The sequence below is a fragment of the Streptomyces sp. DH10 genome, from assembly GCF_029813805.1.
Classification (GTDB): Bacteria; Actinomycetota; Actinomycetes; order Streptomycetales; family Streptomycetaceae; genus Streptomyces; species Streptomyces coeruleofuscus.
This window is the reverse complement of sequence record NZ_JARVKU010000019.1, coordinates 1-56170: the sequence shown is the minus strand read 5'-3', so window position 1 is coordinate 56170 and position 56170 is coordinate 1. Positions and strand designations below refer to the sequence as shown.

The following is a 56170-nucleotide window of genomic DNA, read 5'->3' as shown; positions in this document are numbered from 1 at the left end:
GCCTCCCAGGCCTCGCGGTAGTTGGCGAAGTGCGAGCCGATGATCCGCTTCAGCGACATCCACAGGTAGCGGTTGTCGTACTCGTGCATGTAGCCCGAGGTGGAGGCGCAGGTGGTGATGGTGCCGCCCTTGCGGGTGACGAAGACGCTCGCGCCGAAGGTCTCGCGGCCGGGGTGCTCGAAGACGATGTCGATGTCCTCCCCGCCGGTGAGCTCGCGGATGCGCTTGCCGAAGCGCTTCCACTCCTTCGGGTCCTGGGTGTTCTCGTCCTTCCAGAACTTGTAGCCCTCGGCGCTGCGGTCGATGATCGCCTCCGCGCCCATGGCCCGGCAGATGTCCGCCTTCTGCTGCGAGGACACGACACAGATCGGGTTGGCGCCGCCGGCCAGCGCGAACTGGGTGGCGTACGAGCCGAGTCCGCCGCTCGCGCCCCAGATGAGCACGTTGTCGCCCTGCTTCATCCCGGCGCCGTTGCGGGAGACCAGCTGGCGGTAGGCGGTGGAGTTCACCAGGCCCGGGGCGGCGGCCTCCTCCCAGCTCAGGTGGTCCGGCTTCGGCATCAGCTGGTTGGACTTGACCAGCGCGATCTCGGCGAGGCCGCCGAAGTTGGTCTCGAAGCCCCAGATGCGCTGCTCGGGGTCGAGCATCGTGTCGTTGTGGCCGTCGCTGGACTCCAGCTCGACGGACAGGCAGTGCGCGACGACCTCGTCGCCGGGCCGCCAGGCGTTGACGCCCGGGCCGGTGCGCAGGACGACGCCCGCGAGGTCGGAGCCGATGATGTGGTAGGGCAGGTCGTGGCGCTTGGCCAGCTCGCTGGTGCGGCCGTAGCGCTCCAGGAAGCCGAACGTCGACAGCGGCTCGAAGATCGACGTCCACACCGAGTTGTAGTTGACCGAGGAGGCCATGACGGCCACCAGGGCCTCGCCCGGGCCCAGCTCGGGCAGCGGCACCTCGTCCAGGTGGATCGACTTGCGGGGATCCTTGTCGCGTGTGGCGAGCCCGGCGAACATCTCCGTCTCGTCCTTGTGCACGGTGATCGCGCGGTACGACTCGGGGAGCGGGAGGGCGGCGAAGTCCTCCGACGTGGAGTCGGGCGACTGGATCGCGGCCAGGATGTCCTTAACGGTCACGGTGTTGCCTCCGGCGGTGAGCGCCCTGAGGGAGGGGCGCCGATGGTTACGTCGGTGCTGCTGAGGGTCGAGGGTGTGCCGTCGGTTCGGCGGTGGTGCTGTTCGGCAGCGCTGGTGGCGCGGGAGGTTGCCTGTGACGCAGGCGTCCGGACGGGCAGGCGCTGGGCCCGCTGGGACGTCGCCCGGACCTCTTCAACGTATGACACCGCGTGTCACCCCGCAAGGCACTGAGTGCCAGAAGTTTCTCTCAGATGAAATCTTTACTTGACAAATGAGCGATGATCGATCGAACGGTAACCCAGAGGGCTGTCAAAACGTCTCCTGACATGCCAAAACGGCCACCCCGAGGGGTGGCCGTCGTCACAGGGAGATCACACGGGAGAAGGGACTCAGCGCTCCTTGAGGGCCTGCTCGATCGTCCGCATGACCTCGTCCAGCGGGGCGTCGGTGCGGGCGACGGTCACCAGCACCTCGCCCTGCGCCGAGGCCGTGGCCGCGGCCGGCTGCGGCTCCGTGGAGCGCCCGGCCCCGATGCCCGTGCCGAACGTCTTGCGCACGATCGCGAAGGCGTGGTCCAGCTGCGCCTCCACATCCCCCTGTCCGCCCGCCCGCAGCCAGCGCCGCAGGACGTGGTTGTGGGCGGTGACCACGGCGGACGCGGCGACCTCCGCGAGCAGCGGGTCGTCGTTGGCGTCGTCGGCGTGCGCGCGCTCGTCGAAGTGGCCGAGGAGGTAGCGGGTGAACAGGCGCTCGTAGCGGGCCACCGACGCGATCTCCGCCTCGCGCAGGGTGGGCACCTCGCGCGTCAGCTTGTAGCGGGCGACCGAGATCTCCGGACGGGCCGCGTACATCTTCATGACTTCCTTGATGCCGCGGCACACCGTGTCAAGCGGATGCTCGTGCGCGGGCGCGGCGTTGAGCACCGCCTCGGCCCGGACCAGGGTGTCGTCGTGGTCGGGGAAGATCGCCTCTTCCTTGGAGCGGAAGTGGCGGAAGAACGTGCGGCGGGCGACGCCGGCCGCGGCCGCGATCTCGTCGACGGTGGTCGCCTCGTACCCCTTGGTCGCGAACAACTCCATCGCGGCGGCCGCCAGTTCCCGGCGCATCTTGAGCCGCTGGGCGGCGGCGCGAGAGCCTGCGGCACTTTCCGGCGGGTCGGTCGTAACCGATGTACGTGAGGACTTGGCGGGCTGGGACATGCCCTGAACGTACTGCATGTGCGCAGCTCGCTGCGCGTGACCTGGTTCGTGGAACCGGTCCGGGCCGAGCAGGCCGCCCCACTCCGCGCCGGACCGGAACCAGTCGCCGGGACCCTCAGCGCTTGGCATATTCGCGGAAGCCACGGCCCGTCTTGCGGCCGAGGCAGCCCGCGGCCACCAGGTGCTCCAGAAGCGGTGCCGGGGCGAGCCCCGGGTCGCGGAACTCGCGGTGCAGGACCTTCTCGATGGCGAGCGAGACGTCGAGCCCGACGACGTCCAGCAGCTCGAACGGGCCCATCGGGTAACCCCCGCCCAGCTTCATCGCCGCGTCGATGTCGTCGAGCGACGCGTAGTGCTCCTGCACCATCTTGATCGCGTTGTTCAGGTACGGGAAGAGCAGCGCGTTCACGATGAAGCCCGCCCGGTCCCCGCAGTCGACCGCGTGCTTCCTGATCCGGCCGCAGACCTCGCGGACCGTCGCGTGGACGTCGTCGGCCGTCAGCACCGTGCGGACGACCTCGACCAGCTTCATGGCCGGGGCCGGGTTGAAGAAGTGCATGCCGATGACGTCCTGGGGACGCGAGGTGGCCCGGGCGCAGGCGACGACCGGCAGGGACGAGGTGGTGGTGGCCAGCACCGCGCCCGGCTTGCAGACCTTGTCCAGCGCGGCGAACAGCTGCCGCTTGACCTCCAGGTCCTCGGCGATGGCCTCCACGGCCAGGTCGACGTCGGCGAAGGCGTCGTACGAGCCCGCCGGAGTGATGCGGTCCAGGGTCTGCGCGGCGGCCTCGGCGGTCATCCGGCCCTTGTCGACCGAGCGGGACAGGGACTTGCCGATGCGGGCCTTCGCGGTCTGGGCCTTCTCCTCGCTGCGGGCGGCGAGGACGACCTCGTACCCGGCCTTGGCGAAGACCTCGGCGATACCGGAGGCCATGGTGCCCGAGCCCGCGACACCGACCGAGCGGACCTCCCGGCCCGGGACCAGGCCGCCGCCCTCCAGCGGGGTCAGCGCGTCCCGCACGACGGTGGCGCTGCCCGGCGCCTCGTACGTGTAGAACCCGCGTCCCGCCTTGCGGCCGGTCAGGCCCGCCTCGCTGAGCTGCTTGAGGATCGGCGCCGGGGCGTGCAGCCGGTCGCGGGAGGCGGCGTACATCGCCTCCAGGACCGTGCGCGCGGTGTCGACCCCGATCAGGTCGAGCAGCGCCAGCGGGCCCATCGGCAGGCCGCAGCCCAGCCGCATCGCGGCGTCGATGTCCTCGCGGGAGGCGTACTTCGCCTCGTACATCGCGGCGGCCTGGTTCAGGTAGCCGAACAGCAGGCCGTCGGCGACGAAACCGGGCCGGTCGCCGACCGCGACGGGCTCCTTGCCCAGGTCGAGGGCGAGATCCGTGACCGCCGTGACGGCCGCGGGCGCGGTCAGCACCGAGGAGACGACCTCGACCAGCTTCATGGCCGGGGCCGGGTTGAAGAAGTGCAGGCCCAGCACCCGCTCCGGACGGGCCGAGTCGGCGGCGAGCCGCGTGACGGACAGGGCGTTGGTGCCGGTCGCCATGATCGTCTCGGGGCGCACGATCCCGTCCAGCTCGCGGAAGATCTGCTGCTTGATCTCGTACGACTCCGGCGCCACCTCGATGACCAGGTCGGCGTCGGCCGCGGCCCGCAGGTCGGTGGAGGTGCGGACGCGGTCCAGGATCTGCGTGCGCTCCTGCTCGGTCAGCCGGCCGCGCTCGACGCCACGGGCGGTGGAGGACTCCAGGGCGGCGACGCACTTCGCCGCCTGGGCCTCGCTGATGTCGATGCCGACGACCTCGCGGCCGGCCTTGGCGAGGACCTCGGCGATGCCGGTGCCCATCGTGCCGAGGCCGACGACTGCGATGGTGCGCAGCGGGGACAGGGACGGGTCGGAAAGGGGAGTGGCCATCGCGGGACTCCTGGATGAGGGTGACGACTTCGGAACGTGCCCGGGTGCGCCGAAGACGGACCGGCGTATGCCGGATCCCGGGCGCACCGGGTACGTGAGGAATGCGGGTGTTGGCCGGGCTGCGAGCGCACACGCCCGGTGCCGTCGCCACGGGCGTGCACACGCCCGGGGAGCGGCGGGTCCGACCGGCCCTGTCCCGGGGCCGAGCCGTACTGCGGTACCTGAAGTACCGAACCGACTGCTCTCACGACGGCCGCGTCACCAGACCGCCGCGAGGAAATGCGAGTGGGTAACTCGCTCGTCTGAGCTTAACTCGCGGGTAACGAGCGCGCCAGCCCTCGTGTTTGTGATGTACGTCCCGGGCAGCTCGCGGCGCCTCTAATCTCTCACTCATGGACGAAGAGTTGCGATCACTCACGGAGCGCTTACGGCAGGAGTCGGGGGCGTCGCCCGCCTTCGAGCGGCTCGTGGCGACCGACGACCTCGACGCCCTGGCCGCGGTGCTGACCGAACCCGGGCAGCCCTTGTGGGCGAGGGAGCTGGCCGCCTTCCGGCTGGGACTCGACGGGGACCGGCGGGCCTTCGAGTCCCTGGTGCTGCTGCTCAACCACCGTGACCCGCCGCGCTGCGCGTCCGCCGCCTACGCCCTCGCCCGCCTCGGCGACCGGCGCACCGCCCGCGCCGCCGCCGCCCTCGCCACCAACGAACTGCGCGTCGCCTACGCGCTCCACCCCGTCCGGCTCCTGGTCGAACTGCGAGCCCCGGAGGCGGTGCCCGCCCTGATCACCACCCTCCAGCGACGGCTGCGCCCGCACGACCCGTACCGCCGCGTGGCCCTCGCCTGCGTGGAAGGGCTCGGCACGCTGGGCGACGCCCGGGCCAGACCCGTGCTGAACGAGGCCCTCGCGCATCCGGTGCTGGCGGAGGCGGCGGTGCGGGCACTGGGGCGGATTCCGAAACAGAGGTGAGATCAGCGGGGGAGTGCGCGTGCGTACCGCACCTCGGGGACCGTGACACCGTCCACCTCGAAGGGCTCCTCCGCGCCGTCCGCCTCGAACCCGGCCCGTTCGTAGAAGCGGCGGGCCCGGCCGTTGCCCTTGAGGACCCACAGGAGCAGACGGCCGTGGCCCGCGGCGGCGCAGCGCGCGACGGCCTCCGCGAGCAGGGCCTGCCCCGCGCCCCGTCCCAGGTGTTCCGGATGGACGTAGACGGCGTACAACTCGGCGTCATCCGTGGCGACTTCGCCGTCCCGGTACGGCCCGTGGCAGGCCCAGCCCACGACCTCGCCGCCGGTGTCCTCGGCGACCAGGTTCACCACGCTGCCGTCGGCCTGCGCCAGGTGCCCGCGACGCCGCTCGGCGTCCTCCGTGACGCTGAGCCCGTCCAGGTACGACTGCGGTATCAGCCCCCGGTACGCGCTCTGCCAGCCGCGGATGCGGATCTCCGCGACACGGTCGCAGTCGGCGAGCGCCATCTCCCGTATCCGAAGCGCCCTGGTCGAAGGACTCACTCCGCCACCACCGCGAACGCCTCGACCTCCAGCAGGAATTCGGGCCGGACCAGCCCCGCGACCCGCACCGCCGACGCGGCAGGCAGCCGGTCGTCGGGTATGTACTCCGCACGGGCCGCCCGGATGGCGGGCATGTGGGCCATGTCCGTGACGAAGTAGGTGAGTTTGACGACGTCGTCGAAGGTCGCCCCGGCGGCGGCCAGGCAGCGCCGGAGGTTCTCGAAGACCCGACGGGCCTGTGCCGCCGGGTCGCCCTCTCCGACCGGCCGGCCCTGCTCGTCCAGCGCGAGCTGTCCCGCGATGGCCACGAAACGGCCGGTGCCCATGACGACGTGGCTGTACTGGGCCGCGGCGGCGACCCCGTCGGGCGCGGCAATTCTGGTCAGCTCACTCATGGGTCCATCGTGGACCACGGCACCGACCTGTGTGCTCAGAACCGGCCGCCGCCGGCTCCCCGGACCGGTTTCCTTGCAAGGGCCTAGGTCGTGTCCGCAAAGTCCCGCCTGCCCCGCGACGCCCGGCACGCCCTCTCGCCGCACCGGGCGAACACCCACGTACAACCAGCACGCGGGCGTCCGCCCGGCACTCCCCCAGCCTTCGGCCGGGGGGACCCCCAGAGCACGCACCGGACGCCGCGAGGCCCGCCCTCCGGGCGGACGACGGGACTTTGCGGACACGACCTAGCGCTTCAGCTGGGCGTACATGGCTTCCAGGTCTGCGGACAGCTGCGACTTGATCCACCGGGTGGTGTCGTCGGCCAGTACCTCGTGCGCCCCTGCCTCGATGCCGTCGAGCGCGGCCACGGCGACGTCGCGGGGGTCGGCCTTGGGCGCGTCGATGCCCGACGTCATGTCGGTGTCCACGTAGGCCACATGGAGCCCGGTCACCGCGATGCCGCGCGGCTGCAACTCCAGGCGCAGGGAGTTGGTCTGCGACCACAGGGCGGCCTTGGAGGCGCTGTAGGGCGTGCCGTCGGCCAGCCAGGACAGGGCGGAGTGGACGTTGAGGATGTGCCCTCCGCCCCTGCGCTCGATGATCGGCGCGAAGGCCCGGGTGACCAGCAGCGGCCCGTAGAAGTTGGTCTCCAGATCCCGGCGCACGTCGTCCATCGGGGACTCGAGGTACGAAGCGCGGGCGGAGGCGCCGGCGTTGTTGATCAGGATGGTGACGTCCTGGGCCTGCTCGGCGGCGGCTGCCACGGATGCCGGGTCGGTGACGTCGAGCGCCAGCGGAACGGCATCGGGGTGTGTCACCGAGCGAGGGTCGCGGGCGGTGGCGTAGACCTTGCCGGCCCCGCGCGCGTAGAGCTCCTCGACCAGCACCTTGCCGATGCCCCGGCTGCCTCCGGTGACGAAGACGCCGGCGCCCTTGATCGCTGTCACGACTACCTCCAGAACATGGAAAACCGATCGGTTTCACCACCGTAAACCGATCGGTTTTCAGGCGCAAGAGGGTGGCCGCGGCGCCAACGGCTGCGAGTGACGCGTCAGCGCATGCCTGCCGCGTCGAGCAGGGTGTTCACGGTGGGCGCGATGAGCCCGGGCAGCTTGTCGGCCCCGATTCCCGCGCGGGCGCTGGCGCCGTCGAAGACCAGGCTGAGCTGCCGGGCCAGCAGGTCGGCGTCGCCCGCCCCGCCCAGTTCGGCCTCGGAACGGAAGAACTCCGTCAGGTTCGCCTTGATCCGGTGGGCCACCCGGCTCGCGGGGTGGTTCTGGTTCTTCAGCTCGATCTGAACAGCCAGGTACGGGCAGCCTCGGAACTCGGGCGTCCCCGACTGCGACTCCACCTGCTCGAAGACGTGCAGGATCCGCTCGCGGGGCGACCGGCCGTCGTCCGCCGCGGGCAGGAGGGTCGCCACGAAGGCGGAGGCGCGCTCCTCCAGGCTCACTGCCAGCAGCTCGTCCTTGCTCTCGAACAACTGGTACAGGGAGCGCTTCGACACCCCCGCCGCCTTGCACAGCGCCTCGACGCCGATGCCGACACCGTCCCGGTAGGTGAGCGTGGCCGCCGCCTCCAGCAGCCGCTCTCTCGTACTTGCCTTCACCTCGGTGGTCATACTGCGAGGTTAACCCGATGTGGAGGAAATGAAAACCGATCGGTTTCAAGGTGTGCCGGGGCGGACACGCCCTAGGCCGGGACGGCGGTCTTCCCGGGCTCGGTCTCGACCGGGATGCGGTGCATCCCCTTGCGGTCGTACCAAGCGGTCACGCCGAAACCGAACAGTGCGGCCACCGCGAGGCCGGCGCCCATCATCACCCAGCCCCGAGTCAGGCCCGCGTCGGCCCGGGCGTCGTAGTAGAGGATCGAGCGGAGGCCGCCGGTGATCTGCCGCAGCGGCTCGAACTCCGCGAGGAAGCGGTAGAAGCCGGGGAGCGCCTCGATGGGGGTGGTGGCGCCGGCCGTCGGCACCGCCATCCCGATGAAGACCAGCGTGACCACCAGCATGCCGGGCGTGCCGAAGACGGCGAGGAGGGCGAGCGCACCGGTCCCGCACACCGCGATGGCGCACACCGAGTACAGCCACAGCAGCGGCAGATGGGCGGCGTCCATCCCCATGATGCCGATCGCGCCCGCCATGACCAGCGTCCCCATCAGCAGGGACAGGCCGACCATGAGGGTGCTGCTGATGGCGAGGCTCTGCACCCGGGTCGCCCGGATCAGCGGGCGGTGCAGGCGCAGCGGGCCCATGTCGTTGTGGGTGTAGCCGAGGGCGTGGTCCACCTGGCCGCTGATGACATTGGCCGAGAGCATGCCGCAGACCACCAGGACGAGCGCGTAGTAGAACGCCGTCAGGCCCAGACCGCTGCGCGAGTCGAGCGGATGCCCGTCCCTGACCGTGACGGCGGCCGGGTCGGCGAGCAGGAGGCGCGCGGCGACGGGCAGCTTCGCCTGGCCGGCCGCGTTCCGCGCGGTCAGTTCCTCGCCCACCCGGAGAGAGGCGCGCTCGGCCGCCTGCGTCGTCGCCGCCCGGGCCAGGCTGGAGCCCATGCTGCCGGCGGACTGGTTGGTCAGCACCGTCAGCGTCGGGCGAGCCAAGGTGTGCGTGGCTCCGGTGGTCGCCGTGCCGGTCAGTGCGGTGGTCGAGGAGGAGAAGTCGGCGGGGACGACGAGCGCGCCGTACAGCTTGCCCTCGCCGAGTCCCTCCTTCGCCCCCTTCTCGTCCATCACCTTCCAGTCGATCCCGCCCTCGCTCGCCGGGGACTCGACGATGGACTCGGTGATCCGCGCTCCCAGGTTGATGTGCTCGCCCCCGGCAGTGGCCCCTTTGTCGGCGTTGACCAGGCCGACGGGCAGCTTCTTCATGTGGTCGACCGGATCGACGTTGGCGCCGACGTAGAGCACGGCGAACAGCAGCGCGAGGACGCCGGTGACGACGCCGTTGGCGATCCACAGAGGACGGGCGCGCAGGACACGGAAGGGATGAATGCCGCTCATGACGTACTCCGGCGGATCAGGGCGTTCGCTTCGCCGGGGGCTGCCAGCCGCCGGTGACTTCCTTGACGGGCTTGTGGGGGAAGCGGCGCTGGGCGTATTCCTGCGCGTGTGAGCCCGGCAGGACGTACAGGGTCTCCTTCTTGTCCTGGAGCGGTCGCAGCACGGTGTCCATGAACGTCTTGCGGTCGTCCAGGTACGGGCCCAGGACGTCCTCGCCGCCGGGGCAGACCGCCACGCAGTAGCCGGACTTGTAGCCGGGGGGCGAGGTCAGGCTCTGCCACATGGAGGCGCTCTCGGAGTCGGAGACCCGGGAACGGTAGTCGGCGGCGTCCTCGCTGTCGGCCACGGTCTGCGCCCAGTCGGTGAACCCGCTCATGAACTCGCGGTAGTTGTGCGTGGTGCAGGCCAGCGCGTCGAACGCCCCGTCCTTGCTGATGGCACCGACCGGGCAGGCGGCGACGCACAGCTTGCAGTCGACGCAGGGGTTGTAGTCCAGCGCCCGCCCGTACTCGCTCACCTCGGCGTCCACCAGGACGGTCGCCAGCAGGATGAAGTTGCCGAACTTGGGGTGGATGACGTTGCGGTGCAGGCCCATCACGCCGAGCCCCGCGGCCACCGCGACCGTCTTGTGCGCCACCACCCAGATCCGCTCGCTGGGGAAGCGGTCCATCTCCTGGGGGAAGCCGACCGACGGGTTGAGCGCGCGGTATCCGGCGTCCTGCAGTCCCTGGGTGACGCCGCGGGCGGCATGGTTGGCCTGCTCGTCGGTCTGGTGGAACTCCTGATTGGCCACGCTGCGGGCGGGGGAGCGGCAGTTGTCGCGGTTCATCCGGAACGCCATCGCGATCAGGGTGCGGGTGCCGGGCAGCGCGGACTGCGCGTGCTCGCGCTCGCCGGCCAGGTCGGGGTGGTCCAGACTGACCGCGGCCGCGTCGTCCGCCCCGGCCGCCAGGCACAGCTCGCGCAGCCAGGCCGCGTCGATCACCGCCGGCGGACTCGCGGCGTCACCCGCCGCGCGCCGGGCGAGCACGGCCCGCACCGACGGATGTGCGGCCAGCTTCGCCGGAAGCCTGAGGTTCGCCGGCTGCCCCTCGGCGCCGCGTGCGGTAGTCATCCGACACTCCCTGGTGGACCTCGTCGCAGCTCGCCCCCAGGGCGAGAAACCGATCGGTTTCGCCTCACTGTAAACCGGTCGGTTTTCGATGCGCAAGGTCGAGCGGGCGCGGTGGGGACCGCCGCTCGTGGAGAATTCAAGGGGGTGTGCGGGTGCTCTGTCTCATCCAGTCGAGGTCATGACCCGGATGCTTCTTCGGATGCGCTCGAACGCTCCCAAGCCAGGGAGAAACGCTCCTAAAGGAGCGAGAGTTGCGTCGGCCCGGACACCGGCGGCTCCTCGGTCGGCTCAGGGGGCCGGATCCGGCGCGGCGTCCCCGCGCGCGTGGGCCCGATGCCGTACTCCTCGGCCAGTTCGTGCACCTGACGGGTGATCCGGCGCTGGTACCACTTCGGGGCGTAGGAGCCCTCCGCGTAGAGCCGCCGGTAGCGCGCCACCAGGTGCGGATGGTGTTGTTCCAGCCAGGTCATGAACCACTCGCGGGCGCCGGGCCGCAGATGCAGCACCAGCGGGGTGACGGATGTGGCGCCGGAGGCCGCTATCGCCCGCACGGTCGCCCTGAGTTGTGCCGGCTGGTCGCTGAGGAACGGGATCACCGGCGCCATCAGCACACCGCAGCCGATGCCGTGCTCGCCGAAGGTGCGTACCACCTCCAGGCGCCGCTCCGGCGCGGGCGTGCCCGGTTCGACGGTGCGCCACAGCTCCTGTTCGGTGAAGCCGACCGAGACGGAGATGCCCACGTCGGTCACCTCCGCGGCCTGCTTGATCAGGTCCAGGTCGCGCAGGATGAGCGTGCCCTTGGTCAGGATGGAGAACGGGTTCGCGTGGTCCCGCAGGGCCGAGATGATGCCCGGCATCAGGCGGTAGCGGCCCTCGGCGCGCTGGTAACAGTCCACGTTCGTGCCCATCGCGATGTGCTCGCCCTGCCAGCGGCGCGAGGCGAGCTGGCGGCGCAGCAGCTCCGGCGCGTTGGTCTTGACCACGATCTGGGAGTCGAAGCCGAGGCCCGTGTCGAGGTCGAGATAGCTGTGCGTCTTGCGCGCGAAGCAGTACACACACGCGTGTGAGCAGCCGCGATAGGGATTGACCGTCCACTGGAACGACATCCGGGAGACCGCCGGCACCCGGTTGATGATCGAGCGGGCCCGGATCTCGTGGAAGGTGATTCCCGCGAACTCCGGCGTGTCGAAGGTGCGGATGGTCACGGCGTCCGCGCCGAACAGCGCGGAGTCGGCCCGGCTGTGTTCGGAGTCCTCTGTGAGGTTGTCCCAGCGCATGACGCCTCCTCGGTAGCACTGCCCCCAGAATAGAACAGATGTTCCCTTGATCGTGCGAGGGTGCTTTCCGAACGGGTTCGACCGGGTTGGGCGACCCCGATTTGGGTGGCCGGGCAGCGGGGTGGTTGGCTTGCCCCCAACCCCCGAGAACCCATGTCCTGGAGGAAAGCGATGGCGCAGGTCGAGGCCACTACGGAGCGGATCGTCGCGGCGGACGCGGAGACGGTGTTCGACGCCCTCGCCGACTACAGCGGCACGCGCGCGAAGCTGCTGCCGGAGCAGTTCAGCGAGTACGAGGTCCGGGAGGGCGGTGACGGCGAGGGCACCCTCGTCCACTGGAAGCTCCAGGCCACCAGCAAGCGCGTGCGCGACTGCCTCCTGGAGGTCAGCGAGCCCACCGACGGCGAGCTGGTCGAGAAGGACCGCAACTCCTCCATGGTCACCACCTGGCGCGTCACCCCGGCCGGCGACGGCAAGTCCCGGGTCGTCGTGACCACCACCTGGACCGGCGCCGGCGGCATCGGCGGCTTCTTCGAGAAGACCTTCGCGCCCAAGGGCCTCGGCCGGATCTACGACGCGCTGCTCGCCCGGCTCGCCGCCGAGGTCGAGAAGTAGCCTCCCTCGAAGCGGAGGATGGATAAGCGGCTCCCTCAAACCGGGAACTTCCAGGGGCCGTTGTGCCCCTCACCGGTTCGGGTGATCTCCGTTCGGCTCAGACCTGTGCCGTAACTCGTCGCGCTTGCTCGTAGTTGTCGCTTTTACGCGGGAATTGTGCGGCAGCGCGACGAGGGGAGCGGTAGGTGGGCGGGATCACTCTGGCGCAGGACGAACCGGCGGTGGCACCTCCCGAACCCCCCTCCCCGCCGCCGGCCCCGGCCGCCGAACTGAGCCCGCGCAGGGTGCGGTTGGTCTTCGTCGCACTCATGTCGGCCCTGCTCCTCGCCGCCCTGGAGCAGATGATCGTCGCCACGGCGCTCCCGAAGATCGTCGGTGAGCTGCACGGCCTGGACCGGATGTCCTGGGCGATCACCGTCTACCTGCTCACCGCGACCGTCGGACTGCCGATCTACGGCAAGCTGGGCGACCTGCTCGGCCGCAAGGGCGTCTTCCAGTTCGCGATCGTCGTCTTCGTCGCCGGCTCGGCGCTCGCGGGCCGGGCGCAGACCATGGACCAGCTGATCGCCGTCCGGGCCCTCCAGGGCGTCGGCGCGGGCGGCCTCATGATCGGTGTCCAGACGATCGTCGCGGACATCGTGCCCGCCCGGCGGCGCGGCCGCTACATGGGCCTGATCGGCGCCGCCTTCGGACTCGCCTCCGTGGCCGGCCCCCTGCTCGGCGGCTACTTCACCGACCACCTCTCCTGGCGCTGGTGCTTCTACGTCAACGTGCCCTTCGGCCTGGTCACGCTGGTCGTCGTCGCCGTCGCGCTGAAGCTCCCGAAACCGGCCGGCAAGGCCCGGCTGGACATCCTCGGCGCGCTGCTGCTCACCGCCGCCTCCACCTGCCTGGTCCTGCTGACCAGTTGGGGCGGCACCGAGTACGCCTGGGACTCGCGCATGATCCTCGGCCTCGGCGCGGGAGCGGCCGTGGCGACCGTCCTCTTCGTCGTCGCCGAGCACTTCGCCGCCGAACCCCTCATCCCGCTGCGGCTGTTCAGGGACTCCGTCTTCAACGTCACCGGCCTGATCGGCCTGGTGACCGGGGCCGGGCTGTTCGGCGCCGCCAGCTATCTGCCGACCTACCTCCAGATGGTCGACGGCGCCTCCGCCACCGAGTCGGGCCTGCTCATGCTGCCCATGATGGCCGGCATCGTCGGCGCCTCGGTCATCACCGGACAGCTCATCAGCCACACCGGCCGCTACAAGGCCTACCCGATCCTCGGCGGCGCCCTCTCCACCACCGGCATGTGGCTGCTGTCCCGCCTCGACGCCGACACGCCCCGGCTGCACTACAGCATCTGGATGGCCGTCCTCGGCGCCGGCATCGGCATGGTGATGCCGGTGCTGATCCTCGCCGTGCAGAACTCGGTGCGGCCGGCCGATCTCTCCACCGCCACCAGCGCCACCAACTACTTCCGGCAGATCGGTGGCAGCCTCTCAGCCGCCGTCCTAGGCACCCTCATCGCCGACCGGCTCGCCGACGCCCTGGCCCGCGACCTGCCCACGCGCGCGGGCGACCGGCTCCCCGACCCCGAGTCCATCACCCCGCAGCTCGTGCACGGCCTGCCCCCGGCACTGCGCGACGGCTACATCGGGGCGTACGCCGACGCCATGCCGCGGATCTTCCTCCACCTGGTGCCGGTGCTGGCCCTCGGGCTGGTCATCGCCCTCTTCCTCAAGGAGAAACCCCTGGTGTCCCACCACGCATCCGTCACCGACCCGGACACGGTCCCCGGGAGCACCCCGATCCCGCAGGCCCGCGCCCCGCACACCGCCGGGATCCCCGTCTGCGGCTCGGTGCAGCACCACGACGGGACCGTCGTGCCCCGCGCGGCACTCACGCTCATCGACGTCACCGGACAGCAGACCGCCCGGGGCGCCAGCGGCGAGGACGGGCGCTACGCGCTGGCCACCCCGGGCCCCGGCGCGTACGTGCTGATCGCCGCCGCGGGCGGCCACCAGCCGCAGGCGGTCTCCGTGACCGTCGGCGAACGCCCCGTCGAACTGGACATCGTCCTGGGCGGCGCGGGGAACCTCGTCGGCAGCGTGGTCACCGCCGACGGCACCCCCGTACGGGACGCCGGCGTCACGCTCACCAACGTGCACGGCGAGGTCGTGGCCACCACCCGCAGCGACCGCGAGGGCGGTTACGTCATCACCGATCTGGTGGCCGGCGAGTACACCCTCGCCGCCAGCGCCCCCGCCTTCCGCCCGGCCGCGCTCCCCGTCACCGTCCAGGCCGCCCGCGAGACCCGCCGGGACATCGAACTGGCCGGCGGCGCCCTCCTGCGCGGCACCGTCCGGGCGGGCGGCGGCCGGCCCGTCGAGGACGCGCGCGTGACCCTGCTGGACGTCGCCGGCAACGTCGTCGACACGCTCACCACCGGCCCCGACGGCACGTTCCGGTTCGTCGACCTGTCCTCCGGCGAGTACACCGTCATCGCCGCCGGTTACCCGCCCGTCGCCACCGTGCTCCAGGTGGCCGGGGGCGGCCGCACCGAGCGGGACCTCCAACTGGGACACGAGGACTAAAGCCACCGGCGCGCGGGGTCGCACGCCGGTGCGAACCCCGCGCGAGGAATTCCCGCATTGACGCACATGGCAACCGGCGGTCGCCGTACGGTGGTGACGCTGGCACAGATCTTGCGGATCCGTGGGGAGAGAGGGCCTGGGCCATGGACCGTGGCACCGACAGGGGCACACCCGCCGGCCCCGGAGCCGGGCACGGCCCGGTGGCGGAAGCCACCGAGCCCGGCCGTGTCCCCCTGGCCGTGGTCGTCGTCGACCGCGAAGGCCTCGTGTCCCACTGGAGCACGGGCGCACGGCGCCTGTTCGGTGTCCCCAAGGACGAGGCCATCGGCCGCGCGGCCCTCGACCTGCTCCCCGTCTCCGGCGCACTTCCCGGGGACCAGGACACCACCACTCCGTACGAGGCCGACGACGGACCCGGCCCCGGCCTCGAGGCGTCCCTCGACGGCGGGCTGTCCTACTGTTCCTAAAGACTGAGCGGGAGTGAGTCCTGTCGCCAGGGCTCATGCTCAGCCGCGTGCTCCGAACGGTGTTGGGCACGCTGGTCGCCCGCTTTCGCTCCGCGTCCGGGCAGCACGACTCCTGATCGTGGTCCGGGTACGCGGGGGCGGGTTTCCTCACGCCGTCGGGTCTCCGGTCGGGCCTGGACGGTCCGATGCCCCGCACGATCACTCTGGTCGTGTGGGGGCGGTGCCGTCCGTCGCCGGATCGGATACCCAAGGGCGCGTCGCCCGATCGCGATGCTTGCCGCATCGTGCCGGGACACTTGACGGGCGGGTGTCGTCAGGGGCTGCTGCCAGTGCTGGGCACCCCACCGGGAGGTGTACGCCGGATCCACCGCGACGATCGCGATGTTCTGCTCGGCGGCCATCGACACCAGCCGCGCCTTCAGCTTCGCGGTGGGAAAGCGGGAGATCAGACGGCGGAACCGCTTGTTACGGCCGTGCTTCTCCCTGCTGGTGCCGTCGGTGAAGTCGAGGTCCTCGATCGCGATCGCCTCGGCTCCCCTGCGGCGGGTGTGGTGCAGCAGCCGGGTCAGCGCATGGCGGATCTGGGCGTCCCGGTGCGAGGTATTACCTGACAGGTTGTAGAAGAAGCGCTGGGGTTCGCCGACGGGGTTGCCGTGGATGTCGAGGTGCCAAGCGGCGAGGTGTTCGTCGTTCATGTCCACTGCCACCACCCCCCGGGCCAGCGCCGCGTCGATCGGCAGGACCGGGACAGCTGTGCGCTGCCAGGAAGCGGTGACATACCAGCGGCGGCGGACCGGGTCGTGGTGGATGCGGTAGGCCACCGCCCGGTTGTCCGTAACTCGGTCCGCCCATTCCTCGCCCCGGTGCTTAAACATCACGGTGGCGTCGAGGACGTAGCGGCCGTGCGGGGCGTTGGCCAGATGGCCAAGGGCTGCGGGGAGCCTGATGGAGACCTGCCCGGTGCCGGTGATGCGGATGGTCTCGTTGCCGAAGTGTTTGCCGGACTCCCCGTCGGCTGCCAGGAACATCCGCGCCGCCTCCCACCGTTCCCGCCAGGCCGCCTGATCCAGCCCGGCCCGGTGCAGGTGGTGGCGCAGGCGGGCGAGTTGGTTGCCGCCGCGCACTACATGCACCCGGCCCGCCGCCCAGTCCGCCTCCAGACCGGCGAGCCGGTCCTTCAGCGAGTGCAGGCGGCGGGCCTTGGCGTGCCACTCCGCCCGCGAGCCGTACCCGCGCACCAGCCCTTCGCGTTTGCTGGCCTTGGCGCCCAGCGGGCGGGCCAGCCGGGCCTCGATCGCGGTGATCTGCCCACGCAGCCACGCCATCCCCGCCATCTGGCCGCGCCGGGCCAGGGCCCACTGGTCATGGGTGGCTTTGGTGATGCTGCCCGCCCACCGCGCCGAAGAGGACCCGGTCAGCTCCCGCTTCCGAGCAGCCCACGTGGCGGCATCATGGGCCAGCCCCTGACGGGAGCGCACCGCGAGATCCCGCGCCGCAAGCCCACCGAGGAACGTACCGACCTCGGCCAATACGGCCGCGTCCGTCTCCGAGACCCGCAACCGGGCCCGGACCGCCACCCCCGAGGGGCCGGGCACCACAAACGGCGCCGCCACCTTCCGCAGCCCGCCCACCCCGTTACCCCCGGCCCGATGTCGACGATCCGTCACCGCATCCAACGAGCCCCAGCCGCAAAGGTCACACATTCGACAGGCAAACTTCCGTTCCCCCGACTCCGAAGCCGTCTGCGTCCCGTCGTCGGCAGTGCCGGCACTCACTCACACTCGCTCATACACGCTTACGCTCGACCAAGCGGCAGCAGTAACAACCCCCTGGTCGGCCCCGGCCCCGAGCGGCTGCTCGTGCTGGCCGCCGACGCCGACGGGCTGCGCGTCGGCGGCACCGACGGGGCGTTCGAGCGGATCGCGCCCGGCTTCGCGCTGCACACCGACTTCCCCGGCTCGGAGGACCTCGCCCGCCGACTGCCCGAGATCCTGCCCAGCATGAGCGTCGGCGAGAGCGCCCGCATCGTCGCGCAGGTCCTCGAACTCGGCTATCCTGTCCTGGAGTTCAGCCAGAATGACCGGGTGCCCGTCACGCCGGACTGGGGCGTGGCCCGGCGCGCCGAGCGCAAGGCACGCCGCGAACGGGCCGCGCGGGCCCTGGCCGCCGGTGAGCCCGTCCCGGAGGAACTGCGCGACGAGGGCGAGGACCTCGAGTACGCCGCCGTCCGCGAGCGCCTGGAGTTCCTCAACGAGGTCAGCGGCCGCATCGGCACCTCCCTCGACCTGTCCCGCACAGCTGGTCGGGGACCGGGGCAGGGCCTTCCTCGTGGAGCTCTCGGGGGCGGCCAAGGCGGTGCTGCCGGGGCTGGCGAGCGGTCCGGCCGGTCCGCCGCCCAAGCTCGCGCCCGTGTTCCGGCACGGTCTCGCACCCGGCGAGGTCTCCGACGAGGCCGTGCCCGAATATCTGAGCTCGGCCGGTCTCACCGTCCTGGCGAGCGGCGAACTGCCCCTCGTCACCACGGGGTTCCGCTCCGACGGCACGTGTATCGAGCTGCCTTCCAAGTGGTTGGTGGCGGGGCGTACGGCTTAGAGGTCCCTGAGGTGGAACGAGACAGACGGTCAGTGGTCCGGGCCGCCCAGCCGGTCGGCCAGGCACGCCAGGTACAGCGCCATGGCCGTCCGGTGCTCGCGCAGCGGGCGGCCGGTGAGCTGCTCGATCTTGTTCATGCGGTAGACGACGGTGTTGCGGTGGATGTGCAGCGCCGCGGACGCTCGTACGAGGTTGAACCCGCTCTCGCACCAGGCGGTGATCGTGTCCCGGAGGGCCGGCCAGTCCGGCTGCTCCCGCAGCCGCGCGGCGGTCAGGTCGAGCAGCCGGGTGCGGGCGGACTGGCTCACCGCCGCCAGGAGCTGGTGGACCCGCAGATCGCCGATCGAGTGGACGGTGGAGCCGCCGTCCACCCGGGCGCCCAGGCGCAGCGCGTCGCACGCGTCCTGGTAGGAGTCGTGCAGAGCGCCGACGGAGGCGGCCGGTTCGCCGATGCCCGCCCGGGCGGTGAGCCCGTCCTGGGCGGCGATGACGTCCGTGACCCGGCGGCAGTCGGCGGCCGGCGCGTCCGCCGGGGCCCGGGCCGGGAGCCGGTGCAGGACGCCGATCCAGCCGGGAGCCGTCCCGGCGACGATGTCCTGCGGGTCGGCGAAGACGTCGCGGACCGTACGCAGCAGCTCGGAGCGGACCAGTGCCACGTCCCGGGCCCGGGCACCCCGACGGGCGCCCGGGTCGGGCACCGTCACCTCGAAGGCCACCGCGACCCGGCGCAGCCGCAGGTCGAAGCCGAGGTCGGCGGCCCGGAACAGCAGGAGGTCGCCCTCCACGACCAGCGGGTCGTACGCGGCGATGTCGGTGAGCAGTTTCTCGGCCGCTCGCTCGGCGAGCAGCCGGGAGCGCAGCATCACGGACTCCCGGATCAGGATCTCCGTCTGCCGCTTCACCAGCAGACCGAAGCGGCCCACCTGCGCGGGGGTGCCGGTGATCCCGACGGTCCCCACCGCCCGCCCGTCCGTGACCAGGGGCAGGGTGATCCCGGGCCGGACCCCGCGCAGCGAGTGGGCCTGAGAGGCGTTGTGCGTGGCGGGTTCCTTGGTGCGGACGACCTCGACGGACGCCTCGTGGAAGGTGCCGACGCGACTGCTGTCGCCGCTGCCGATGACCATGCCCTCCGCGTCGGTGATCAGCACGTTGAAGCCGATGACCGCGGAGGTGTCCCCGGCGATCTCCTGCGCGAGTGACGGGCTCAGCATGGGCGATTCCTCCCGCCAGGGGCGGTCCGGGTTGGACGCACCGTACAGGGGAGGCAGGCGTTCCGGCGACAAGTTCGTACGAAGTGAACGGTGACGCGCGGCGAGCCTGTGCCTAGCGTATGGGCCTCATCACCTCCCCGCCGGGAGCACAGTGTCCCGTGAATCGGCGGGATCCTTCAGCACCGAGACGGAAGGCCCGAGCCGATGATCCGTGCGCGCTCGCTCGCTCTCGCTTTGTCCGCGATGCTCCTGATGTCCACCGCCGCCTGCGGCTCGGGCGGGGACGACGCCCCGAAGAACGTGTCCGCCGAGACCGCCGCGCTGGGCACGCTCACGCCCGGCGTCATCAAGGTGGCCGTCCAGCCCTACGCGCCCTACACCAGCGTCCAGGGCGGCAGAATCGTCGGACTCGACGGCGACATCCTCGCCTACGCCGCCAAGAAGCTGGGCCTGAAGATCGAGCCGGAGGTGACGGACTTCGCGGGCATGCTCGCCGGGGTGCAGTCCCGCCGGGTCGACATCACCATCGGCGGCGTCGCCTGGTCCGCCGACCGGCAGAAGCAGGGGCTGTTCACCGATCCGCCGTACTACTCGCCCCCGGCGATGGCCGTCCGCAGCGGCAAGACGTACAAGACCGTCGGTGACCTGGAGGGCCTGAACCTGGGCACCGTCGAGGGCTACGTCTGGGTCAAGTCCATCCAGGCCGTGCCGGACGGCAAGCTGCACGCCTACCCCGACGCCAACGGCGTCTTCGACGACCTGGGCGCCGGCCGGGTCGACGTCGGCTTCCTCGACCCGCTGATCATCATCGCCGCGCAGAAGCAGCGTCCGGAGCTGAAGATCGACACCCAGTACCTGACGCCGCCGACCGCCGCGCAGGTGAAGGCCAAGCCCGCCTACGCGTACTTCCAGCCGTACCAGACCGGCTTCTACCTGCCGAAGAAGGCCACGAAGCTGGAGCGGGCGATCTCCGCGCAGATCGACGCCATGTACAAGAACGGCGAGCTGGACAAGCTCGTCCGCAAGTACGGCGGCGACCCGAAGCAGTTCCTCGTGCCCGCCGCCGACGTCGCCACGGCCCGCCGGGGCGTGGACCGGCCCCAGGACTGGACGCCCCCGTCCATCGCCCAGTGAAAGCAGCCGCCATGTCCGGTCTCTTCGAGGTCCCCTGGTCCGACTACCGGCCCGATCTGATCTCCGCGCTCGGGCGCACCCTGTCCTACACCGTCGTCAGCTTCTCGGGGGCGGTGCTGCTCGGCCTGACCGTGGCGCTGCTCCGGCTCAGCCGGGCCTGGCCGGCGCGCGCCCTGGCCGCCGTCTACACCGAGGTGTTCAAGAACGTCCCGCTGCTCGCCATCATCTTCCTGACCTACTTCGGCCTCGCCTCGGCCGGGATCCGGCTGGACGTCTTCACGGCCGGCTGCCTCAGCCTGGTCGTCTTCTACGCCGCCTACCTGTCCGAGATCTTCCGCGCCGCGATCAGCGGCGTGCACGCCGGGCAGACCGAGGCCGGCGAGGCGCTGGGAGTCGGCAGGACCGGCATCTTCGGCCACATCGTGCTGCCACAGGCCCTCCGGCTGGCCCTGCCCGGCACCAACACCATGCTCGTCGACCTGCTCAAGTCCACCTCGCTGCTGGTCACCGTCTCCGCCGCGGAGCTGATGTCCGAGGGGCGGCTCATCACCTCGGCCACCTTCCGGGCCCTGGAGGTGTACCTGGTCATCGCGGCGATCTACTTCGCCCTCTGCTACCCGCTGTCCCAGCTGCTGCTGCTCCTGGAGCGCAAGGTCCGGTCGGGAGTGCCCCTGTCGCCGTGGCGACGGCGGCGCCTGCGAGCGGCCCGTGCCCTGCTGGCCGCCGAACCGGCTGCCCCCGTCCCCGTGAAGGAGGTTTCCGCATGACCGAGTCAGTGGCCGCGGCGACGCCCGCCGCCCGGGCCTCCTCCCAGGCCGTCATACGGATCGAGGGGCTGTGCAAGTCCTTCGACGGCCGGCTCGTGCTCGACCGGGTGAACCTGGAGGTCGGCCGGGGCAGCATCGTCAGCGTCATCGGGCAGAGCGGGGGCGGGAAGACGACCCTGATGCGCTGCGTGAACCTGCTGGAACGCCCGGACCGGGGCACTGTCGAGGTCGCCGGTGAGGTCATCCACGAGGGCGGCCACATGGTCTGCCGCGATCTGCCCCGGCTGCGCCGCACGGTCGGCATGGTCTTCCAGCGGTTCCACCTGTTCCCGCACCTGACCGCCGTGGAGAACGTGGTGCTCGCGCAGCGCAAGGCGGGAGTGCCCGAAGCGCAGGCCCTGGAGCGGGCCGTGGCGCTGCTGCGCCGGGTCGGGGTGGCCCACCGCTCCCTCGCCCAGCCCGAGCAGCTCTCCGGCGGCGAACAGCAGCGCGTCGCCATCGCGCGGGCCCTCGCCCTGAGGCCCGAGGTACTGCTCTTCGACGAGCCCACCTCCTCCCTGGACCCGGAGGCGACCCGGGAGGTGCTGAGCGTGATGCGCGAACTGGCCGCCGACGGGATGACGATGCTGCTCGTCACCCACGAACTGCCCTTCGCCCGGGAGGTGTCCGACCACGTCGTGTTCGTCGACGGCGGCCGGATCGTGGAGGAGGGCCGGCCCGAGGACGTCCTGGACACCCCCGCCGAGACCCGCACCAGGGAGTTCCTCGCGTCGTACGGGAACGCCTCATGAGCGCCGTATCGGGTACGGCGGACCCGGTCGTCGTCGTGGGCGGCGGTGTGGTGGGGCTGTGCACGGCCTACTACCTGGCCGCCGCTGGGCTGCCGGTGGAGGTGGTCGAGCGGCGCCGGCTCGGGTCCGGGGCGTCCCGGGGCAACGCCGGCTGGGTCTGCCTCAGCCACTCGACGCCGGTGCCGGCCCCGGGCGTGGTGCGCTACGCCCTGCGCTCGCTGGGCCGCCCGGACTCCCCGCTCTACCTGCGGCCACTCCCTGATCCGGCGTTCGTACGGTGGCTGTGGCGGTTCTGGCGCAGCAGCACACCGGCCGTCTTCAAGCGCGGCTACGCGGCGGTCGCCGAGCTGAACCGCGAGACCTTCGGCCTGTTCGACGGCATGCGCGAGGCCGGGGTGGACACGACGCTGACCCGGCCCGGGATGGTGCACGCCTTCCTGTCGCCGGCCGAGGCCCGGCACCACCTCGCGGTCCAGCGGGAGATGGCGGACGGGCACTACCCCGTGCCCGACGACATCGTCACGGGCGCCGAGGCGCACCTGCTGGACGAGGCCCTGTCACCGGCCGTGCGCGCGGCCTACCTCGTGGCGGGGGAGGGGGTCGTCGACCCGGAGGCGTTCGCGCGTGCCCTCGGCGAGGCACTGGCCGCCGCGGGTGTGAAGATCCACGAGAACGCCGAGGTCACCGGGTTCCGGACGGCGGGCGGCCGGGTCACGGCCCTGCGCACCGCCGACATCGAAATGCCCTGTTCGGCGGTCGTCGTCACCGCCGGGATGCGCTCGCCGGATCTGCTCGGGTTCCTGGGGCACCGTCTGCCCCTCCAGGCGGGCAAGGGGTACAGCTTCTCCGTGGACCTGGATCCGGTGCCCCGGCACACGCTGTACTTCGGTGAGCGCCGGGCGGTCGCCTCACCGATCGGCGGCACCACGCGGATCGGCGGCACGATGGAGCTCAGCGGCAACAACAACCGTCTCGACTGGCGCCGTATCGTCGCGGTCGCCCTCGCGAGCCGGCATTACCTGGGCCGCTGGTTCGACGACCCGGACGACCTGGTCGGCCTGATCCGGGACCCCTGGGTCGGCGGGCGCCCGTTCCTCCCCGACGGACTCCCGGTGATCGACCGCGTGCCGGGGCACGACAACGCCTACGCTGCCACCGGCCACGGCATGCTCGGGGTCACCCTGGGGCCGGTCACCGGGCACCGGCTCGCCGAGTATGTCGCCACCGGGCGGCGGCCCGAGGCCCTCGTGCCCTTCGGCTTCGACCGGCTGCGGAGCTGAGCGCGACGCGGTCTGGTGGGCGGGGATTTTGTCGATGTACGTTCATGTCGCCCCGATCCGTGCACCTGCCTCGTCCCCTGGAGGACAGTCATGCCGATGCCCTGGTTACGGATGCTGGTCGCCTCGACGGCGGCGATGGTGCTGGCCGGCCCGACCGCCGTCGCCACCGCCGCCCCGTCGGACCGGGACGGCGTGCGGGAGAGCGTGCACACCGCCGGGCGGGTCAAGGACGCCGGGGACGTGCTCCAGTACAGCTGGCCAGGCGTGTACTTCGAGGGCCGGTTCCGCGGCACCGGCGTGGGCGTCGTGCTCGACGACCCGGCCGCCGACTACGACGTCCAGATCGACGGAACCACCGTCGCCACCCTCGTCACGCCGGGCCGGACCACCCACTGGATCAAGGGTCTGCGCGACGGCGTGCACACCGTCCGGCTCGTCAAGCGCAACGACACCCCCTGGAGCACCAGCTCCTTCGGCGGATTCGTCGCCGCGCCGGGCGGCGCCGTCCTCGGCAGACCGGCCGAACGCGGCCGCCAGATCGAGTTCGTCGGCGACTCCCTCACGGCGGGCTACGGCAACCTCTCGGCCTCCCGCGACTGCACCGGCGAGCAGGTCGCGCGCACCACGAACGCCGACGTGAGCTACGGCGCCCTCACCGCCCGGCGGCTGCGCGCCGACTACCAGGTCAACGCGTATTCCGGCCTGGGCATGGTCCGCAACTACAACGGCGGGACGCCGGAGGTGAACTACCGCACCTTCTACGACCGCGCGCTGCTGAACGTGCCCGGCGACGTCTGGCAGAACCCGGGCGCCTGGCGGCCGAAGCTCGTGGTGGTCCACCTGGGCACCAACGACTTCTCGACGCCCGTCAACCCGGGCGAGCCGTGGACGGACGAGAGTCTCGCCGCCGCCTACCGCAGCGCCTACAGCGGCTTCCTCCAGAAGCTGCGGACGCGCTACGGAGCCGGGACCACCGTGGTGGCCGTCGGCGCCGGGCCGTTCGCCGGACATGTGGAGCAGGTCGTACAGGAACGCACCGCCGTCGGCGACCGCCGGGTCCGCTACTGGCGCCTCGACGACACGGGCCTGGATTTCCTCGGCTGCCACTGGCACTACTCGGCCCGCGACAACCGGCTGCTCGCCGACCGGCTCACCGCGTTCATCACCGACCTGCGGATACGGTGGTGACATGTCGTAGCCGGTTCCGCCCGCAGCGCGTAACGTGACGAACCATGAAGATCTCCATCACGGGGGACGGCTCGTCATGAGAATCCTCATCAGCGCCGACATGGAGGGCGCCACCGGCGTCACCTGGCCGGACGACGTGCTGCCGGGCGCCTCGCAGTGGGAGCGCTGCCGCTCGCTGTTCACCTCGGACGTCAACGCCGCCGTGCTCGGCTTCTACGACGGCGGCGCAGACGAGGTGATCGTCAACGAGGCGCACTGGACCATGCGCAACCTGCTGCTGGAGCAACTGGACGAACGGGCCCAGCTGCTCACCGGGCGGCACAAGGCGCTGTCCATGGTGGAGGGCGTGCAGCACGGCGACGTGGACGGCATCGCGTTCGTCGGCTACCACGCGGGCGCCGGCATGGAGGGCGTCCTCGCGCACACCTACCTCGCGAACCAGATCACGGGCGTGTGGCTGAACGACGTACCCGCCAGCGAGGGGCTGCTCAACGCCCATGTCGTCGCGGAGTTCGGGGTGCCGGTCGTGCTGGTCACCGGGGACGACATCACCTGCGAGGACGCGCTCGGGTACGCGCCCGAGGCGCTCAAGGTCGCCGTGAAGGACCACGTCTCGCGGTACGCGGCGGTGTGCCGCACGCCCGCCAGGACCGCGGCGGAGATCCGGGCGGCGGCCAAGGAGGCGGCGTCGCTGGCGGTGCGTCACGAACCCGTGCGCGGCGGCCCGTTCACCGTCGCCGTGGAGTTCGACGCCGAGCACCTGGCCATGGCCGCCACCGTCGTGCCGGGTGTGGACCGGATCGGGGAGCGGAAGGTGGCCTGCACGAGCGAGACCATGTACGAGGGCATCCGCGCCTTCAAGGCGGTCACCACGATCGTCTCGGCCGCGGTGGAGGAGCAGTATGGCTGAGCAGGCGGATTGGCAGGCGCTGGACGAGGTCGTGACGTTCACGTCCGACCTGATCCGGATCGACACCACCAACCGGGGCGGGGGCGACTGCCAGGAGCGGCCCGCCGCCGAGTACGCCGCCGCGCGGCTCGCCGAGGCCGGCATCGAGCCGACACTCCTGGAGCGCACCAAGGGCCGCACCAACGTCGTCGCCCGCATCGAGGGCACCGACCCCTCGGCCGACGCGCTGCTGCTCCACGGCCATCTGGACGTCGTACCCGCCGCGGCCGCCGACTGGAGCGTGCACCCGTTCTCCGGGGAGATCCGCGACGGGGTCGTCTGGGGGCGCGGCGCCGTCGACATGAAGAACATGGACGCGATGATCCTGGCCGTGGTGCGTGCCTGGGCGCGCCAGGGCGTCCGCCCCCGGCGGGACATCGTCATCGCGTTCACCGCGGACGAGGAGGCCAGCGCCGAGGACGGCTCCGGGTTCCTCGCCGACGAACACGCCGCGCTGTTCGAGGGTTGCACCGAGGGCGTCAGCGAGGCGGGCGCCTTCACCTTCCACGACGGCGCCGGACGGCAGATCTACCCCCTCTCGGCCGGTGAGCGCGGCACCGCCTGGCTGAAGCTCACCGCGCGCGGCCGGGCCGGGCACGGCTCCAAGGTGAACAAGGCCAACGCGGTCACCCGGCTCGCGGCCGCGATCAACCGGATCGGGGAGCACGAGTGGCCGCTGCGGCTGACCCCGACCGTGCGCGCCGCGCTCACCGAACTCGCCGCGCTGTACGGCATCGAGCCCGACCTGACCGACGTGGACCGGCTGCTCGACAAGCTCGGACCGGCCGCCGCGCTCGTCGAGTCGACCATCCGCAACAGCGCCAACCCGACCATGCTGGACGCCGGTTACAAGATCAACGTCATTCCCGGTGAGGCCGTGGCGCACGTGGACGGCCGGTATCTGCCCGGCGGCGAGGACGAGTTCCGCGACACCCTCGACCGGCTCACGGGGCCGGACGTGGAGTGGGAGTTCCACCACCGCGAGGTGGCCCTCCAGGCGCCGGTGGACTCGGCGACGTTCGCCCGGATGCGGGCCGCCGTCCAGGAGTTCGCCCCGGAGGGGCACGTAGTGCCGTTCTGCATGCCCGGCGGCACGGACGCCAAGCAGTTCTCCCGCCTCGGCATCACCGGTTACGGCTTCACACCGCTGAAGCTGCCGGAGGGCTACGACTACTGGGCCATGTTCCACGGCGTCGACGAGCGGGTCCCCGTCGAGGCACTGCACTTCGGCGTCCGCGTGCTCGACCGGTTCCTGCGCACGGCCTAGGGAGTGGGGGAGACGGTGCGGACACTGCCGTACGGGGCGTGGCCCTCGCCCATCGACGCGGCCCTGGCCGCCGCGCACGACGGACACCCGGAGTACGTGGGGTTCGTCGGCGACGAGGTGTGGTGGACCGAACCGCGCCCCGCCGAGGCGGGCCGGCGCACCCTGGTGCGGCGGCACAATCAGGAGGTGGGGCGCGAAGCGCCTCGTTGGAGGGGTGGTGGCGGGCGACGGGCGGGCGGCACGGAGGAGTCGCTGCTGCCCGCGCCGTGGAACGTGCGCAGCCGGGTCATCGAGTACGGCGGGCACCCGTGGGCCGCACTCCCGGGGGAGAACGGCCCGCTGGTGGTGTTCGTGAACTTCGCCGACCAGCGGCTCTACCGGTACGAGCCGGGCGGCGAGCCGAGTCCGCTCACGCCCGTGTCCGACGTCGGCGCTGGCCTGCGCTGGGCCGAGCCGCGACTGCGGCCCGAGCGGGGCGAGGTGTGGTGCGTGCTGGAGGAGTTCACCGGCCCCGGGCCCGCCGATGTGCGCCGTGTCCTGGCCGCCGTACCGCTGGACGGCTCCGCCGCCCGGGACCGGGACGCCGTACGGGAACTCACCGACGACCGGCACCGGTTCGTGACCGGAGCGCGGCTGTCGCCGGACGGGCGGCGGGCGGCCTGGCTCGCCTGGGACCATCCGCGCATGCCGTGGGACGGCACCGAACTGCTCCTCGCCGATGTCGGCCCCGACGGCACCCTGCACGGCGCCCGGACCGTCGCCGGCGGGCCCGGCGAGTCCGTCGCCCAGGCCGACTTCACCCACGACGGCCGTCTGCTGTACGCGAGCGACCGCAGCGGCTGGTGGAACCTGTACCTCGACGGGGAGCCCCTGTGCCCGCGCGAGGAGGAGTTCGCCGGGGCGCTGTGGAAACCGGGCATGCGATGGTTCGCGCCGCTCGACAGCGGCCTGATCGCCGTCGTCCACGGCCGGGGCGCCACCGCCCTCGGCATCCTGGACCCCGACACCGGTGAGGTCGTCGACGCGGCCGGGCCCTGGACCGAGTTCACCGCCACCCTCGCGGCGCGCGGCGAGCGGATCGTCGCCGTCGGCGCCAGCCCGCGCAGCGCCTACGAGGTCGTCGAGCTGGACGCCCTCCCCCACGCTCGAACAAACTCGCGCGGGGGCACCCTCATCCGCCACGCCCGCGTCATCGGCGCCGAACACGACGACGCCGTGGACCCCACGTACTACCCCGAGCCGCAGATCCGCACCTTCACCGGCCCCGACGGACGCGACATCCACGCCCACATCTACCCGCCGCACCACCCCGGCTGCGTCGCGCCCGCCGACGAGCTGCCGCCGTACGTCGTCTGGGCGCACGGCGGGCCCACCGGACGCGCGCCGCTCGTGCTCGACCTGGAGATCGCGTACTTCACCTCGCGCGGCATCGGCGTCGCCGAGGTCAACTACGGCGGTTCCACCGGCTACGGCCGCGCCTACCGCGAACGGCTGCGCGAGCAGTGGGGCGTGGTCGACGTCGAGGACTGCGCCGCCGTCGCCCTGGCCCTCGCCGACGAGGGCACCGCCGACCGCGACCGGCTCGCCGTCCGGGGCGGCAGCGCGGGCGGCTGGACCGCGGCCGCCTCCCTCACCACGACCGACGTCTACGCCTGCGGCACGATCAAGTACCCCATCCTGGACCTCACCGGCTGGGGCACGGGCGAGACCCACGACTTCGAGTCGCACTACCTGGAGAGCCTGATCGGGCCGCTCGCCGACGTGCCCGCGCGCTACACGGAGCGCTCGCCCGCCACCCATGCCGACCGCCTGGACGTGCCCTTCCTGCTGCTCCAGGGCCTGGACGACGTGATCTGCCCGCCCGTCCAGTGCGAGCGGTTCCTGGCCCGGCTCGGGGACCGGCCGGTGCCGCACGCCTACCTCGCCTTCGAGGGGGAGGGGCACGGGTTCCGGAGGGCGGAGACCATGGTGCGCGCCCTGGAAGCCGAACTATCCCTGTACGCCCAGGTGTTCCGGTTGAATCCACCCGGCGTCCCGATCCTGGAGCTCGCCGAGTGAGACCCCTGCTGCGACCGCCCCGGCTCGTCCCCGGCGCCCGCGTGGCCGTCGTCGCGCCCAGCGGGCCCGTGCCCGAGGAGCGGCTCCAGGCCGGGCTCGACGTCCTGCGCTGCTGGGACCTCGACCCCGTGGTGGCGCCCCATGTGCTCGGCCGTCACCGGGAGTTCGACTATCTGGCCGGTACGGACGCCCAGCGGGCCGCCGACCTCCAGAACGCCTGGTGCGACCCGGCCGTCGCCGCGGTGCTGTGCGCCCGGGGCGGGTACGGGGCGCAGCGCATGGCCGACCTGCTCGACTGGGAGGCGATGCGGGCGGCGGGCCCGAAGGTGTTCGCCGGGTTCAGCGACATCACCGTCCTGCACCAGGCGTTCGCCACCCGCCTGGGGCTGGCCACCCTGTACGGCCCGGCGGCGGCCGGTGTCGACTTCATCAAGAACGCCCGGGCGCAGGAACACCTCCGGGCGACCCTCTTCGAGCCCGAGTCCGTGCGGACCGTCACCGCCGTACCCCCGGGCGGCACCGCTCTGGTGCCCGGACGGGCCCGTGGCGTGACACTCGGCGGCTGCCTCAGCCTCCTCGCGAGTGACCTCGGCACCCCGCACGCCCTCGCGGGTGCCCGGGGCGGGCTGCTGCTGATCGAGGACGTGGGCGAGAGCCCGTACCGCGTCGACCGGTATCTCACCCAACTCCTGCGTACCGGCTGGCTGGACGGGGTCGCCGGGATCGTGCTCGGGTCCTGGGCGGCGTGCGGTCCGTACGAGGAGCTGCGCGCGGTGCTCGCCGACCGGCTCGGCGGCCTCGGCGTCCCGGTCGTGGAGGAGTTCGGGTTCGGGCACGGCGAGGGCGCGCTGACGGTGCCGCTCGGCGTCCCGGCCGAACTGGACGCCTCCACGGGCACGTTGACGTTCGACGCGCCGCCCCTGAGCTGAGCGCGCCGCTACTGAAATCCTGTCAAGAAACCCTCACTTCGGTGATTGACGGCCCCTGACACGTGTCACACCATGACTACCGGCCGGTACCTACTGGTCGGTATCCGGGTTGGCCAGGTTGTGGTTGTCGTCCCCCCTCACCGTGGAGGTCCGTGTGTCCCGACGCGTGCCCAGATCCCGCGCACCCCTCGCCCTCGCTCTGGGCGCCGCCCTGGCCGCCCCCCTCGCCATCGGCCCACCCGCCTCCGCGGCCGACCCCTACACCGTCACCCCGCTGAAGTTCACCGTCCGGGCCGGCGGCCGCTCCTGCACGGTCGACGCCGACCTGTACCGTCCCGCGGGCGTGGACCGGGACCACCCGGCACCCGCCGTGCTCGGCACGAACGGCTTCGGCGGCAGCAAGTCGGACGGTTCGACGGACACCATCGGCAAGGCCTTCGCCCAGCGCGGCTACGTCTCCCTCGTCTACTCCGGACTCGGCTTCGGCCGCAGCGGCTGCCTCGTCTCCCTCGACGACCCGGACATCGACGGCGCCGCCGCCGCGCAGCTCGTCGACTTCCTGGGCGGCAAACGCGCCGCCGACGACGGCACCACCGCCGACTTCGTCACCCTCGACGCCCCCGGCGACCCACGCGTCGGCATGATCGGCGGCTCCTACGGCGGCGCCGTCCAGCTCGCCACGGCCTCCGTCGACCACCGCCTCGACGCGCTCGTCCCCATGATCACCTGGAACGACCTGGCGTACTCGCTGGACCCCAACAACGCCGTCGGCAGCGCCGGTGTCCCCGGCGTCTTCAAGTGGCAGTGGACCAACGGCTTCTACCTCATCGGCGAGGGCCAGCCCCTGCTCCAGCCGAGCCTCGACCCCTCCCGCGTCAACTCCCTGGCCTGCCTGCACTTCGTCACCGAGGCCTGCCGGACCGTCCACACCCTCAACTCCGGCAGCTACCCCGCCGGCCGGACCGCCGAGCTGCTCGCCTTCGCCCGCCGCGTCTCCCCGGCGTCCTACCTGCACCGCGTCAAGACGCCCACCCTGCTGGTCCAAGGGCAGGCCGACACCCTCTTCAACCTCAACGAGGCCACGGCGACGTACCGGACACTCCGGGCCCAGGGCACCCCCGTGAAGATGATCTGGCAGTCCTGGGGGCACAGCGGCGGGCTCACCGGCCCGGCGGCCGCCGGTGAGCTCGACCTGTCGAAGGGCAACCTGGAGACCAGTTACGTCGGCCGGCGCGTCCTCGCCTGGTTCGACCGCCACCTGCGCAAGCGGACGGACGTCGACACGGGACCGGCCTTCGCCTACTACCGCGACTGGGTGACCGACCCGAACCGCACCTACGCCACCGCCGACCACCTCCCCGCGCTCAACCGCACGCTGTACCTCTCCGGGGACGGCAAGCTCGTCGACGACCGAAGCAAGGTGGCCCGCGGCAACCGCGGCTACACCAACTGGCTGATCCCCACGAGCCATTCGGAGAGCTCGCTGGCCGGCCTCATCGGACTGCGGGACTCACCACCAAGCGACATCAAGGGCACCTACCTCGACTGGACCAGCGAATCGCTGGAGCGCCCCCTCGACGTCGTCGGAGCGCCCCGGGCCACGCTCAAGGTGCACTCCCCGAAGGCCGAACGCACGCAGAACTCCGGCGACGCGGCCGACAAGCTGGTCCTCTTCGCCAAGATCTACGACGTCGCGCCCGACGGCACCCGCACCCTCGTGCGCCGCCTGGTCGCGCCCGTCCGGGTGCCGGACGTGACGAAGAGCTTCACCGTCACGCTGCCCGGCATCGTGCACCGGTACGAGACCGGGCACCGGCTGCGGTTCGTGATCGCGGCGAGCGACGACGCGTACTTCGGCAACCGGGGGATCAAGCCGGTGACCGTGGTCGGCGGGCCGCGCGAGCCCGGGGTGCTCCGGCTGCCGGTCGCCGGGTCCTGAGTCGCCGGGTCCTGAGTCGCCGGTTCCCGATGAGACACGGCCGGCGCGGTTACTGTGGCGGGATGCCGCACCACGCATCCCGCTACCTCGCCGAAGGCCCCCGGGTGGGCATACGCCACTTCACGTACGAGGACGGTGCCGAGTTCACCGCCCGCGCCCGGGAGAGCAAGGACCTGCACCACCCGTGGCTCTTCCCGCCCGACACCGCCACGGCGTACACCGCGTACGCCGGGCGGCTGATCGAGGACCACTCCAAGGCCGGGTTCCTGGTCTGCGAGAAGAGCGACGGGGCCATCGGCGGCTTCATCAACGTCAACAACATCGTCGAGGGCGGCTTCCAGTCCGGAACGCTGGGCTACGGCGCCTTCGCGCACGCCGCCGGGCGCGGGGTGATGCGCGAAGGGCTGGACCTCGTCGTGCGGTACGCGTTCGGCCCGATGCGGCTGCACCGGCTGGAGATCAACGTCCAGCCCCTGAACGCCGCGTCGATCGCCCTGGCCCGCAGCTGCGGATTCCGCCTGGAGGGCTTCTCGCCGAAGATGCTCTTCGTCGACGGCGACTGGCGCGACCACGAGCGCTGGGCGATCACCGCCGAGATGGTCGAGGAGCCGGGGCGACGGCGCTGAGCCGGGCCCCGGCCGGGATCACGCCTGGCGGTCCACGTACTCGTAGACCGACCCGTCCGGATGCAGGGCGATCAGGTTGCGGCCCGCCGGTGAGGCGATCGGGCCCGCGATGATGTGGGCGCCCACCTCGGTCAGCACCTTGTGGGTCTCCTCGACGTCCGTCACGGCGATCGTCGCGGCCACCTTGCGCAGCACCTCCAGCTCGGCCGGCGGCCCGCTCATCAGCAGAAAGCAGCCGATCGCCGCCACCTGGACACCGCCCCGTTCGAAGCGCTGGGCTCTGCCGCCCGCCAGCCGCTCGTAGAAGGGAATCGCGGTCTCGAGGTCGTCGACGCAGACGCGCAGTGTGGCACCCAGAATCTCCATGGGGACGAGCCTAGTTACGCGCGAGGGGGCAAGGGTACCCGGCCGGGCATGAAGCCGCTGGATCACCTGGAGCATCTGGACAAGCATCTCGTCGACGAGCTGGCACAGGTGGCGCGCGAGACCGTCCGGGACGAACTGCGCGAGCAGACGCGCAAGCAGCGCCGCAAAGCCGCGCTGTACGCCGCGTCCGGCGCCCTCGCCCTGTACGCGGGCGCGGCCCTCGCGCTCGCCGTCGGACTGGCCCTCGCCCTCGGCCTGCCCGACTGGGCCGCCGCGCTGATCACCGCCGCGATCCTGGGTGTCGCGGCGTACGTGCTGCGCGGCATGGCCCGGCCGTCCGCGTCCCCGCCGGGTTCCGCGCACGCGGCCGGCGTGACGCCGGGGCATGAGAGCACCACGACACCGGGCGCCGGAGTGCCCGGCGGTGTGCCGCCCGTGCCGCCGGCCCCGCCCGCCGCCGGACCGGTCGCCGGAGCCGCCGGCGGACCCGCCCCCGGTATCGTGCCCCCGCGGCCGGCGGACGACCCCGACGTGCCTCCCCGCAGGGCGTGATCCGAAGTGAGCACGACGGAAACACCGCACGGCCGCGTCGTCGTGGTGACCGGCGCCAGCGGCGGCGTGGGACGGGCCACGGCCCGCGCCTTCGCCGCCGGGGGCGACCGGGTCGCCCTGCTGGCGCGAGGGAGTGAAGGGCTCGCCGCCGCGGCCGACGAGGTACGCGGCGCCGGGGGTGAGCCCCTCGTCATCGGCGTGGACGTCTCCGACGCCGAGGCCGTCGACGACGCCGCCCAGCAGGTCGTCGACACGTTCGGGCCCATCGACGTCTGGGTCAACAACGCCTTCACCGGGGTCTTCGCGCCCTTCACGGAGATCGACCCGGACGAGTTCCGCCGCGTGACCGAAGTGACCTACCTGGGCTACGTGTTCGGCACCCGGGCAGCCCTGCGCCACATGCTGCCGCGCGACCGCGGCACGATCGTGCAGGTCGGCTCCGCCCTCGCCTACCGGGGCATCCCGCTCCAGTCGGCGTACTGCGGCGCCAAGCACGCGATCCAGGGGTTCAACGAGTCCCTGCGCTGCGAACTGCTGCACGCGCGCAGTGGGGTGTGTACGACGATGGTGCAGCTGCCCGCCGTCAACACCCCGCAGTTCGAGTGGGTGCTGAACCGCATGAAGGGCCGGGCCCGGCCGGTCGCGCCCGTGTACCAGCCGGAGGTCGCGGCCCGGGCGATCGTGTACGCGGCGTCGCACGCGGGGCGCCGCGAGTACTGGGTGGGCGCCTCCACGGCCGCCACGCTCATCGCCAACGCCGTCGTCCCCGGGCTGCTGGAACGCTACCTGGCGCGTACGGGCTTCTCGTCGCAGCAGGACGAGGAGCGGCACGACGAGCCGGCCAACCTGTGGGCTCCGGCGGACGGGCCGCAGGGCCACGACTTCGGCGCGCACGGGCGGTTCGACGACGAGGCCGTGCACGACAGCCCGCAGCAGTGGGTCTCACGGAACCGGCGGCGGATGGGCGCGGCCCTGACCGTGGGGGCGGCGGGGATCCTGGCCGCACGCAAACTGGCCGGACAGGCCCGCCGGTAGGCGCACCTCGGCCGACAGACCGGTCCCGGGCCGGGCGGATCGTGCCCGCCCGGCCGCTGCGCACCGCCTGCTGGGCCTGCTGGCGGTTGTAGGCGCCGTTGGCGTCGACGTACAACTCCGCCTCCGGCCCAGGCGTACCGCCTGGGCCGGAGGCGGAGTTGCCTTCCGTCAGACCGCCTGCTGGAGCTGAGGCAGCACCTTCGTGCGGTAGAAGTCGAAGAAGCCGCGCAGGTCCGGGCCGATCTGGTTGACGTAGACCCGGTCGAAGCCCGCGTCGGCGAACTGCTTCAGCTCGGCCACGTGCTCGTCCGCGTCGTCGCCGCACACCCGGTTCTCACGCACCATGTCCTCGGTGACCAGCTGCTGCGCCTGCTCGAAGTGCTTCGGCGAGGGCAGCACCTGGCCCAGCTCACCGGGCAGCTGCTCGTTCGCCCAGAGCCGGTGGACGGTCTTCACGGCCGCGTCCTTGTCGGTGTCGTAGCAGACCTTGGTGCCGCCGCTGACGAGCTTTCCGCCGCCTCCGCCCTTGCGGTACTGCTCCACCATCGCCTCGTCCGGCTGGATGGTGATGTAGCCGTCGCCGACGCGGGACGCCAGCTGCGTGGCCGCCGGGCCGAAGCCGGAGATGTCGATCGGGATCGGCTCGTCCGGGACCGTGTACAGGCGGGCGTTCTCGACCGTGTAGTGCGGGCCGTGGTGGTTGACCTCCTCGCCGCTGAACAGCCGGCGCATCACCTGGATGGCCTCCTCCAGCATGTCCAGACGGACGTGGGCCGGCGGCCAGTGGTCACCCAGGATGTGCTCGTTGAGCGCCTCGCCGGAGCCGACGCCGAGCCGGAAGCGGTTGTCCGTCATCACCGCGCTGGTCGCCGCGGCCTGCGCCACCACCGCCGGATGCATCCGCACGGTCGGGCAGGTCACCGCCGTCTCGACCGGCAGGGACACCGTCTCGGACAGCGCGCCGATCACCGACCACACGAACGGGCTCTGGCCCTGCTCGTCGTTCCACGGGTGGTAGTGGTCCGAGATCCACAGCGCCTGGAATCCGGCCTGCTCGGCCATCCGGGCCTGCTCGATCAGCTCGGCGGGTCCGTACTGCTCGCACGAGAGGAAGTATCCGTACTCGGGCATGGGGGAGTGCCTCCGCGACATCGGCGGTCGTGTATCCCGCACCGGGTACCCGGGCGCGGGTCCGGAAACCGGCGGCGTCCGGTCGAGAGGGCCCCGGCGGACGTTTGGGTGCCCTGGCCAGGGGGACGCGGAAGGCTCCCGAGGTACGCGACAGCGCCGGAGGCGAGCCAACCGTGAGTCGACCCCGCATCCTGATCGTCGGTGCCGGCTTCGCCGGGTACCGCACGGCACGCACCCTGTCCCGGATGACCCGGGGCCGGGCGCACATCACCCTGCTGAACCCGACCGACTACTTCCTGTACCTGCCCCTGCTGCCCCAGGTCGCCGCCGGTGTCCTGGAACCGCGCCGGGTCACGGTCTCCCTGTCGGACACGCTGCCGAATGTACGGCTGGTGCTGGGCGAGGCCGACCGGATCGACCTCGACGGACAGACCCTGCACTACACCGGCCCCGAGGGTGACGGCGGCACACTCGCCTACGACCGTCTGGTACTCGCCGCCGGCAGCGTCAACAAGCTGCTGCCGATCCCCGGCGTCGCCGAGTACGCGCACGGCTTCCGGGGGCTGCCCGAGGCGCTGTACCTGCGCGACCACGTGACCCGGCAGGTGGAGCTGGCGGCCGCCGCCGACGATCCCAAGAGCTGCGCCGCCCGGTGCACCTTCGTCGTGGTCGGCGCCGGCTACACCGGCACCGAGGTCGCCGCGCACGGGCAGATGTTCACCGACGCGCAGGTCCGCAAGCACCCGCTGCGGCAGGGCATGCGGCCGCGCTGGATGCTGCTGGACGTGGCGCCGCGGGTGCTGCCCGAGATGGACGAGAAGCTGTCCACCACCGCCGACCGGGTGCTGCGGCAGCGGGGCGTGGACGTGCGGATGGGCACCTCCGTGAAGGAGGCCACGCCCGACGGGGTCGTACTGACCGACGGCGAGTTCGTCGAGACCCGGACCCTGGTGTGGTGCGTGGGCGTACGGCCCGACCCGCTGGTCGAGTCCCTCGGGCTGCCGATGGAGAAGGGTCGGCTGCTCGTCGACCCGCACCTCCAGGTGCCGGGCCGGCCCGAGCTGTTCGCCTGCGGTGACGTGGCCGCGGTGCCGGATCTGGACAAGCCGGGGAGCTACACGCCGATGACCGCGCAGCACGCCTGGCGGCACGGCAAGGTCGCGGCGGAGAACGTCGCCGCCTCGCTCGGCCTCGGCGGCGCGCGCAAGCCCTACCGCCATCGCGACCTGGGCTTCGTCGTCGACCTCGGTGGTGCCAAGGCCGCCGCCAACCCGCTCGGCGTGCCCCTGTCCGGGGTGCCGGCGGGTGCGGTGACGCGGGGCTACCACCTCGCGGCGATGCCCGGCAACCGCGTCCGGGTCGCTGCCGACTGGCTGCTGGACGCGGTACTGCCGCGCCAGGCCGTGCAGTTGGGGCTCGTCCGGTCCTGGTCCGTGCCGCTGGACACGTCCTCGCCGGAGCTGGCCCGGGTGCCGGGCGGGCCGGAGCGACGGCAGGAGGAGAGCGCCCGGTCGGGGCCCGGGGCGGCGATCGAGGCCGACACCCACGACGGTGGGAGCGGTACCGGATCCCCGCAGGGCCGGGCCGGAGAAGAGCCCGCGAAGGGGCAGCCCGGATCCAGGGCGACGCAGCAGCCGCCCGGATCCGGGACCGCACAGCGCCGATCGGAAGAGGAGCTGGCCAAGGGCCGCCCCGGAGCGGAACCGGCCAGGAACTGGCCGGCCGACGAGCCCGCCAAGGGACCGGTCGGGAGCGGCTCGGCGAAGGGCCATCTGGCTGCCGAGTCGGAGAAGGGGCGCTCCGGTGGGGAGCCGGCCAGGAACCAGCCCGGTGGCGAGCCTGCGAAGAACCAGCCCGGTGGGGAGCCTGCGAAGAACCAGCCCGGTGGTGAGCCGGCCAGGACCCAGCCCGGCGGCGAACCCGCCAAGAACCAGCCCCGGACCACCCCACAGCCCCCGGCCGACCGGCCACCCCCGGATCCCGACGCCGCCCCCGGCCCCGTCAAGCGATCCGACGTCCCGGACGACTCCGCGAAAGGAGACTCATGAACACCGGTGAACTCACCGACCTCGGACAGCAGCTGCGCGTGGACAGTGTCCGCGCTGCCGCCGCCGCGGGCTCCGGGCACCCGACGTCATCCATGTCCGCGGCCGACCTGATGGCCGTCCTGTTCGCCCATCACCTCCGCTACGACTTCGACCGCCCCGCCCACCCCGGCAACGACCGCTTCGTCCTCTCCAAGGGACACGCCTCGCCGCTGCTGTACTCCGCGTACAAGGCGGCCGGCGCCATCGACGACGAGGAACTGCTCACCTTCCGCAAGCTGGGCAGCCGCCTCGAAGGGCACCCCACGCCCCAGCGTCTGCCGTGGGTCGAGACGGCCACGGGCTCGCTCGGGCAGGGCCTGCCGGTCGGTGTCGGTATCGCGCTGGCCGGCAAGCGGCTGGACCGCACCGGCTATCGCGTGTGGGTGCTGTGCGGCGACAGCGAACTGGCCGAGGGGTCCGTGTGGGAGGCCGCCGAGCACGCCGGGCACGAGCACCTGGACAACCTCACCGTGATCGTCGACGTCAACCGGCTCGGCCAGCGCGGCCCGACGCGGCACGGCCACGACCTGGACGCCTACGCCCGCCGCTTCCAGGCCTTCGACTGGCACACCATCGAGGTCGACGGGCACGACGTGGACGCGATCGACCGCGCCTACGGAGAGGCCGCGTCCACCAAGGGCCAGCCCACCGCGATCCTGGCCCGCACCCTCAAGGGCAAGGGCGTCGAGGGCGTCCAGGACCGCGAGGGACTGCACGGCAAGCCGCTGCCCGAGGCCGACGAGGCGATCGCCGAACTCGGCGGGCCGCGTGACATCCGCGTCCGGGTGCAGGAGCCGCCGGCCGCCCGCATGCTGCACTCGGTGCACACCGGGGACTTCGACCTGCCGACGTGGGACAAGGACGAGGAGGTCGCCACCCGCAACGCCTTCGGGCAGGCGCTGGCCGCGCTCGGCACGGGCCGCGGCGACATCGTGGCACTGGACGGCGAGGTCGGCGACTCCACCCGTGCCGAGTTCTTCGCCAAGGAGCACCCCGACCGCTACTTCGAGTGCTACATCGCCGAGCAGCAGCTCGTCGCGTCGGCGGTCGGGCTCGCGGCCCGCGGCTGGGTGCCGTACGCCGCCACCTTCGCCGCCTTCCTGACCCGGGCGTACGACTTCGTCCGGATGGCGTCCATCAGCGGCTCCGGCATCAATCTCGTCGGCTCGCACGCGGGCGTCGCCATCGGCGAGGACGGACCCAGCCAGATGGGCCTGGAGGACCTGGCGATGATGCGGGCGGTGCACGGCTCGACCGTGCTGTACCCCTGCGACGCCAACCAGACCGCGCGGCTCGTCGGCACGATGGCCGGTCTGGAGGGCGTCCGCTACCTGCGCACCTCGCGCGGCGAGAGCCCGGTGATCTACGGCCCGGACGAGGACTTCCCGGTCGGCGGGAGCAAGGTGCTGCGCTCCTCCGGCAGCGACCGGCTGACCCTCGTGACGGCGGGTGTCACCGTGCACGAGGCACTGGCCGCCGCCGACGCCCTGGAGCAGGAGGGCATCCGGGCCCGGGTGATCGACCTGTACTCCGTGAAGCCCGTCGACCGGCCCACCCTGCGCCGGGCCGCCGAGGAGACCGGCTGCCTGGTGACCGTGGAGGACCACCACCCGGAGGGCGGCATCGGCGACGCGGTCCTGGAGGCCTTCGCCGACGGACGCCCCGTACCGCGCCTGGTGCGGCTCGCCGTGCGGAGCATGCCGGGCTCGGCCTCCCCGGACGAGCAGCTGCACGCCGCGGGCATCGACGCCGAGTCGATCGCGGCGGCCGGGCGGCTGCTGGTGGAGGAGGCGGTCGTGCCGTGAGCGGCGGCGACGGCACGCGCAGGGTGCGGGCGGGCCGCCGCACCGTGGAGGTCCACCGGCCGGACAAGGTGCTCTTCCCCGGCGGCGGTGACGCCAAGGAGTACACCAAGGGCGATCTGGTGGACTACCACCGGGCCGTCGCGCCCTTCATGCTGCCGCACCTGCGCGGCCGTCCCCTGATGCTGGAGCGGCGCCCGGACGGGCTCGACGGGCCCACGTTCATGCAGAAGAACACCCCGGACCACTACCCGGAGTGGATCACCCGGGTCGAGGTGGCCAAGGAGGGCGGCACCGTCCGCCACGCCGTCTGCGACGACACCGCCACCCTCCTCTTTCTGGCCGACCAGGCCGGCATCACCCTGCACCGCTGGCTCTCCCGCGCCGACAGCGTCGACCACCCCGACCGGTTGGTCTTCGACCTCGACCCGGCGCAGGACGACTTCGACGCCGTGCGCGAGGCCGCCCGGCTGCTGGGGGAACTGCTGGACGAGCTGGAGCTGCCCTCGGCGCTGATGACCACCGGATCGCGCGGGCTGCACGTGATCGTGCCGTTGAACGGCCGGCACGACTTCGACGAGGTGCGCTCCTTCGCCCGGGACGTGGCCGACACCCTCGCCGACGCCCACCCCGACCGGCTCACCACCGCCGCCCGCAAGAAGGAGCGGGGGGAGCGGCTCTACCTCGACGTGCAGCGCAACGCCTACGCGCAGACCGCCGTCGCGCCCTTCACGGTCCGGCCCCGGCCGGGCGCGCCCGTGGCTACCCCGATCACCTGGGACCAGCTGGACGACCCGGAGCTGCACGCCCGCCGCTGGACCATCGCCGACGCCGTGGAGCAGGCCCGCACCAAGCCCTGGTCGGGCCTGCTCAACCGCGGCCGGGCGCTGGGCCCGGCCCGGCGGCGGTTGGACGCCCTGCGCGGCTGAGCCACCCCCGTGGCCGCCGGCGGGTGGCAGATGCATGCGCCCGTAGAGGTTTGGCGAACACTCTTGCGGCCACACGGAGGGGGAGGTGGCCATGTCGAACACAAGAAACACGCAAGAGTCACAGGATTCACAGAAGTCCCAAACCTCTGAGAATTCTCGTAAACCCACTGACAATGCGGCCGACCGGCCGAGCCCCATGGAGGTGCTGCGCCAGGCGCGCGGCCAGCTCGCGGAGCTCACCGGCATGACCGCCGAATCCGTGTCGTCCTTCGAGCAGACCGACCAGGGCTGGGCGCTGGAGGTCGAAGTCCTCGAACTCGAGCGCGTGCCCGACACGATGAGCCTGATGGCGAGCTATCAGGTGGAGCTCGACGCCCAGGGACAGCTCACGGGTTATCGGCGCGTCCGCCGCTACGAGCGGGGGCGGTCCGACTCGCGAAGGACCGGTGGTCACTAGACCGCCCGACCGGACCCGCACCCCGCACCCACAGACAAGGAGGGACATCCGGCATGACAGTCGTACCGGCACAGCAGACCGGCGGCGGAGGCGGCAGCAGCGGTCTCTACGACGTGCTTGAACTTGTTCTGGACAGGGGGCTCGTCATCGACGCATTCGTGCGAGTCTCCCTGGTCGGCATCGAGATCCTCAAGATCGACGTTCGCGTCGTCGTCGCCAGCGTCGACACCTATCTGCGCTTCGCCGAGGCGTGCAACCGGCTCGATCTGGAGGCCGGGCCGCGCAAGGACCCGGGCCTGCCCGACCTGGTCGGGGAGATGACCGAGTCCGGTGCGCGCGGCAAGTCCAAGGGGGCGCTGTCCGGCGCCGCCGAAACCATCTCCGACGCCTTCAAGCAGGCGCGTTCCGAAGGCTCCGAGCAGGAGACCGAGTCCCGTCCGCGAGCCCGTAAGAGCACGTCCGCCCGCCGGAAGGAGGAGCAGGAGTGAGCACCTACGTCTACGGCATCGCGGCGAGCTCGCACCCCGCGCTCCCCGAGGGCATGGGCGGTGTCGGCGACCCGCCGCGCCCGGTGCGCATCCTGCGCGAGGGCGATCTGGCGGCCGTCGTCAGTGAGGCGCCCGAGGGGCTGCGGCCCAAGCGCAAGGACCTGCTCGCCCACCAGAACGTGCTCAGCGAGGCGGGCGCGGCGGGGTGTGTGCTGCCCATGCGGTTCGGCAGCGTCGCGCCGGACGACAACTCGATCACCGCGGTCCTCGCCGAGCGTGCCGAGCACTACAAGGAGCGCTTGCAGGCCCTGGACGGCCGGGTCGAGTACAACGTCAAGGCCAACCACGTCGAAGAGGCCGTGCTGCACCAGGTGATGGCCGAGAACCCGGAGATCCGTGGTCTCGCGGAGGCCAACCGGCGGGCCGGCGGCGGCAGTTACGACGACAAGATCCGGCTGGGCGAGATGGTCGCGGCCGCGGTCAAGGCCCGGGAGGGCGAGGACGGTGCGGTGCTCCAGCGCCTCCTGGAACCGTCCGCCGATGCCGTCAGCGTGGGCCCCGAGTCCACCGGCTGGCTGGCCAACGTGTCGTTCCTGGTGGACCGGGAGTCCGCCGAGAACTTCCTGGCGGCCGTGGAAGAGGCCCGCAAGGAGCTGCCGCACCTGGAGGTGCGGATCAACGGACCGCTGCCGCCGTACAGCTTCGTCGAGCCCGGCCCGACCGAGCCGGCGGGCACGGTGGCGAGCGGCACGGACACCGGAGCGGGGTGACGACGTGGGCCTGATCTCGGAGGTGCTGCTGCTGCCGTTCGCACCGGTGCGCGGCAGCGCCTGGGCCATCAGACAGGTGCTCCAGGAGGCCGAGCGGATCTACTACGACCCCGCCACCATCCGGGCCGAACTGGCCCGGCTGGAGGAGCAGTTGGAGGCCGGTGAGATCACGGAGGAGGAGTTCGACAGCCTCGAGGACGACCTCCTCGACCGGTTGGAGATCGCTTCGCGCGGGAGCGCGGGAACGGGCAACGGGACAACACAATGAACCGAGTGGGACTGGGTCTTGCCGTGGGGGCCGGATACCTCCTGGGCCGGACCAAGAAGCTGAAGATGGCGGTGGCCGTCGGCGGCCTGGTGGCCGGGAAGAAGATGAACCTGAGTCCGCGCATGGTCGCGGACGTGGTCCAGCAGCAGCTGCGGAACAACCCGCAGTTCAAGGAGATCGGGGACCAGCTGCGGCAGGACCTGCGCGGTGTCGGCAAGGCGGCCTCCGGCGCCATGGTCGAGCGGCAGATCGACGCCATCGCCGACCGGCTGCACGGCCGTACGGCACAGGTGCGCGACCAGCTGTCGGGCGTGGTTCCCGGAGGGCCCGAGGGCGACGCCGAGGACGCCGAGGACGAGGAGCCCGAGGCCGAGGCCGAGGACTCCGGCCCGGACGAGGACGACGAGGAGCCGGAGCCGGCCCCGAAGGCGGCGAAGAAGGCCCCGGCCAAGAAGGCGCCCGGGAAGACGGCGCGCAAGGCCCCGGCGAAGAAGGCCCCCGCCAAGAAGACCGCGGGCAAGAAGGCGGCGGCGAAGAAGACCACGGCCGGGAACAGAGGCGGCAGCGCCCGGGCCCGGCTGCCGAAGGGAGGCGGCGAGTGATGACCGACACCCTCGGATCAGCGACCTCCGCCGCGAACGGAGCGAAGAAGAACCCGCTCACCGATGTGGCCCACAGCGAGGCCGCCGACCGGCTGAAGGCCGAGCTGCAGGAGTACGTCGCCGCTCAGGCCACGCGCATGCTGACCGGTGTGGGCCGCAAGCTCGGCGAGACCACCGGCAAGCTGAACGACATCGCCGAGGGCAACAGCCCCGGTTTCGCCAAGCTCGCCCTCCAGGGCGGCCGCAAGCTCGCCGAGGGCAAGGGTCCGCTGCGCGCCGCCCTGGAGACCGGCGGGTCGAGCATCAAGGACAAGGTCACGGGCGCCTTCAAGAACCTGGGCGGCGGCGGCAAGGGCAAACGCAAGCGCTCGGCGGGCAAGAAGCCCACCGTCATCATCGAGCACATCGATGTCGGCGTGCCGCTGCGCACGGCGTACGACCAGTGGACGCAGTACCAGGACTTCAGCACCTTCGCGAAGGGCGTCAAGGCCGCGAACAAGGCCGACGACACCACCTCGGACTGGCAGTTGAAGGTCTTCTGGTCCAACCGGAGCTGGAAGGCGCAGACGACGGAGCAGGTGCCCGACGACCGCATCGCGTGGACATCGGAAGGTGCCAAGGGCACGACGAAGGGCGTGGTCTCCTTCCACCGCCTCGCCGACAACCTCACCCGGGTCCTGCTGGTCATCGAGTACTACCCCACGGGCCTGTTCGAGAAGACCGGCAACATCTGGCGCGCCCAGGGCCGCCGCGCCCGGCTCGACCTGAAGAACTTCGTCCGCTTCATCACGATCAAGGGCGAGGCGGAGGACAGCTGGCGCGGTGAGATCCGCGACGGCGAGGTCGTCCGCAGCCACGAGGACGCGCTCGCCGAGGAGGAGTCCGAGGGGGAGTCCGAGGAAGAGCGCCCCGAGGGCGAGGAGGAACCCGAGGACGAGTACGCCGAGGACGAGGAAGAGGAAGGCGAGGAGGAACCCGAGGGCGAGTACGAGGACGAAGCCGAGTCGGAGTACGACGAGGAAGAGCCCGAGGCCGAGGCAGGGCCCGAGGAAGAGGCCGAGGAAGAGCCTGAAGGCGAGTACGAGGAGGCCGAGGCCGACGAGGACGCGGACGAGTACGCCGAAGGCGGGAGCCGGCGATGACGACGCCCAGCAGGATGCCCGAACCCTACGGCCATGGAAGCGGCGCCAACCTCGCCGACATCCTGGAACGGGTGCTCGACAAGGGCATCGTCATCGCTGGCGATATTCGCATCAACCTGCTCGACATCGAACTCCTCACCATCAAACTGCGTTTGATCGTCGCCTCGGTGGACAAGGCGAAGGAGATGGGCATCGACTGGTGGGAAACCGACCCGGCACTGAGCTCGCGGGCCCGCCGTGATGAACTGACCCGTGAGAACGCCGAGTTGCGCGAGAGGCTGGCCCGGCTGGAGGAACTGGAGCCCGGCCGTGCGCAGAAGAAGGAGGCACCGTGACCGGACTGCGGTACGTCTACGCCGTCTGCCGCCCCTTCGGCACGCCGCTCCAGTCCCAGCTGTCGGGGGTGGCGGGTGATCCGCCCAGAGCGCTGAACCACCACGGCCTCGTCGCCGTGGTCAGCCACGTGCCGGAGCGGGACTTCGCCGAGGAACCGCTCCGCGCCCATCTGGAGGACCTCGACTGGCTCACCGAGACCGCCCGCGCCCACCAGGGGGTCATCGACGCGCTCACCACCGTCACGACCCCGCTGCCGCTGCGGCTCGGCACCGTCTTCCGGGACGACAGCGGCGTACGGACGATGATCGAGGCCCGTGAAGAGGATTTCCGGCGCACCCTCGAACGGCTGGAGGGCCGGGTCGAGTGGGGCGTGAAGGTGTACTCCGAGTCCGAACCGCAGGAGAGCGCCCGGCCCGCGCAGAAAGCCGCGTCGGGCCGCGACTACCTGCGGCAGCGGCGTATGCAGACCAGGTCGCACGAGGAGATGTGGCAGAAGGCGGAAAGCTTCTCGAACCGGCTGCACGAGGAGCTTTCCGCCTTCGCGGAGGATTCCCGGCTGCATCCCCCGCAGAACCCGGCGCTTTCCAAAGCGACCGGGCGGAATGTGCTGAACGCCGCGTATCTCGTACCGCGCGCGCATTCCGAGGAATTCGTGGAATTGGTGGACCGCACGAAGGGCGAGGTGCCCGGAATGCGCGTCGAACTCACCGGCCCCTGGGCTGCCTATTCTTTCGCCGGGGAGGCCACATGACCGACGGGGAGAAGCCGTGACCGTAGTGGAACGCCGTGAGGTCGCCCTCGTGGACCTGCTCGACCGGCTGCTCGCCGGCGGCGTCGTGATCACGGGGGACATCACCCTGCGCATCGCGGACGTCGACCTCGTCCGTATCGACCTCAACGCGCTCATCAGCTCGGTGAACGCCCAGGTGCCCTCCCCGTTCGAGGAGTTGCTGTGACGTCCGACCAGCCCGAGCAGGATCCGCGGCCGCGCCGCAACCGGCTGGACCTGGAACCCGACACCGTCGAGCGTGACCTGGTCAAACTCGTGCTCACGGTGGTGGAACTGCTGCGCCAGCTCATGGAGCGCCAGGCGCTGCGCCGGTTCGACGTGGGGGACCTGAGCGAGGACCAGGAGGAGCGGATCGGGCTCACCCTCATGCTGCTGGAGGAGCGGATGGCGGAACTGCGCGACCGCTACGGACTGCGGCCCGAGGACCTCAATCTGGACCTCGGGCCGCTCGGACCGCTGCTCCCCCGGGACGGGGGCTAATTCACCACCTGTACCACCGGCCCCTGCCTCCGGTCGCCGACGTACCACGGACGAAGAATCCCAGCAGCCACAGAACGAGAACCGCCAACGCGATCCACCAGAGTACCTTTACTGCGAATCCGGCGCCGAAAAGGATCAAAGCCAGAAGCAGTACCAGCAGGATGGGAACCATAATTCGAACCTCCTGCTTTTAGGGTGTCCCCGAATCCGTATTTCAGGCGTCCTTTCGGCAGAGAATTTCTCCGTGCAGCACGCTGAACCAGCCGTCCTCCCGCTCCCCCCACTGCCGCCAGGCGTCGGCGACGGCCCGCAACTGCGCCTCGCTCGCGTGCCCGCCCAGCCGGGCCCGGTCCGCGTACGCCGATGCCAGCGTCCGGTCGGCCCACAGCCCGCTCCACCAGGCCCGCTCCTCCCGCGTGGCGAAGGTCCAGGTGCCGGAGGTCGCCGTGACGTCCGTGAACCCGGCGCGCAGCGCCCACGCCTTCAGCCGGCGCCCGGCGTCCGGCTCGCCGCCGTTGGCCCGGGCGACGCGGCGGTAGAGGTCCAGCCAGTCGTCGAGCCCCTCGGACGCCGGAAACCAGGTCATGGCCTCGTAGTCGGCGTCCCGCACGGCGACGAGGCCCCCGGGCTTCACCACCCGCCTCATCTCGCTCAGCGCCCGCACCGGATCGCCCACGTGCTGAAGCACCTGGTGGGCGTGCACCACACAGAACGTGTCGTCCGGGTAGTCCAGGGCGTGCACGTCGGCGACCGCGAAGTCGACGTTGGCCAGCCCCCGCCCGGCAGCCGCGGCACGTGCCCGCTCCAGGATCTCCGGCTCCCGGTCGACACCGGTGACGTGTCCGCCGGGCACGAGCGCCGCCAGGTCCGCGGTGATGGTGCCCGGTCCGCACCCGACGTCCAGGATCTTCATGTGGGGGCGGAGCGACGGCACCAGATACGCGGCCGAGTTGGCGGCGGTGCGCCAGGTGTGCGAACGCAGCACCGATTCGTGGTGCCCGTGCGTGTAGACAGCGGTCTCCCGTGGTTCCGGCATGGCGGATCCCCCCTCTTCCGTTCGGGTCGGCAGGGGATCACCGTACGCAGTCCGGCCGCATAGTGAGACCGCATTCCCGCTATGTGGACTGACGGTTCGTCAGCCGGTTCTCAGCTGGAAGGGATCGGCCGGTAGACGGTCAGCGCCTCGGGCAGCTTCTCCAGGGTGACGCTGCCCTCCACCTCGATGACTTCACCGTCGTAGGCGAGGAGCGTGCCGGGCGCGACGTGGTCCAGCCGCAGCCGCCCCACCTGGACGGCGGCGTGGGCGGGGGAGCGGGTCAGCGGCCCCGCGAGGGCGGCGGCGAGCAGCCGGATGGCCGGCCGGCGTCCGCCGTGCACGACCCGCACGTCGAGCTGCCCGTCCGCGAGGTCCTTCCGGCGTCCGGACGCCAGCCCCATGCGGTGGTAGGTGCCGCTCCCGGCGAACAGCAGCCACAGGGGACGCGTACGGCCCTGGAACTCGGCCTCCAGCGGGTGCCGGTCGGCCCGCAGCACGCGCAGGGCCGCGAGCACGCCGGCGGGCCAGCCGCCGATCCGGTGCGACCAGCGCTCCCGCTCGCGCACGAGCTCCGGGTAGACGCCGACACTGCACGTGTTGAGGAAGACGCCGTGCTTCTCGCCGCAGGAGTACCGGCCCACGTCCACGCGCACGGCCTGGCCCGCACGCAGTGCGCGGGCGAGATCGCGCACGTCCTCGATGCCCAGGTCGTAGGCGAAGTGGTTGAGCGTCCCGCCCGGCAGCACCGCCAGGGGCAGGCGGAAGCGGAGCGCGACGCGGGCGGCGGCGTTCACCGTGCCGTCGCCGCCGCACACGCCGAGGACCCGGGCGCGCGCGGCCGCCTTCTCCAACTCGGCGGGCACGTCTCCCGGCTCGCACTCGACGACCTCGGCCCGGGGGAGGGCGTCCCGCAGGGCGCGGGCACGCTCGGCGCTGCCCGCGGCGGTGTTCGCGACCAGCACGAGTCCCTCGCCGTCCGGCAGCGCCGGGACCTCGGCGCGGGGACGGGCCGGCGGGGCGACCTGGCCGCGCGTGGGCACCATGCACCGCACGGCGAACGCGGCACCCACGCCCAGGGCGGCGCCCGTCAGGACGTCGCTCCCGAAGCGCGCGCCGCCGTGGCCGCGGGAGAGGGCGAGGGAGGCGGCCACCGGGGCGACGACCGTGCCCCAGGCGGGGGACTCCAGGGCGACCCCGGTCGCGAAGGCGGCGGCGGCCGCGGCCTGCCCGGAGGGGAACGAGGTGGTGGTCCGCCGCCGCTTCAGCTGCCCGATCAGCGGGACCGGGGCCGGGCGGACGTGGCGGAGCGTGCGCTTGGCGAGGGCGTTGACGGTGAGGGAGGCGAGGCCGAGCGAGGCCAGTCCTCGGGTCGCCGCGCGGCGGGCACGGGGCGTGCGGGTCGCGCCGAGGGCGGCGGCGGCCACGCACCACAGGGCGCCGTGGGGCGCGCTCAGGCTCGGGCGGGGCAGGGCGGGGTCAGGGACGGCGGGCGTCATGGCATGCGGGTACCCCGAGGGGGTGGACACACCGACCGTCCACGGGCAGGCTCGGGGTGATCATCGTGACCGAAGAGGGGGATCCGAGGTATGAGCGGGCTAGTGACGGCGGTCAGCAGCAACGGCGCGTACTCGTTCACCAAGCCGAACCGGGACAGCATCAGGCTGCTCGCCGGTCTCGGGGTGGAGGGCGACGTGCACGCCGGGGTGACGGTCAAGCACCGTTCGCGCGTCGCACAGGATCCCACCCAGCCGAACCTGCGCCAGGTGCACCTCATCCACGAGGAACTCTTCGCCGAGGTCGGTGAAGAGGGGTTCGAGGTGGCGCCCGGCGAACTCGGCGAGAACATCACCACGCGGGGCATCGATCTGCTCGGTCTGCCGGCCGGCACGTTGCTGCGCATCGGCGACACGGCGGTCCTGGGGGTGACCGGTCTGCGCAATCCCTGCATCCAGATCGACCACTTCCAGGACGGGCTGCTGAAGCGGGTCGTCGGCCGCGACGAGGCGGGGAAGGTCGTCCGCAAGGCCGGGATCATGAGCGTGGTGCGGGAAGGGGGCGTGGTGCGTCCCGGGGACACGATCGAGGCGGAACTCCCCACGGGTCCGCACCGGCCTCTGGACCGGGTGTGAGACGCGGCCCGCTGCTTCCGGCCCGCGGCGTCGTTCCGGAAATGAGTTTGCCCAGCGAGCCGTCGCGGCCACAGAATCGCGCCCATGGGTCACCTCGAAGCCGCGCACCTGGAGTACTACCTGCCTGACGGAAGGGCGCTGCTGGGTGATGTCTCGTTCCGGGTCGGGGAGGGGGCCGTCGTCGCCCTCGTGGGGCCCAACGGGGCCGGGAAGACGACCCTGCTCCGGATGCTCGCCGGTGAGATCAAGCCGCACGGCGGAACCGTCACCGTCGGCGGCGGACTCGGCGTGATGCGGCAGTTCGTCGGATCCGTACGGGACGAGACGACCGTACGGGACCTGCTCGTCTCCGTCGCCACCCCCCGCATCCGCGAGGCGGCCCAAGCCGTCGACACCGCCGAGCACGCCCTCATGACCGTCGACGACGAGGCCGCCCAGCTGAAGTACGCCCAGGCCCTCGCCGACTGGGCCGAGGCCCGCGGGTACGAGGCCGAGACGCTGTGGGACATGTGCACCACGGCCGCCCTGGGCATCCCGTACGACAAGGCGCAGTGGCGGCTCGTCCGCACCCTCTCCGGCGGCGAGCAGAAGCGGCTCGTCCTGGAGGCGCTGCTGCGCGGTACCGACGAGGTGCTGCTGCTCGACGAGCCGGACAACTACCTCGACGTCCCCGGCAAGCGCTGGCTGGAGGAGCGGCTCAAGGAGACGCGCAAGACCGTGCTGTTCGTGTCGCACGACCGGGAGCTGCTGGCCCGCGCCGCCGAGAAGATCGTGAGCGTGGAGCCGGGCCCGGCGGGCGCCGACGCCTGGGTGCACGGCGGTGGGTTCGGCACGTACCACGAGGCCCGCCGGCAGCGGTTCGAGCGCTTCGAGGAACTGCGCAGGCGCTGGGACGAGAAACACGCCCAGCTGAAAAAGCTGGTGCTGACGCTCCGTCAAGCCGCCGCCGTGAGTCATGACATGGCCTCGCGATACGCCGCCGCGCAAACCCGCCTGCGCAAGTTCGAGGAGGCCGGCCCGCCGCCCGAGCCGCCGCGCGAGCAGGACATCAGCATGCGGATCAAGGGCGGCCGCACCGGCGTCCGGGCCGTCACCTGCCAGAACCTGGAACTGACCGGTCTGATGAAGCCCTTCGACCTGGAGGTCTTCTACGGCGAACGCGTCGCCGTCCTCGGCTCCAACGGCTCCGGCAAGTCCCACTTCCTGCGCCTGCTCGCCGGTGACGACGTGGCGCACACGGGGAACTGGAAACTGGGGGCCCGGGTCGTACCCGGCCACTTCGCGCAGACGCACGCGCACCCGGAGCTGGAGGGCCGCACGCTGCTCGACATCCTGTGGAAGGAGTACGCACAGGACCGCGGCGCGGCGATGTCGCGGCTGCGCCGCTACGAGCTGACGAACCAGGCCGAGCAGGCGTTCGACCGCCTGTCCGGCGGCCAGCAGGCCCGCTTCCAGATCCTCCTGCTGGAGCTCCAGGGCGTCACGGCCCTGCTGCTCGACGAGCCGACCGACAACCTGGACCTGGAGTCCGCGGAGGCGCTCCAGGAGGGCCTGGAGTCCTTCGACGGCACGGTCCTCGCGGTCACGCACGATCGCTGGTTCGCCCGCTCCTTCGACCGCTACCTCGTCTTCGGCAGCGACGGCCGGGTCCGGGAGACCCCGGACCCGGTCTGGGACGAACGCCGGGTGGAACGGGCCCGCTAGGGGGCCCGCCAGGGCAACGGCCCCGGGCTTACTTCCAGCGGAGCAGCGCCCCGAGTCCGCCCACCGGAACCTCCTGCGCCTCCTGCTCCGAAACCGCCAGTGCCGCCGCGTCGGTGGCCACGGCCGACCGGATCAGCGCGTCGTCCGCCCGGGCCGGCCAGGAGTGCTGCTCGCCGAGGATCTTCAGGTCCGTGCGCCGCACCGCCAGCTGGTCCGGGTCCTCGCCGATCCACACCTCGCGGTGCGCGTCCGGTCCGTCCAGCCTGATCAGCAGCTCGTCGATACGGCGCTCACGTGCCGCCTCGACCAGCGCGGGCACGCCCTCCACGGCCCCGGCCCGGCCCTCGTCGTCCGGGTGCCGGGCGGCCAGGAACCGGTCCAGCTCCGCCGCGGCCCTCCGCCGCACGTGCTCGGTGCGGGCCCGCTCCACGTCCTCGTCGAGGAGCCGGCTGCCGATGCCGTGCTCCGCCTCGACGACGAGGTCGTGCAGCCGCTTGGGCAGCCGCTCGTGCACGGACCGCCGCTCACGGTCGTCACCGACGAGAATCAGCAGGTCGGCGCGGGTCTCCTCCTGGCACACGGCGAGCGCGTCGGCGATCTCCGCGGCGTTGTGCTCCCAGGTGTTCTCCACCCGCAGCTGGAAATGCCGCTCGGACCAGTCCACGGAGCTCGTCCGGTGCACCGGCCACTGGCGGCCGGTGACGCTGCCGACGCCCTCGCTGCCCAGTCCGCTGCGCAGCTCGAAGTCCGCGCCCTTGCGGTCGATGTACGCCACCACGCACACCGGGTCCTCGCCGGCCAGCTCCAGCAGCGGCGTGACACGCGGCAGCGGGGCCCATTCGGCCCAGTCGCCGCCCTGCGGGGGACGGGCCAGCGGCGGGTCGAGGATCACCTCGCCGGCGCGGGCGAACAGGGCCCGGCCGTGCAGGTCGGAGGAGTGCTTCAGGTCCTCGATGGCGCTCTGCACGGCCCGGCAGGTCGCCTCGTCCGCGCCCTGCTCGGCCAGCTGCCTGGCCATCGCCTGGGCCGTGAGCTGACGCTCGTGGGGGGTGTCCTCCGTATGCCGGGAGGTGTCGACGTACACCGAGGCCCAAGGCCCGGGGTGTTCGTAGAGTGGGTGCAGAAAGGCGAGATCCATGGCTCCCTCCCGGGTGCCGCTCGGGGGTAGTGCTCAGTTGCTCCCGGGGCGGGTACCCGGACCGCATGAACGAACACGACGAGCGGGGCGACACGATGACCGGAGTGGACCCTGACCGGCTGGACGACCAGCAGCTCATGAAGGAGCTGGAGACCATCCACCGCACGCGCCACGACACGCTGCTGTACGGCTCGAACGACGCGCTGCGGGCCCATAACGAACGCATGGCTCAGCTCGAGGGCGAGTTCCTGCGCCGCAACCCGCGCCGCCCGGTGGCCGCGGGCCGCACACGCGAAGGGGCCCGGGAGCGGGGGAGCGGGGAGTCGACGACTCCCACGACCCCCGGCACCTGAGCCCTGCCGGACCAGCACGGAGGCGACGCACCCCGGCCGGCAGCGGCATGACGCGCCCCGGGCCGGCCCCGGCACACCGGGTCCCGGCCCACGCCGCCACAGCCCGACCTGTCCCGCACCGCACAGGCGGCCCCCGGCCCCGTCGGCGCTTGGCGTGCGGGCCGGCACCGTCGCACCGCACAGGCGGCTCCCGGCCTCGTCGGCGTTTCGTGTGCGGGCCGGTACCGTCGCACCGCACAGGCGGCTCCCGGCCTCGTCGGCGTTTCGTGTGCGGGCCGGTACCGTCGCACCGCACAGGCGGCTCCCGGCCTCGTCGGCGTTTCGTGTGCGGGCCGGTACCGCCGCACCGCAAGCGGCCCCGGCCTCGCTGGCGCTTGGCGTGCGGGCCGGCACCGGCCGTCACGACTGGGTTGGCCCGGCACGAGGCGACCCGCTCCGAGCTACCACCCCCGACCTGATCCGCACCCCTCAAACGTGGCCCGGCCCCGGCGACGCCGCGCGCGGGTCCGCACCGGCGCAACCCGGCCTGGTCCGCACTGCACAGGCGCGCCCCGCCCCGTACCGGCGCATCGCGCGGGGGTCCGCACCGGCACAGCCCGACCCGGCCCGCACCGCACAAGCGCAAGACGCCGGGCCTGCACCCGCACCAGCCCGCGATACGGCCCGCACCGGCGGTTCGCGAGCGGGTCGGCACCGGCAGGACCCGAGCCGCCCCCGACCGGCACACCACGACACGCCCACGCGCAGCACAAGCAGGCCGGGCCGCGCCCCCACAAGCGCGGCCCGGCCCAGTCCCCGGCCCCGGTTCAGTGCCGCACCGGTCCCCGTCCCCAATGCCGGTGTGCCGCGATCGCGGCACAGAGCGCGTTCAGGAACTCCTCGCTCGCCGGACCCGGCGAGGTGTCCGTCACCACGCCCTGGTCCGTGACCACGCGCTGGAACTCCGTCGACAGCCTCAGCCCCTCGGGCTCCAGCGCCGACAGGACGCCCACGCCCGAGCCGAGCGCGCCCACCGGCTTGCCGTGCCGGAAGGCGTCCCGCACGAACCGCATCGCGTCCGGGTCGGCCGCCGTCGGCGGGGTACCGACGGGCCCGCCGGGCAGCAGCACGGCGTCGTACAGCACGGACGCCACGGTCGGCAGCGCACGGTCGACGGCGTAGGTCTCGCCGTCGGACCCGGTGATCGTCCCGTCCGTCGGGGCCAGCGCCTCGACGATCGCCCCCTCGGCGGCCAGCCGCTCCCGCACGGAGGTGATCTGCTCGGCGTCCACGCCGTCGGTGACCAGCACCGCGATCTGCCGGGTCCGGATCGATCCGTCCCCGCGCAGCGACTCCAGGCTGAGCGCGGGGGAGGCCGACTTGGACGCGGCCTCCGCAGTGGACGGCTCCGGAACCCCGACACCCCGTGCCACCTGCACTGCCAGGTCCCCGTCGACCTTGGCCAGGTGCTCGACCGTACGCGCCCGCACGGTCCGCGCGCCCACCTTGCCGAGCTCGAACCGGAACGCCTCGACGATGTGCTGCTTCTCCCAGTCCGCCATGCTGTTCCAGAACATCGCCGGCTGGCTGTAGTGGTCCTGGAAACTGGGACTGCGGCGCCGGATCTTGTGGCCGTCCACCCGTTCGGCGTAATGCGTGTAGGCGCTTCCCCCGGCGCCCGCGTGGGCCGGGCAGCCGCCGCCGAGCGAGTTCGGGAAGTAGTTCGTGCCGGAGTGGATCGCGCTCTGGTGATAGCCGTCGCGCTGGTTGTTGCGCACCGGCGCGACCGGCCGGTTCACCGGCAGCTGCGAGAAGTTGGGCCCGCCGAGCCGGATCAGCTGGGTGTCCAGGTAGGAGAAGTTCCGCGCCTGGAGCAGCGGGTCGTTGGTGAAGTCGATGCCGGGGACGACGTTCGCCGTGTGGAAGGCGACCTGCTCGGTCTCAGCGAAGAAGTTCTCCGGGTTGCGGTCCAGCACCATCCGGCCGATCGGCCGCACCGGCACCTGCTCCTCCGGGATGATCTTCGTCGGGTCGAGCAGGTCGAAGTCGAACGCGAACTCGTCCTCCTCCGGCACGAGTTGCACGCCCAGCTCCCACTCGGGGTACTCGCCCGCCTCGATCGCGTCCCACAGGTCACGCCGGTTGAAGTCCGGGTCGCGGCCCTGGCACTCCTGGGCCTCGTCCCACACCAGGGAGTGCACGCCGAGCCGCGGCTTCCAGTGGAACTTCACGAACGTGCCCTTGCCGTCCGCGTTGACGAACCGGAAGGTGTGCACGCCGAAGCCCTGCATCATGCGGTAACTGCGCGGGATCGCCCGGTCCGACATCAGCCACATGATCGCGTGCAGCGTCTCGGGCTGGAGCGACACGAAGTCCCACAGGGTGTCGTGCGCGGACGCGCCCGTCGGGATGTCGTTGTGCGGCTCGGGCTTCACCGCGTGCACGAAGTCGGGGAACTTGACGCCGTCCTGGATGAAGAAGACCGGGAAGTTGTTCCCGACCAGGTCGTAGTTCCCCTCCGACGTGTAGAACTTGGTCGCGAAGCCGCGCACGTCCCGCACGGTGTCCGCCGAGCCCTTCGGACCCTGCACGGTCGAGAAGCGTACGAACACGGGCGTCCGCTCGGCCGGGTCCTGGAGGAACGCCGCGCGGGTGAACTCCGCGCAGGACTCGTACGGTTCGAAATAGCCGTACGCGCCCGCGCCCCGCGCGTGCACCACCCGCTCCGGGATCCGCTCGTGGTCGAAGCGGGTGAGCTTCTCCCGGAAGTGGAAGTCCTCCATCAGCGTCGGACCGCGCTCGCCCGCGGCCAGGGAGTCGTCGGTGTGGTCGACCTCCACTCCCTGGTCGGTGGTGAGCGGCCCGCCGGCCGGATCGTCCGCCTTGAAGGCTTCGCGCTGTTCCTGTTTCCGGTCGGCGGGAGAGGCCATCAGGCGGCCTCCTCGGCGAAGACGTCGAGGAAGGTCTCGCAGAACGCCTTCAGGTCGTCCGGCTTACGGCTGGTGACCAGCTTGTTCGCGCCGTGGTCACAGACCTGCACCTGCTCGTCGACCCAGGTGCCGCCCGCGTTGCGGATGTCGGTCCGCAGGCTCGGCCAGGAGGTCAGCGTCCGGCCGCGTACGACGTCCGCCTCGACCAGCGTCCACGGCGCGTGGCAGATCGCGGCCACGGGGCGGCCCTGCTCGAAGAAGTCCCGGACGAACGCGACGGCCTTGCCGTCCATCCGCAGGAAGTCCGGGTTGGCCACGCCGCCCGGCAGCACCAGAGCGCCGAACGAGCCCGGCTCGCTCTGGCCCACGACCTCTTCCACGGGGAAGGTGTCCGCCTTGTCGAGGTGGTTGAACGCCTGGATCTCCCCCTCCTTCGTCGACACCAGCACGGGCTCGTGACCGGCGTCCCTCGCGGCCTGCCACGGATCGGTCAGCTCGACCTGCTCGACGCCCTCGGGTGCCACCAGAAATGCGATACGCATGATGCTCAATGTCCTTTCCCGGAGCGCGCGGCACTCCAGCGCGCCGCGTCGCTCCTCGCGTTCTTGTCGTTCTTGCGGTTCCTGCGGCCCGTGCGCACGCACCGCAGCAACTCCTCGCCGTACGGCAGCAGCACACAGGTGCCGATCGCCGCGGCGATGCCCGCCAGATAGCCGCGCGACAGCGGCCGCCGGCGCGGCACCAGCCGCCAGGCGTCGGGGTCCCCGCGGCCGCCGCGCAGCAGCGACTTCACCTGGTCGGCGTGCAGGCACATCAGGGAGGCCAGCGCCCCGAACGGCAGCGACTCCAGAAAGCTGTGGATGTGCTGCTCGACCGGCTTGACCTCCCGCTCGCTGTCGACGGCCGTACGGACGTCCCACAGCGCCGTCGCCTCGTGCACCGCGGCCCCGCCCAGCTGCACGCTCAGCAGCAGCGGGTTGACCTCGTAGCGCAGCGTCAGCGCGATCGGGATGCCGACCTCGGCCATCATCAGCGAGTGGATCAGGGACTCCTTCGTCCCCGCCGTCTCCTCGATACGGGTCCGCCGGTGCATCACCCAGTCGGCCACCCCGGGCACGAACCAGCCGGGCAGCAGCCCGTACAGCAGGTAGCGGGTCGTGACGTCCCCGACGTCGACGGTGACCCCCGTGGCACTGATCTCCTTCGCCTGGTCGATGCTCACGCACCTCCCCGGGCGTCCGGCTCGGCGCGGCTGATGTCGGCGAGCGCCGACGCGGGGTCCTCGGCCTCGGCCAGGTCGCCGAGGCTCACCATCCCCACCGGCAGTCCGTTCTCCACCACCGGCAGCCGGCGCACCGCGTGCTCGCGCATCAGCGTGACCGCGGTCGCCACCCGGTCGTCCGGCGTCACCGTCACCGGGTCCGGCGTGCACACCGCCTGCGCGCTCACCGTCATCGGGTCCGCGCCGTCGGCCACCGCCCGCACCGTGATGTCACGGTCGGTGAGCACGCCGATCACGTCCTGCCCGTCGGCCACCACCACGTCGCCGATGTTCTGGGTGCGCATCAACTGCGCCGCCTCGACGAGCGAGGCGTCCGGGCGTACGGCGACCACGCCCGGGGTCATCACGTCCTTCACCAGCTCGGCCATCACTGAAGGCCCTCCCTCTGTTCCCCCTCCGGTGGGGGCAC

54 protein-coding genes and 3 pseudogenes (1 of these 57 cut by a window edge) are annotated in these 56170 nt (G+C 72.0%); 35 read left to right on the top strand and 22 right to left on the bottom strand.

Translation table 11 applies throughout. The features are described from left to right. The 3 genes from ccrA to QC385_RS31895 all read right to left on the bottom strand — a co-directional run. On the bottom strand, window positions 1–1130 hold the 5' portion of the coding sequence (gene ccrA, locus QC385_RS31905; RefSeq protein ID WP_279544829.1) for a crotonyl-CoA carboxylase/reductase. It extends 214 nt beyond the left edge of the window; 1130 of the gene's 1344 nt are visible here — the first part of the coding sequence; it begins with the start codon at window positions 1128–1130; the stop codon falls past the left edge of the window. A 389-nt stretch (window positions 1131–1519) separates the two neighbouring features. Then, the gene (locus QC385_RS31900; protein ID WP_193503424.1) at window positions 1520–2329 is read right to left on the bottom strand and encodes a TetR family transcriptional regulator; all 810 of its coding nucleotides are present in this window, start codon (window positions 2327–2329) and stop codon (window positions 1520–1522) included. Between the two features lie 115 nt (window positions 2330–2444). Beyond that, complete coding sequence (locus QC385_RS31895) at window positions 2445–4250, bottom strand: 3-hydroxyacyl-CoA dehydrogenase family protein (protein ID WP_279544828.1); 1806 nt, start codon at window positions 4248–4250, stop codon at window positions 2445–2447. Between the two features lie 392 nt (window positions 4251–4642). Between QC385_RS31895 and QC385_RS31890 the strand changes: the two genes are divergently transcribed. Beyond that, window positions 4643–5218 (top strand): adenylosuccinate lyase, encoded by a 576-nt coding sequence (locus tag QC385_RS31890; RefSeq protein ID WP_279544827.1) that lies wholly within the window; start codon window positions 4643–4645, stop codon window positions 5216–5218. 2 nt (window positions 5219–5220) lie between these two features. Here the strand turns inward: QC385_RS31890 and QC385_RS31885 are convergent, their stop codons facing one another. The 7 genes from QC385_RS31885 to QC385_RS31855 all read right to left on the bottom strand — a co-directional run bounded on the left by QC385_RS31885 (window position 5221) and on the right by QC385_RS31855 (window position 11586). Further along, window positions 5221–5724, bottom strand: a complete 504-nt coding sequence (locus QC385_RS31885) for a GNAT family N-acetyltransferase (RefSeq protein WP_279544826.1) — start codon at window positions 5722–5724, stop codon at window positions 5221–5223. A 32-nt stretch (window positions 5725–5756) separates the two neighbouring features. Then, window positions 5757–6155, bottom strand: a complete 399-nt coding sequence (locus QC385_RS31880; RefSeq protein ID WP_279544825.1) for a RidA family protein — start codon at window positions 6153–6155, stop codon at window positions 5757–5759. Between the two features lie 285 nt (window positions 6156–6440). Beyond that, window positions 6441–7142 (bottom strand): SDR family oxidoreductase, encoded by a 702-nt coding sequence (locus QC385_RS31875; protein WP_279544824.1) that lies wholly within the window; start codon window positions 7140–7142, stop codon window positions 6441–6443. 104 nt (window positions 7143–7246) lie between these two features. After that, window positions 7247–7816 (bottom strand): TetR/AcrR family transcriptional regulator, encoded by a 570-nt coding sequence (locus QC385_RS31870; RefSeq protein WP_279544823.1) that lies wholly within the window; start codon window positions 7814–7816, stop codon window positions 7247–7249. A gap of 71 nt (window positions 7817–7887) precedes the next feature. Then, a complete protein-coding gene (locus QC385_RS31865) occupies window positions 7888–9195 on the bottom strand; it encodes a DUF3533 domain-containing protein (protein WP_279544822.1) in 1308 nt (435 codons plus the stop codon). Between the two features lie 16 nt (window positions 9196–9211). Further along, a complete protein-coding gene (locus QC385_RS31860) occupies window positions 9212–10309 on the bottom strand; it encodes a 4Fe-4S binding protein (RefSeq protein ID WP_279544821.1) in 1098 nt (365 codons plus the stop codon). Window positions 10310–10545: 236 nt separating this feature from the next. Beyond that, the gene (locus QC385_RS31855; protein WP_279544820.1) at window positions 10546–11586 is read right to left on the bottom strand and encodes an Rv2578c family radical SAM protein; all 1041 of its coding nucleotides are present in this window, start codon (window positions 11584–11586) and stop codon (window positions 10546–10548) included. A 171-nt stretch (window positions 11587–11757) separates the two neighbouring features. On the opposite strand from QC385_RS31855, the gene QC385_RS31850 reads away from it, so the two are divergent. From QC385_RS31850 to QC385_RS31840, 3 genes and pseudogenes are all read left to right on the top strand, one after another. Beyond that, entirely contained in the window at window positions 11758–12201 is a 444-nt protein-coding gene (locus QC385_RS31850; RefSeq protein ID WP_020276619.1) for an SRPBCC family protein, read from the top strand. Window positions 12202–12386: 185 nt separating this feature from the next. Beyond that, window positions 12387–14777 (top strand): MFS transporter, encoded by a 2391-nt coding sequence (locus tag QC385_RS31845; RefSeq protein ID WP_279544819.1) that lies wholly within the window; start codon window positions 12387–12389, stop codon window positions 14775–14777. Window positions 14778–14920: 143 nt separating this feature from the next. Next, a pseudogene (locus tag QC385_RS31840) lies at window positions 14921–15235 on the top strand (PAS domain-containing protein); the annotation flags it as partial. A 5-nt stretch (window positions 15236–15240) separates the two neighbouring features. Here the strand turns inward: QC385_RS31840 and QC385_RS31835 are convergent. Then, window positions 15241–16875, bottom strand: coding sequence for a transposase (locus QC385_RS31835; RefSeq protein WP_279544818.1), 1635 nt, complete (start codon window positions 16873–16875; stop codon window positions 15241–15243). Window positions 16876–17070: 195 nt separating this feature from the next. Here QC385_RS31835 and QC385_RS31830 point away from each other — a divergent pair. Together QC385_RS31830 and QC385_RS31825 are read left to right on the top strand one after the other, a co-directional pair. Further along, a pseudogene (locus tag QC385_RS31830) lies at window positions 17071–17541 on the top strand (PAS sensor protein); the annotation flags it as partial. Further along, window positions 17537–17836, top strand: a pseudogene (locus QC385_RS31825) (SAM-dependent methyltransferase); the annotation flags it as partial. The pseudogenes QC385_RS31830 and QC385_RS31825, both read left to right, overlap by 5 nt. Before the next feature lie 29 nt (window positions 17837–17865). Here the strand turns inward: QC385_RS31825 and QC385_RS31820 are convergent. Continuing rightward, window positions 17866–19047 (bottom strand): CdaR family transcriptional regulator, encoded by a 1182-nt coding sequence (locus QC385_RS31820; RefSeq protein WP_279544817.1) that lies wholly within the window; start codon window positions 19045–19047, stop codon window positions 17866–17868. Between the two features lie 204 nt (window positions 19048–19251). On the opposite strand from QC385_RS31820, the gene QC385_RS31815 reads away from it, so the two are divergent. From QC385_RS31815 to QC385_RS31765, 11 genes are all read left to right on the top strand, one after another. Beyond that, window positions 19252–20181 carry a substrate-binding periplasmic protein gene (locus QC385_RS31815; protein WP_279544816.1) on the top strand — a complete coding sequence of 310 codons (930 nt, stop codon included), beginning with the start codon at window positions 19252–19254 and terminating at the stop codon, window positions 20179–20181. Window positions 20182–20192: 11 nt separating this feature from the next. Continuing rightward, window positions 20193–20948, top strand: coding sequence for an amino acid ABC transporter permease (locus QC385_RS31810; RefSeq protein ID WP_279544815.1), 756 nt, complete (start codon window positions 20193–20195; stop codon window positions 20946–20948). Continuing rightward, window positions 20945–21739 carry an amino acid ABC transporter ATP-binding protein gene (locus QC385_RS31805; protein WP_279544814.1) on the top strand — a complete coding sequence of 265 codons (795 nt, stop codon included), beginning with the start codon at window positions 20945–20947 and terminating at the stop codon, window positions 21737–21739. Before QC385_RS31810 ends, QC385_RS31805 begins: the two co-directional genes overlap by 4 nt. Beyond that, window positions 21736–23019: an NAD(P)/FAD-dependent oxidoreductase gene (locus QC385_RS31800; protein ID WP_279544813.1), complete on the top strand. Its 1284-nt coding sequence runs from the start codon at window positions 21736–21738 to the stop codon at window positions 23017–23019. The genes QC385_RS31805 and QC385_RS31800 overlap by 4 nt, the downstream gene beginning before the upstream one ends. A gap of 96 nt (window positions 23020–23115) precedes the next feature. Continuing rightward, complete coding sequence (locus tag QC385_RS31795; protein ID WP_279544812.1) at window positions 23116–24207, top strand: SGNH/GDSL hydrolase family protein; 1092 nt, start codon at window positions 23116–23118, stop codon at window positions 24205–24207. A 76-nt stretch (window positions 24208–24283) separates the two neighbouring features. After that, on the top strand, window positions 24284–25117 hold the full coding sequence (locus QC385_RS31790; RefSeq protein ID WP_279544811.1) for a M55 family metallopeptidase: 834 nt from the start codon (window positions 24284–24286) through the stop codon (window positions 25115–25117). Further along, complete coding sequence (locus QC385_RS31785; RefSeq protein WP_279544810.1) at window positions 25110–26423, top strand: M20/M25/M40 family metallo-hydrolase; 1314 nt, start codon at window positions 25110–25112, stop codon at window positions 26421–26423. Before QC385_RS31790 ends, QC385_RS31785 begins: the two co-directional genes overlap by 8 nt. 3 nt (window positions 26424–26426) lie before the next feature. After that, the gene (locus tag QC385_RS31780; RefSeq protein ID WP_279544809.1) at window positions 26427–28481 is read left to right on the top strand and encodes a prolyl oligopeptidase family serine peptidase; all 2055 of its coding nucleotides are present in this window, start codon (window positions 26427–26429) and stop codon (window positions 28479–28481) included. Then, window positions 28478–29410, top strand: coding sequence for a S66 peptidase family protein (locus tag QC385_RS31775; protein WP_279544808.1), 933 nt, complete (start codon window positions 28478–28480; stop codon window positions 29408–29410). The genes QC385_RS31780 and QC385_RS31775 overlap by 4 nt, the downstream gene beginning before the upstream one ends. A gap of 154 nt (window positions 29411–29564) precedes the next feature. Beyond that, a complete protein-coding gene (locus QC385_RS31770; protein WP_279544807.1) occupies window positions 29565–31349 on the top strand; it encodes a CocE/NonD family hydrolase in 1785 nt (594 codons plus the stop codon). Between the two features lie 62 nt (window positions 31350–31411). Further along, window positions 31412–31975: a GNAT family N-acetyltransferase gene (locus QC385_RS31765; RefSeq protein ID WP_279544806.1), complete on the top strand. Its 564-nt coding sequence runs from the start codon at window positions 31412–31414 to the stop codon at window positions 31973–31975. 18 nt (window positions 31976–31993) lie between these two features. Here QC385_RS31765 and QC385_RS31760 read toward each other — a convergent pair whose 3' ends face one another. Further along, window positions 31994–32341: a VOC family protein gene (locus tag QC385_RS31760; RefSeq protein ID WP_059420053.1), complete on the bottom strand. Its 348-nt coding sequence runs from the start codon at window positions 32339–32341 to the stop codon at window positions 31994–31996. Window positions 32342–32389: 48 nt separating this feature from the next. Between QC385_RS31760 and QC385_RS31755 the strand changes: the two genes are divergently transcribed. Together QC385_RS31755 and QC385_RS31750 are read left to right on the top strand one after the other, a co-directional pair. Then, a complete protein-coding gene (locus QC385_RS31755) occupies window positions 32390–32893 on the top strand; it encodes a phage holin family protein (RefSeq protein WP_279544805.1) in 504 nt (167 codons plus the stop codon). A 6-nt stretch (window positions 32894–32899) separates the two neighbouring features. Continuing rightward, window positions 32900–33928: an SDR family oxidoreductase gene (locus QC385_RS31750; RefSeq protein ID WP_279544804.1), complete on the top strand. Its 1029-nt coding sequence runs from the start codon at window positions 32900–32902 to the stop codon at window positions 33926–33928. A 168-nt stretch (window positions 33929–34096) separates the two neighbouring features. On the opposite strand, the gene QC385_RS31745 is transcribed toward QC385_RS31750, so the two are convergent. Next, a complete protein-coding gene (locus QC385_RS31745; protein ID WP_279544803.1) occupies window positions 34097–35059 on the bottom strand; it encodes an LLM class F420-dependent oxidoreductase in 963 nt (320 codons plus the stop codon). Between the two features lie 173 nt (window positions 35060–35232). Here QC385_RS31745 and QC385_RS31740 point away from each other — a divergent pair, with 173 nt between their 5' ends. The 13 genes from QC385_RS31740 (at window position 35233) to QC385_RS31680 (ending at window position 45210) form a co-directional block, all read left to right on the top strand. Beyond that, complete coding sequence (locus QC385_RS31740; protein WP_279544802.1) at window positions 35233–37107, top strand: FAD-dependent oxidoreductase; 1875 nt, start codon at window positions 35233–35235, stop codon at window positions 37105–37107. Beyond that, window positions 37104–38951, top strand: coding sequence for a transketolase (locus QC385_RS31735; RefSeq protein WP_279544801.1), 1848 nt, complete (start codon window positions 37104–37106; stop codon window positions 38949–38951). Before QC385_RS31740 ends, QC385_RS31735 begins: the two co-directional genes overlap by 4 nt. After that, entirely contained in the window at window positions 38948–39877 is a 930-nt protein-coding gene (gene ligD / locus QC385_RS31730) for a non-homologous end-joining DNA ligase (protein ID WP_279544800.1), read from the top strand. The genes QC385_RS31735 and ligD overlap by 4 nt, the downstream gene beginning before the upstream one ends. A 91-nt stretch (window positions 39878–39968) precedes the next feature. Beyond that, a complete protein-coding gene (locus tag QC385_RS31725) occupies window positions 39969–40334 on the top strand; it encodes a gas vesicle protein GvpO (protein ID WP_279544799.1) in 366 nt (121 codons plus the stop codon). Window positions 40335–40387: 53 nt separating this feature from the next. Then, window positions 40388–40822, top strand: coding sequence for a gas vesicle structural protein GvpA (locus tag QC385_RS31720; RefSeq protein ID WP_010038714.1), 435 nt, complete (start codon window positions 40388–40390; stop codon window positions 40820–40822). Continuing rightward, on the top strand, window positions 40819–41592 hold the full coding sequence (locus QC385_RS31715; RefSeq protein ID WP_279544798.1) for a GvpL/GvpF family gas vesicle protein: 774 nt from the start codon (window positions 40819–40821) through the stop codon (window positions 41590–41592). The genes QC385_RS31720 and QC385_RS31715 overlap by 4 nt, the downstream gene beginning before the upstream one ends. A gap of 4 nt (window positions 41593–41596) precedes the next feature. Beyond that, the gene (locus tag QC385_RS31710) at window positions 41597–41860 is read left to right on the top strand and encodes a gas vesicle protein GvpG (RefSeq protein WP_086851925.1); all 264 of its coding nucleotides are present in this window, start codon (window positions 41597–41599) and stop codon (window positions 41858–41860) included. Continuing rightward, on the top strand, window positions 41857–42462 hold the full coding sequence (locus QC385_RS31705) for a DNA primase (RefSeq protein ID WP_279544797.1): 606 nt from the start codon (window positions 41857–41859) through the stop codon (window positions 42460–42462). Before QC385_RS31710 ends, QC385_RS31705 begins: the two co-directional genes overlap by 4 nt. After that, the gene (locus QC385_RS31700; protein ID WP_279544796.1) at window positions 42462–43604 is read left to right on the top strand and encodes an SRPBCC family protein; all 1143 of its coding nucleotides are present in this window, start codon (window positions 42462–42464) and stop codon (window positions 43602–43604) included. The genes QC385_RS31705 and QC385_RS31700 overlap by 1 nt, the downstream gene beginning before the upstream one ends. Further along, complete coding sequence (locus tag QC385_RS31695; RefSeq protein ID WP_086560744.1) at window positions 43601–43939, top strand: gas vesicle protein; 339 nt, start codon at window positions 43601–43603, stop codon at window positions 43937–43939. Before QC385_RS31700 ends, QC385_RS31695 begins: the two co-directional genes overlap by 4 nt. After that, complete coding sequence (locus tag QC385_RS31690) at window positions 43936–44691, top strand: GvpL/GvpF family gas vesicle protein (protein ID WP_279544795.1); 756 nt, start codon at window positions 43936–43938, stop codon at window positions 44689–44691. Before QC385_RS31695 ends, QC385_RS31690 begins: the two co-directional genes overlap by 4 nt. 16 nt (window positions 44692–44707) lie before the next feature. Then, window positions 44708–44896, top strand: coding sequence for a gas vesicle protein (locus tag QC385_RS31685; protein ID WP_003994122.1), 189 nt, complete (start codon window positions 44708–44710; stop codon window positions 44894–44896). Continuing rightward, complete coding sequence (locus QC385_RS31680) at window positions 44893–45210, top strand: gas vesicle protein K (RefSeq protein ID WP_279544794.1); 318 nt, start codon at window positions 44893–44895, stop codon at window positions 45208–45210. Before QC385_RS31685 ends, QC385_RS31680 begins: the two co-directional genes overlap by 4 nt. 1 nt (window position 45211) lies before the next feature. Here QC385_RS31680 and QC385_RS31675 read toward each other — a convergent pair whose 3' ends face one another. The 3 genes from QC385_RS31675 to QC385_RS31665 form a co-directional block, all read right to left on the bottom strand. Then, the gene (locus QC385_RS31675) at window positions 45212–45382 is read right to left on the bottom strand and encodes a hypothetical protein (protein ID WP_059420075.1); all 171 of its coding nucleotides are present in this window, start codon (window positions 45380–45382) and stop codon (window positions 45212–45214) included. A gap of 42 nt (window positions 45383–45424) precedes the next feature. Continuing rightward, window positions 45425–46246, bottom strand: a complete 822-nt coding sequence (locus tag QC385_RS31670) for a class I SAM-dependent methyltransferase (protein ID WP_279544793.1) — start codon at window positions 46244–46246, stop codon at window positions 45425–45427. 110 nt (window positions 46247–46356) lie between these two features. Continuing rightward, window positions 46357–47742 (bottom strand): bifunctional phosphatase PAP2/diacylglycerol kinase family protein, encoded by a 1386-nt coding sequence (locus QC385_RS31665; protein WP_279544792.1) that lies wholly within the window; start codon window positions 47740–47742, stop codon window positions 46357–46359. Window positions 47743–47832: 90 nt separating this feature from the next. On the opposite strand from QC385_RS31665, the gene QC385_RS31660 reads away from it, so the two are divergent. Further along, window positions 47833–48375: an MOSC domain-containing protein gene (locus QC385_RS31660; protein WP_279544791.1), complete on the top strand. Its 543-nt coding sequence runs from the start codon at window positions 47833–47835 to the stop codon at window positions 48373–48375. Window positions 48376–48459: 84 nt separating this feature from the next. Next, window positions 48460–50079, top strand: coding sequence for an ATP-binding cassette domain-containing protein (locus QC385_RS31655; RefSeq protein ID WP_279544790.1), 1620 nt, complete (start codon window positions 48460–48462; stop codon window positions 50077–50079). 28 nt (window positions 50080–50107) lie between these two features. On the opposite strand, the gene QC385_RS31650 is transcribed toward QC385_RS31655, so the two are convergent. Beyond that, entirely contained in the window at window positions 50108–51217 is a 1110-nt protein-coding gene (locus QC385_RS31650) for a baeRF2 domain-containing protein (protein ID WP_279544789.1), read from the bottom strand. A 65-nt stretch (window positions 51218–51282) separates the two neighbouring features. Between QC385_RS31650 and QC385_RS31645 the strand changes: the two genes are divergently transcribed. Next, window positions 51283–51570: a DUF6158 family protein gene (locus QC385_RS31645; protein WP_086598945.1), complete on the top strand. Its 288-nt coding sequence runs from the start codon at window positions 51283–51285 to the stop codon at window positions 51568–51570. A gap of 806 nt (window positions 51571–52376) precedes the next feature. On the opposite strand, the gene QC385_RS31640 is transcribed toward QC385_RS31645, so the two are convergent. From QC385_RS31640 to QC385_RS31625, 4 genes are read right to left on the bottom strand one after another with little or no spacing between them, the layout of a single operon-like run. Beyond that, the gene (locus QC385_RS31640; RefSeq protein ID WP_279544788.1) at window positions 52377–54479 is read right to left on the bottom strand and encodes a catalase; all 2103 of its coding nucleotides are present in this window, start codon (window positions 54477–54479) and stop codon (window positions 52377–52379) included. After that, window positions 54479–55021: a type 1 glutamine amidotransferase domain-containing protein gene (locus tag QC385_RS31635; protein WP_279544787.1), complete on the bottom strand. Its 543-nt coding sequence runs from the start codon at window positions 55019–55021 to the stop codon at window positions 54479–54481. The genes QC385_RS31640 and QC385_RS31635 overlap by 1 nt, the downstream gene beginning before the upstream one ends. Before the next feature lie 5 nt (window positions 55022–55026). Beyond that, entirely contained in the window at window positions 55027–55701 is a 675-nt protein-coding gene (locus QC385_RS31630) for a diguanylate cyclase (RefSeq protein WP_279544786.1), read from the bottom strand. Next, window positions 55698–56129 (bottom strand): CBS domain-containing protein, encoded by a 432-nt coding sequence (locus QC385_RS31625; protein ID WP_279544785.1) that lies wholly within the window; start codon window positions 56127–56129, stop codon window positions 55698–55700. Before QC385_RS31625 ends, QC385_RS31630 begins: the two co-directional genes overlap by 4 nt. Window positions 56130–56170: the final 41 nt, after the last annotated feature.

Coding starts and splice junctions, on each gene's coding strand:
- QC385_RS31625 (WP_279544785.1), bottom strand. CDS start 56,129: ATGGCCGAGCTGGTGAAGGACGTGATGACCCCGGGCGTGGTCGCCGTA.
- QC385_RS31785 (WP_279544810.1), top strand. CDS start 25,110: ATGGCTGAGCAGGCGGATTGGCAGGCGCTGGACGAGGTCGTGACGTTC.
- QC385_RS31870 (WP_279544823.1), bottom strand. CDS start 7,816: ATGACCACCGAGGTGAAGGCAAGTACGAGAGAGCGGCTGCTGGAGGCG.
- QC385_RS31900 (WP_193503424.1), bottom strand. CDS start 2,329: ATGTCCCAGCCCGCCAAGTCCTCACGTACATCGGTTACGACCGACCCG.
- QC385_RS31820 (WP_279544817.1), bottom strand. CDS start 19,047: ATGCTGAGCCCGTCACTCGCGCAGGAGATCGCCGGGGACACCTCCGCG.
- QC385_RS31760 (WP_059420053.1), bottom strand. CDS start 32,341: ATGGAGATTCTGGGTGCCACACTGCGCGTCTGCGTCGACGACCTCGAG.
- QC385_RS31885 (WP_279544826.1), bottom strand. CDS start 5,724: ATGGCGCTCGCCGACTGCGACCGTGTCGCGGAGATCCGCATCCGCGGC.
- QC385_RS31695 (WP_086560744.1), top strand. CDS start 43,601: ATGACGACGCCCAGCAGGATGCCCGAACCCTACGGCCATGGAAGCGGC.
- QC385_RS31700 (WP_279544796.1), top strand. CDS start 42,462: ATGACCGACACCCTCGGATCAGCGACCTCCGCCGCGAACGGAGCGAAG.
- QC385_RS31645 (WP_086598945.1), top strand. CDS start 51,283: ATGAACGAACACGACGAGCGGGGCGACACGATGACCGGAGTGGACCCT.
- QC385_RS31735 (WP_279544801.1), top strand. CDS start 37,104: ATGAACACCGGTGAACTCACCGACCTCGGACAGCAGCTGCGCGTGGAC.
- QC385_RS31650 (WP_279544789.1), bottom strand. CDS start 51,217: ATGGATCTCGCCTTTCTGCACCCACTCTACGAACACCCCGGGCCTTGG.
- QC385_RS31670 (WP_279544793.1), bottom strand. CDS start 46,246: ATGCCGGAACCACGGGAGACCGCTGTCTACACGCACGGGCACCACGAA.
- QC385_RS31860 (WP_279544821.1), bottom strand. CDS start 10,309: ATGACTACCGCACGCGGCGCCGAGGGGCAGCCGGCGAACCTCAGGCTT.
- QC385_RS31720 (WP_010038714.1), top strand. CDS start 40,388: ATGACAGTCGTACCGGCACAGCAGACCGGCGGCGGAGGCGGCAGCAGC.
- QC385_RS31855 (WP_279544820.1), bottom strand. CDS start 11,586: ATGCGCTGGGACAACCTCACAGAGGACTCCGAACACAGCCGGGCCGAC.
- QC385_RS31745 (WP_279544803.1), bottom strand. CDS start 35,059: ATGCCCGAGTACGGATACTTCCTCTCGTGCGAGCAGTACGGACCCGCC.
- QC385_RS31800 (WP_279544813.1), top strand. CDS start 21,736: ATGAGCGCCGTATCGGGTACGGCGGACCCGGTCGTCGTCGTGGGCGGC.
- QC385_RS31810 (WP_279544815.1), top strand. CDS start 20,193: ATGTCCGGTCTCTTCGAGGTCCCCTGGTCCGACTACCGGCCCGATCTG.
- QC385_RS31640 (WP_279544788.1), bottom strand. CDS start 54,479: ATGGCCTCTCCCGCCGACCGGAAACAGGAACAGCGCGAAGCCTTCAAG.
- QC385_RS31765 (WP_279544806.1), top strand. CDS start 31,412: ATGCCGCACCACGCATCCCGCTACCTCGCCGAAGGCCCCCGGGTGGGC.
- QC385_RS31675 (WP_059420075.1), bottom strand. CDS start 45,382: ATGGTTCCCATCCTGCTGGTACTGCTTCTGGCTTTGATCCTTTTCGGC.
- QC385_RS31660 (WP_279544791.1), top strand. CDS start 47,833: ATGAGCGGGCTAGTGACGGCGGTCAGCAGCAACGGCGCGTACTCGTTC.
- QC385_RS31850 (WP_020276619.1), top strand. CDS start 11,758: ATGGCGCAGGTCGAGGCCACTACGGAGCGGATCGTCGCGGCGGACGCG.
- QC385_RS31635 (WP_279544787.1), bottom strand. CDS start 55,021: ATGCGTATCGCATTTCTGGTGGCACCCGAGGGCGTCGAGCAGGTCGAG.
- QC385_RS31865 (WP_279544822.1), bottom strand. CDS start 9,195: ATGAGCGGCATTCATCCCTTCCGTGTCCTGCGCGCCCGTCCTCTGTGG.
- QC385_RS31890 (WP_279544827.1), top strand. CDS start 4,643: ATGGACGAAGAGTTGCGATCACTCACGGAGCGCTTACGGCAGGAGTCG.
- QC385_RS31665 (WP_279544792.1), bottom strand. CDS start 47,742: ATGACGCCCGCCGTCCCTGACCCCGCCCTGCCCCGCCCGAGCCTGAGC.
- QC385_RS31795 (WP_279544812.1), top strand. CDS start 23,116: ATGCCCTGGTTACGGATGCTGGTCGCCTCGACGGCGGCGATGGTGCTG.
- QC385_RS31815 (WP_279544816.1), top strand. CDS start 19,252: ATGATCCGTGCGCGCTCGCTCGCTCTCGCTTTGTCCGCGATGCTCCTG.
- QC385_RS31805 (WP_279544814.1), top strand. CDS start 20,945: ATGACCGAGTCAGTGGCCGCGGCGACGCCCGCCGCCCGGGCCTCCTCC.
- QC385_RS31755 (WP_279544805.1), top strand. CDS start 32,390: ATGAAGCCGCTGGATCACCTGGAGCATCTGGACAAGCATCTCGTCGAC.
- QC385_RS31790 (WP_279544811.1), top strand. CDS start 24,284: ATGAGAATCCTCATCAGCGCCGACATGGAGGGCGCCACCGGCGTCACC.
- QC385_RS31895 (WP_279544828.1), bottom strand. CDS start 4,250: ATGGCCACTCCCCTTTCCGACCCGTCCCTGTCCCCGCTGCGCACCATC.
- QC385_RS31880 (WP_279544825.1), bottom strand. CDS start 6,155: ATGAGTGAGCTGACCAGAATTGCCGCGCCCGACGGGGTCGCCGCCGCG.
- QC385_RS31655 (WP_279544790.1), top strand. CDS start 48,460: ATGGGTCACCTCGAAGCCGCGCACCTGGAGTACTACCTGCCTGACGGA.
- QC385_RS31725 (WP_279544799.1), top strand. CDS start 39,969: ATGTCGAACACAAGAAACACGCAAGAGTCACAGGATTCACAGAAGTCC.
- QC385_RS31705 (WP_279544797.1), top strand. CDS start 41,857: ATGAACCGAGTGGGACTGGGTCTTGCCGTGGGGGCCGGATACCTCCTG.